The sequence below is a fragment of the Ligilactobacillus sp. WC1T17 genome (genome assembly GCA_900110005.1).
GTDB classification, from domain to species: domain Bacteria; phylum Bacillota; class Bacilli; order Lactobacillales; family Lactobacillaceae; genus Ligilactobacillus; species Ligilactobacillus ruminis_A.
Window position 1 is genome coordinate 57672 of record FOCC01000006.1, and the last position, 57671, is coordinate 115342.

Annotated in this window: 61 protein-coding genes, 1 riboswitch and 1 other annotated feature (2 of these 63 cut by a window edge); of the genes, 4 read left to right on the forward strand and 57 right to left on the reverse strand. The window is 39.1% G+C overall.

Annotated elements, in window-relative coordinates; translation table 11 throughout:
* The 11 genes from pheS to BMX26_RS05030 all read right to left on the reverse strand — a co-directional run.
* A protein-coding gene (gene pheS / locus BMX26_RS04980; RefSeq protein ID WP_075530361.1) for a phenylalanine--tRNA ligase subunit alpha crosses the window boundary here: on the reverse strand, positions 1 to 14 show its beginning. 1033 nt of this gene lie to the left of the window's left edge; only the first 14 of its 1047 coding nucleotides appear in the window; its start codon is at positions 12 to 14; its stop codon lies beyond the left edge, outside the window.
* 60 nt (positions 15 to 74) lie between these two features.
* Positions 75 to 277 (reverse strand) — a binding site (T-box leader).
* A 46-nt stretch (positions 278 to 323) separates the two neighbouring features.
* Entirely contained in the window at positions 324 to 680 is a 357-nt protein-coding gene (locus tag BMX26_RS04985) for a winged helix-turn-helix transcriptional regulator (protein ID WP_075530362.1), read from the reverse strand.
* Between the two features lie 57 nt (positions 681 to 737).
* Positions 738 to 1241, reverse strand: a complete 504-nt coding sequence (locus BMX26_RS04990) for an HD domain-containing protein (protein WP_075530363.1) — start codon at positions 1239 to 1241, stop codon at positions 738 to 740.
* Between the two features lie 108 nt (positions 1242 to 1349).
* Positions 1350 to 1781, reverse strand: coding sequence for a hypothetical protein (locus BMX26_RS04995; protein ID WP_075530364.1), 432 nt, complete (start codon positions 1779 to 1781; stop codon positions 1350 to 1352).
* A 128-nt stretch (positions 1782 to 1909) separates the two neighbouring features.
* Positions 1910 to 2185: an HU family DNA-binding protein gene (locus BMX26_RS05000; RefSeq protein ID WP_075530365.1), complete on the reverse strand. Its 276-nt coding sequence runs from the start codon at positions 2183 to 2185 to the stop codon at positions 1910 to 1912.
* A 157-nt stretch (positions 2186 to 2342) separates the two neighbouring features.
* Entirely contained in the window at positions 2343 to 3653 is a 1311-nt protein-coding gene (der, locus tag BMX26_RS05005; protein WP_075530366.1) for a ribosome biogenesis GTPase Der, read from the reverse strand.
* A 102-nt stretch (positions 3654 to 3755) separates the two neighbouring features.
* Positions 3756 to 4949 carry a 30S ribosomal protein S1 gene (rpsA, locus tag BMX26_RS05010; protein ID WP_075530367.1) on the reverse strand — a complete coding sequence of 398 codons (1194 nt, stop codon included), beginning with the start codon at positions 4947 to 4949 and terminating at the stop codon, positions 3756 to 3758.
* Positions 4950 to 5025: 76 nt separating this feature from the next.
* Complete coding sequence (gene cmk, locus BMX26_RS05015) at positions 5026 to 5694, reverse strand: (d)CMP kinase (protein ID WP_075530368.1); 669 nt, start codon at positions 5692 to 5694, stop codon at positions 5026 to 5028.
* 14 nt (positions 5695 to 5708) lie between these two features.
* Positions 5709 to 6281 carry an SAG1386/EF1546 family surface-associated protein gene (locus BMX26_RS05020; protein WP_075530369.1) on the reverse strand — a complete coding sequence of 191 codons (573 nt, stop codon included), beginning with the start codon at positions 6279 to 6281 and terminating at the stop codon, positions 5709 to 5711.
* A gap of 75 nt (positions 6282 to 6356) precedes the next feature.
* Positions 6357 to 7796, reverse strand: a complete 1440-nt coding sequence (locus tag BMX26_RS05025) for a RecQ family ATP-dependent DNA helicase (RefSeq protein ID WP_075530370.1) — start codon at positions 7794 to 7796, stop codon at positions 6357 to 6359.
* Entirely contained in the window at positions 7780 to 8823 is a 1044-nt protein-coding gene (locus BMX26_RS05030; protein ID WP_075530371.1) for a helix-turn-helix domain-containing protein, read from the reverse strand. The genes BMX26_RS05025 and BMX26_RS05030 overlap by 17 nt, the downstream gene beginning before the upstream one ends.
* Positions 8824 to 9003: 180 nt before the next feature.
* Here BMX26_RS05030 and BMX26_RS05035 point away from each other — a divergent pair, with 180 nt between their 5' ends.
* The gene (locus BMX26_RS05035; protein WP_412771402.1) at positions 9004 to 10563 is read left to right on the forward strand and encodes an Nramp family divalent metal transporter; all 1560 of its coding nucleotides are present in this window, start codon (positions 9004 to 9006) and stop codon (positions 10561 to 10563) included.
* A gap of 63 nt (positions 10564 to 10626) precedes the next feature.
* Here the strand turns inward: BMX26_RS05035 and BMX26_RS05040 are convergent, their stop codons facing one another.
* The 34 genes from BMX26_RS05040 to gmk all read right to left on the reverse strand — a co-directional run bounded on the left by BMX26_RS05040 (position 10627) and on the right by gmk (position 43794).
* Complete coding sequence (locus BMX26_RS05040) at positions 10627 to 11202, reverse strand: ECF transporter S component (RefSeq protein WP_075530373.1); 576 nt, start codon at positions 11200 to 11202, stop codon at positions 10627 to 10629.
* Positions 11203 to 11304: 102 nt separating this feature from the next.
* A riboswitch (FMN riboswitch) is annotated at positions 11305 to 11423 on the reverse strand.
* Between the two features lie 49 nt (positions 11424 to 11472).
* Positions 11473 to 12216 (reverse strand): pseudouridine synthase, encoded by a 744-nt coding sequence (locus tag BMX26_RS09495; protein WP_075530374.1) that lies wholly within the window; start codon positions 12214 to 12216, stop codon positions 11473 to 11475.
* Positions 12217 to 12225: 9 nt separating this feature from the next.
* Positions 12226 to 12813, reverse strand: coding sequence for an SMC-Scp complex subunit ScpB (scpB, locus tag BMX26_RS09500; protein ID WP_075530375.1), 588 nt, complete (start codon positions 12811 to 12813; stop codon positions 12226 to 12228).
* Positions 12803 to 13570 carry a segregation and condensation protein A gene (locus BMX26_RS05055; RefSeq protein WP_075530376.1) on the reverse strand — a complete coding sequence of 256 codons (768 nt, stop codon included), beginning with the start codon at positions 13568 to 13570 and terminating at the stop codon, positions 12803 to 12805. The genes scpB and BMX26_RS05055 overlap by 11 nt, the downstream gene beginning before the upstream one ends.
* Complete coding sequence (locus tag BMX26_RS05060) at positions 13563 to 13928, reverse strand: GNAT family N-acetyltransferase (RefSeq protein WP_075530377.1); 366 nt, start codon at positions 13926 to 13928, stop codon at positions 13563 to 13565. The genes BMX26_RS05055 and BMX26_RS05060 overlap by 8 nt, the downstream gene beginning before the upstream one ends.
* 66 nt (positions 13929 to 13994) lie before the next feature.
* Entirely contained in the window at positions 13995 to 14888 is an 894-nt protein-coding gene (gene xerD / locus BMX26_RS05065; protein WP_075530378.1) for a site-specific tyrosine recombinase XerD, read from the reverse strand.
* A gap of 10 nt (positions 14889 to 14898) precedes the next feature.
* Positions 14899 to 15351 carry a Fur family transcriptional regulator gene (locus BMX26_RS05070; RefSeq protein WP_075530379.1) on the reverse strand — a complete coding sequence of 151 codons (453 nt, stop codon included), beginning with the start codon at positions 15349 to 15351 and terminating at the stop codon, positions 14899 to 14901.
* Between the two features lie 15 nt (positions 15352 to 15366).
* Positions 15367 to 16230 (reverse strand): S1 RNA-binding domain-containing protein, encoded by an 864-nt coding sequence (locus BMX26_RS05075; RefSeq protein WP_075530380.1) that lies wholly within the window; start codon positions 16228 to 16230, stop codon positions 15367 to 15369.
* A 228-nt stretch (positions 16231 to 16458) separates the two neighbouring features.
* Complete coding sequence (trmD, locus tag BMX26_RS05080; protein ID WP_075530381.1) at positions 16459 to 17196, reverse strand: tRNA (guanosine(37)-N1)-methyltransferase TrmD; 738 nt, start codon at positions 17194 to 17196, stop codon at positions 16459 to 16461.
* Positions 17196 to 17705: a ribosome maturation factor RimM gene (rimM, locus tag BMX26_RS05085; RefSeq protein WP_075530382.1), complete on the reverse strand. Its 510-nt coding sequence runs from the start codon at positions 17703 to 17705 to the stop codon at positions 17196 to 17198. The genes trmD and rimM overlap by 1 nt, the downstream gene beginning before the upstream one ends.
* A gap of 67 nt (positions 17706 to 17772) precedes the next feature.
* On the reverse strand, positions 17773 to 18021 hold the full coding sequence (locus BMX26_RS05090) for a KH domain-containing protein (protein WP_075530383.1): 249 nt from the start codon (positions 18019 to 18021) through the stop codon (positions 17773 to 17775).
* 11 nt (positions 18022 to 18032) lie between these two features.
* Positions 18033 to 18308: a 30S ribosomal protein S16 gene (gene rpsP / locus BMX26_RS05095; RefSeq protein WP_075530384.1), complete on the reverse strand. Its 276-nt coding sequence runs from the start codon at positions 18306 to 18308 to the stop codon at positions 18033 to 18035.
* A 141-nt stretch (positions 18309 to 18449) separates the two neighbouring features.
* Positions 18450 to 19883, reverse strand: coding sequence for a signal recognition particle protein (gene ffh, locus BMX26_RS05100; protein WP_075530385.1), 1434 nt, complete (start codon positions 19881 to 19883; stop codon positions 18450 to 18452).
* Between the two features lie 16 nt (positions 19884 to 19899).
* On the reverse strand, positions 19900 to 20238 hold the full coding sequence (locus BMX26_RS05105) for a putative DNA-binding protein (RefSeq protein WP_075530386.1): 339 nt from the start codon (positions 20236 to 20238) through the stop codon (positions 19900 to 19902).
* A gap of 9 nt (positions 20239 to 20247) precedes the next feature.
* On the reverse strand, positions 20248 to 21486 hold the full coding sequence (gene ftsY, locus BMX26_RS05110; protein ID WP_075530387.1) for a signal recognition particle-docking protein FtsY: 1239 nt from the start codon (positions 21484 to 21486) through the stop codon (positions 20248 to 20250).
* A gap of 1 nt (position 21487) precedes the next feature.
* Positions 21488 to 25036, reverse strand: coding sequence for a chromosome segregation protein SMC (smc, locus tag BMX26_RS05115; protein WP_075530388.1), 3549 nt, complete (start codon positions 25034 to 25036; stop codon positions 21488 to 21490).
* Positions 25037 to 25047: 11 nt separating this feature from the next.
* Positions 25048 to 25743 (reverse strand): ribonuclease III, encoded by a 696-nt coding sequence (rnc, locus tag BMX26_RS05120; RefSeq protein ID WP_075530389.1) that lies wholly within the window; start codon positions 25741 to 25743, stop codon positions 25048 to 25050.
* Between the two features lie 88 nt (positions 25744 to 25831).
* Positions 25832 to 26074 carry an acyl carrier protein gene (gene acpP, locus BMX26_RS05125; protein WP_075530390.1) on the reverse strand — a complete coding sequence of 81 codons (243 nt, stop codon included), beginning with the start codon at positions 26072 to 26074 and terminating at the stop codon, positions 25832 to 25834.
* Between the two features lie 62 nt (positions 26075 to 26136).
* Positions 26137 to 27162, reverse strand: coding sequence for a phosphate acyltransferase PlsX (gene plsX / locus BMX26_RS05130; protein ID WP_075530391.1), 1026 nt, complete (start codon positions 27160 to 27162; stop codon positions 26137 to 26139).
* Positions 27163 to 27178: 16 nt separating this feature from the next.
* A complete protein-coding gene (gene recG, locus BMX26_RS05135) occupies positions 27179 to 29218 on the reverse strand; it encodes an ATP-dependent DNA helicase RecG (RefSeq protein ID WP_075530392.1) in 2040 nt (679 codons plus the stop codon).
* 75 nt (positions 29219 to 29293) lie between these two features.
* The gene (locus tag BMX26_RS05140) at positions 29294 to 30979 is read right to left on the reverse strand and encodes a DAK2 domain-containing protein (RefSeq protein WP_075530393.1); all 1686 of its coding nucleotides are present in this window, start codon (positions 30977 to 30979) and stop codon (positions 29294 to 29296) included.
* Between the two features lie 28 nt (positions 30980 to 31007).
* A complete protein-coding gene (locus BMX26_RS05145) occupies positions 31008 to 31370 on the reverse strand; it encodes an Asp23/Gls24 family envelope stress response protein (protein WP_075530394.1) in 363 nt (120 codons plus the stop codon).
* A gap of 190 nt (positions 31371 to 31560) precedes the next feature.
* The gene (gene rpmB / locus BMX26_RS05150; protein ID WP_004047397.1) at positions 31561 to 31746 is read right to left on the reverse strand and encodes a 50S ribosomal protein L28; all 186 of its coding nucleotides are present in this window, start codon (positions 31744 to 31746) and stop codon (positions 31561 to 31563) included.
* Between the two features lie 172 nt (positions 31747 to 31918).
* The gene (locus BMX26_RS05155; RefSeq protein ID WP_075530395.1) at positions 31919 to 32557 is read right to left on the reverse strand and encodes a thiamine diphosphokinase; all 639 of its coding nucleotides are present in this window, start codon (positions 32555 to 32557) and stop codon (positions 31919 to 31921) included.
* Positions 32557 to 33210 carry a ribulose-phosphate 3-epimerase gene (gene rpe, locus BMX26_RS05160; RefSeq protein WP_075530396.1) on the reverse strand — a complete coding sequence of 218 codons (654 nt, stop codon included), beginning with the start codon at positions 33208 to 33210 and terminating at the stop codon, positions 32557 to 32559. Before rpe ends, BMX26_RS05155 begins: the two co-directional genes overlap by 1 nt.
* Before the next feature lie 12 nt (positions 33211 to 33222).
* A complete protein-coding gene (gene rsgA, locus BMX26_RS05165) occupies positions 33223 to 34119 on the reverse strand; it encodes a ribosome small subunit-dependent GTPase A (RefSeq protein WP_075530397.1) in 897 nt (298 codons plus the stop codon).
* Positions 34120 to 34135: 16 nt separating this feature from the next.
* On the reverse strand, positions 34136 to 36169 hold the full coding sequence (pknB, locus tag BMX26_RS05170; RefSeq protein ID WP_075530398.1) for a Stk1 family PASTA domain-containing Ser/Thr kinase: 2034 nt from the start codon (positions 36167 to 36169) through the stop codon (positions 34136 to 34138).
* Positions 36166 to 36924 carry a Stp1/IreP family PP2C-type Ser/Thr phosphatase gene (locus BMX26_RS05175; protein ID WP_075530399.1) on the reverse strand — a complete coding sequence of 253 codons (759 nt, stop codon included), beginning with the start codon at positions 36922 to 36924 and terminating at the stop codon, positions 36166 to 36168. The genes pknB and BMX26_RS05175 overlap by 4 nt, the downstream gene beginning before the upstream one ends.
* Positions 36925 to 36934: 10 nt before the next feature.
* Entirely contained in the window at positions 36935 to 38278 is a 1344-nt protein-coding gene (rsmB, locus tag BMX26_RS05180; protein ID WP_075530400.1) for a 16S rRNA (cytosine(967)-C(5))-methyltransferase RsmB, read from the reverse strand.
* Positions 38278 to 39225 (reverse strand): methionyl-tRNA formyltransferase, encoded by a 948-nt coding sequence (gene fmt, locus BMX26_RS05185; protein ID WP_075530401.1) that lies wholly within the window; start codon positions 39223 to 39225, stop codon positions 38278 to 38280. The genes rsmB and fmt overlap by 1 nt, the downstream gene beginning before the upstream one ends.
* A 16-nt stretch (positions 39226 to 39241) precedes the next feature.
* Positions 39242 to 41656, reverse strand: coding sequence for a primosomal protein N' (gene priA, locus BMX26_RS05190; RefSeq protein WP_075530402.1), 2415 nt, complete (start codon positions 41654 to 41656; stop codon positions 39242 to 39244).
* A gap of 1 nt (position 41657) precedes the next feature.
* The gene (gene coaBC / locus BMX26_RS05195) at positions 41658 to 42854 is read right to left on the reverse strand and encodes a bifunctional phosphopantothenoylcysteine decarboxylase/phosphopantothenate--cysteine ligase CoaBC (RefSeq protein ID WP_143454864.1); all 1197 of its coding nucleotides are present in this window, start codon (positions 42852 to 42854) and stop codon (positions 41658 to 41660) included.
* A 107-nt stretch (positions 42855 to 42961) separates the two neighbouring features.
* Complete coding sequence (rpoZ, locus tag BMX26_RS05200) at positions 42962 to 43171, reverse strand: DNA-directed RNA polymerase subunit omega (protein ID WP_075530404.1); 210 nt, start codon at positions 43169 to 43171, stop codon at positions 42962 to 42964.
* A gap of 2 nt (positions 43172 to 43173) precedes the next feature.
* Positions 43174 to 43794, reverse strand: coding sequence for a guanylate kinase (gmk, locus tag BMX26_RS05205; protein WP_075530405.1), 621 nt, complete (start codon positions 43792 to 43794; stop codon positions 43174 to 43176).
* A 244-nt stretch (positions 43795 to 44038) separates the two neighbouring features.
* On the opposite strand from gmk, the gene BMX26_RS05210 reads away from it, so the two are divergent.
* On the forward strand, positions 44039 to 44380 hold the full coding sequence (locus BMX26_RS05210; protein WP_075530406.1) for a hypothetical protein: 342 nt from the start codon (positions 44039 to 44041) through the stop codon (positions 44378 to 44380).
* Positions 44381 to 44421: 41 nt separating this feature from the next.
* Here the strand turns inward: BMX26_RS05210 and glnA are convergent, their stop codons facing one another.
* The 4 genes from glnA to miaA all read right to left on the reverse strand — a co-directional run bounded on the left by glnA (position 44422) and on the right by miaA (position 48467).
* The gene (gene glnA, locus BMX26_RS05215; protein WP_075530407.1) at positions 44422 to 45768 is read right to left on the reverse strand and encodes a type I glutamate--ammonia ligase; all 1347 of its coding nucleotides are present in this window, start codon (positions 45766 to 45768) and stop codon (positions 44422 to 44424) included.
* Between the two features lie 24 nt (positions 45769 to 45792).
* A complete protein-coding gene (locus BMX26_RS05220; RefSeq protein WP_075530408.1) occupies positions 45793 to 46182 on the reverse strand; it encodes a MerR family transcriptional regulator in 390 nt (129 codons plus the stop codon).
* 84 nt (positions 46183 to 46266) lie between these two features.
* Positions 46267 to 47532 (reverse strand): aminotransferase class I/II-fold pyridoxal phosphate-dependent enzyme, encoded by a 1266-nt coding sequence (locus BMX26_RS05225; protein WP_075530409.1) that lies wholly within the window; start codon positions 47530 to 47532, stop codon positions 46267 to 46269.
* 14 nt (positions 47533 to 47546) lie between these two features.
* Positions 47547 to 48467, reverse strand: coding sequence for a tRNA (adenosine(37)-N6)-dimethylallyltransferase MiaA (miaA, locus tag BMX26_RS05230; RefSeq protein ID WP_075530410.1), 921 nt, complete (start codon positions 48465 to 48467; stop codon positions 47547 to 47549).
* Between the two features lie 148 nt (positions 48468 to 48615).
* Between miaA and BMX26_RS05235 the strand changes: the two genes are divergently transcribed.
* Entirely contained in the window at positions 48616 to 48792 is a 177-nt protein-coding gene (locus tag BMX26_RS05235) for a DUF3042 family protein (RefSeq protein WP_075530411.1), read from the forward strand.
* Between the two features lie 51 nt (positions 48793 to 48843).
* On the opposite strand, the gene BMX26_RS05240 is transcribed toward BMX26_RS05235, so the two are convergent.
* The 7 genes from BMX26_RS05240 to BMX26_RS05270 all read right to left on the reverse strand — a co-directional run bounded on the left by BMX26_RS05240 (position 48844) and on the right by BMX26_RS05270 (position 54147).
* Positions 48844 to 49263, reverse strand: coding sequence for a rhodanese-like domain-containing protein (locus BMX26_RS05240; protein WP_075530412.1), 420 nt, complete (start codon positions 49261 to 49263; stop codon positions 48844 to 48846).
* A gap of 25 nt (positions 49264 to 49288) precedes the next feature.
* The gene (locus BMX26_RS05245; protein WP_075530413.1) at positions 49289 to 50248 is read right to left on the reverse strand and encodes an ROK family glucokinase; all 960 of its coding nucleotides are present in this window, start codon (positions 50246 to 50248) and stop codon (positions 49289 to 49291) included.
* Positions 50241 to 50480, reverse strand: coding sequence for a YqgQ family protein (locus tag BMX26_RS05250; protein WP_075530414.1), 240 nt, complete (start codon positions 50478 to 50480; stop codon positions 50241 to 50243). The genes BMX26_RS05245 and BMX26_RS05250 overlap by 8 nt, the downstream gene beginning before the upstream one ends.
* Before the next feature lie 35 nt (positions 50481 to 50515).
* On the reverse strand, positions 50516 to 51175 hold the full coding sequence (locus BMX26_RS05255) for a rhomboid family intramembrane serine protease (protein ID WP_075530415.1): 660 nt from the start codon (positions 51173 to 51175) through the stop codon (positions 50516 to 50518).
* A 14-nt stretch (positions 51176 to 51189) separates the two neighbouring features.
* Positions 51190 to 51735, reverse strand: coding sequence for a 5-formyltetrahydrofolate cyclo-ligase (locus tag BMX26_RS05260; protein WP_075530416.1), 546 nt, complete (start codon positions 51733 to 51735; stop codon positions 51190 to 51192).
* A 63-nt stretch (positions 51736 to 51798) separates the two neighbouring features.
* Entirely contained in the window at positions 51799 to 51948 is a 150-nt protein-coding gene (gene rpmG, locus BMX26_RS05265) for a 50S ribosomal protein L33 (protein ID WP_004047352.1), read from the reverse strand.
* Positions 51949 to 52083: 135 nt separating this feature from the next.
* On the reverse strand, positions 52084 to 54147 hold the full coding sequence (locus BMX26_RS05270) for a peptidoglycan D,D-transpeptidase FtsI family protein (protein WP_075530417.1): 2064 nt from the start codon (positions 54145 to 54147) through the stop codon (positions 52084 to 52086).
* A 228-nt stretch (positions 54148 to 54375) separates the two neighbouring features.
* Here BMX26_RS05270 and BMX26_RS05275 point away from each other — a divergent pair, with 228 nt between their 5' ends.
* Positions 54376 to 56991: a YfhO family protein gene (locus tag BMX26_RS05275; RefSeq protein WP_075530438.1), complete on the forward strand. Its 2616-nt coding sequence runs from the start codon at positions 54376 to 54378 to the stop codon at positions 56989 to 56991.
* 62 nt (positions 56992 to 57053) lie between these two features.
* Here BMX26_RS05275 and BMX26_RS05280 read toward each other — a convergent pair whose 3' ends face one another.
* A protein-coding gene (locus BMX26_RS05280) for a HAMP domain-containing sensor histidine kinase (RefSeq protein WP_412771399.1) crosses the window boundary here: on the reverse strand, positions 57054 to 57671 show its 3' end. 855 nt of this gene lie beyond the right edge of the window; only the last 618 of its 1473 coding nucleotides appear in the window; its start codon lies off the right edge, out of view — the gene reads right to left on this strand; it ends in the stop codon at positions 57054 to 57056.

Below are 57671 nucleotides of genomic sequence, written 5' to 3' on the forward strand. Positions count from 1 at the left end.
TCTCTCAGATTCATTGTTCCATTCCTTTCAAAATAACCTTAGTCAAATATTGACAAAAAAAAGCCTCATCCCCCAAAAGGGACGAGGCTTCGCGGTACCACCCTTGTTTTGTATTTGCATACAACACTCAATCATGCTCATAACGGTGCATGATACCGGAACGCTTTTCAGCGCCAACTCGGGAAGTGAAATTCAGTCAAAAATCCAGTGAACTTTCCCAGCTACCGTTCTTCTCTGGCAGAATCTTTAACTTACTAGTTTCCGTCAATATCTTTAAATCTTATCTTTTTCAGTATAAAATTGAATAACTATTAAGTCAAGCCTTATACGCAATCTTCTAAAGAAAACCAGCGTTCAGCCCAAGCATGTACATCGTTAAAAATTGGAGCCAAATCTTTTCCTTGTTCAGTTAACTCATATACTACTTTATGCTTAGAGCCATCTATACTTTGCCGTACGACGAGCCCTTCTTTAACCAATTCTTTTAACCGTTCTACTAAAACCCGATCGCTGCATTCAGGAATCTTTTGGGACAAGTCACTGAACCGCTGCACACCCGCAAACAGCAAGACGTCTATGATTAATCCATTCCATTTTTTACCTAAAATGCCAAATGTTTTTTCGAATTTCGGACAAAGGGAAAAATCATCACCACTTTGAGCTTTTGTTTCAACTGTCATAAATACACCTCTAACTGAAAGTAAGCTGGGTCACCCCAGCTTACCAAGCTTAATTATTTATGCCTTTTCTTGCGCAAAACGTTTCTTAATTAAAGACATAATCTGTTGTCCAAGATGGCGCCCATATTCATCCGTAGCCGCATATTTATCAACCAAAGTTACAATATACCCTTCAGGATACTTGGGCGGACAAATAGTTGCACCCCACATATGTTTAATGATAATATCTTTTTCACGCGGCGTCAATGGGGTTAACTTTTCTGCATTGCGCAAGGCAATTCGCGGATGAACCCAGGCATGCGTACCGCGATCAAATTTCGTTACCCGCCAATCATAATAAAACAAATCATGTAATAAGCCTGCCCGAGCTGTTGCCCTTGCATTCAGATGCAATTTTTTGGCCAGCTTGTAGCTATTATAAGACACGGAAATAGAATGTTCCAACCGTGTCGAATAATGGTGCTGCGTGAAATTGGCCAATTTTTGGACTTCATCTTTTTCGAGCAAATCACCGACATAGCACATATACTCTGCATCATTACGCCATTTTTCTTTTTTCATCCAGCCAATTACCTCTTTTTCAAGTGACCTATTAGATACATCTATCTAAGTTTAAGATAGTCCAACATCATGAATTATCAACGAAGAAAAAATTAATTTTTCCAAAAACTATTTTATCAAACGTAATTCGTAATCAAGATTTTGATTGATTAACCCTTCCATAGCAAAGTCCTCTTCTAATTCATCCATGCTGATTTGGCGGCATTCAGGCAAGGCAACCTTCAGCTTATAATTACTTTGATTTGCCTTAACCACCAGCGAATCATATTTATAAATTTCAATCAAGTCATAGTGGACTAATAAATTAACCACATATGGCCGCATCATCCGTTCTGTTTTATATACTAAATTAAACCGCGTAAACTTACCTTCATGATACTTAACGTCTAAAAGCAGCTTATCTAGTTTTACTTGCGGTTTAAAATGATTCGCTTCATCCTTTAAAACAAAATAAGGGGTAGCAATTTTAACAGCATAAGCTGTTTTATTTTCATTTTTGTAATACAATATATTATTTAAAATTAATTCATATAAACTCATTTTTCCTCTCCTATGCATGTCCAACGAACATCATAGCGAAAAGTAAAAATTAATGCAAATCAAATCTAAAGAATACTAAAAAAAGAGCCGAGCAAAACTCGACTCTTTTACCAATTCAGCAAATACAATTATTTAACTGCATCCTTAAGTGCTTTACCAGGCTTGAATGCTGGTACCTTGCTTGCTGGAATTTGGATTTCAGCACCTGTTTGTGGGTTGCGGCCCTTGCGTGCAGCGCGTTCGCGTACTTCAAAGTTACCAAAACCGATCAATTGCACTTTTTCGCCTTTTTCAAGGAAAGATTGAATAGAGCCGAAAACAGCGTCAACTGCAACAGTTGCGTCCTTCTTTGTCAAACCTGTTTGTTCTGCAACAGTTTCGATCAATTGTGCTTTATTTGCCATGAATACTTCACCTCCATAATGAAGTTAACTTTGATATTAACTATCAAATGAAGCAATAACATATCAATTCATTGCTCAAATATTAATTTAGCATAGAAAACCTAATATAGCAACGTTTTTGACTGATTTTCAGATAATTTTTACCTTTTATTCGCATTTATTTACGCCGGCGCTCAATTAAATGAAGCGGTGTCCCTTCAAAATCAAATGCAGCTCTAATTTGATTTTCGAGGAATCTTTCATAAGAAAAATGCATCAAATCAGGATCATTAACAAAAACGACAAATGTCGGCGGTTTAACCGCTACTTGAGTAGCATAGTAAATCTTCAACCGCTTACCGTTATCGGTTGGTGTTGGATTATGCGCAATGGCATCCATAACCACATCATTCAAGACTGCGGATGAAATCCGCCGTTCATGGTTAGCATTAACCCGCTTAATGAGCTTTGGCAGTTCACTTAAACGCTGATGAGTCTTAGCTGACACAAAAACGATTGGGGCATAGCTTAAATATTGGAATTCCGACCGAATCAAATTTTCAAATTCCGCCATTGTATGCGTATCTTTTTTCAAAGTATCCCATTTATTAACCACAATAATAATTGCCCGACCGGCATCATGTGCATATCCAGCCACATGCTTATCTTGTTCGCGAATACCCTCCTCGGCATTCAAAACAACACAAACAACATCAGAACGGTCAATGGCCTGCATAGCACGTAAAACCGAATACTTTTCGGTGTTTTCATAAACTTTGCCCTTTTTGCGAATACCGGCCGTATCAATCATAGTATAAACGGTTTGATCATCAGTCGTAAATTTGGTATCAATAGCATCCCGCGTCGTCCCCTCAATATTAGAAACAATCACGCGATTTTCACCTAAAATGGCATTGACCAAAGAAGATTTACCAACATTAGGTCGGCCAATGAAACTGAATTTAATGGAATCATCTTCTTCATCAGCAGGTTTATCAGGAAAATTCTTGACGATTAAATCTAATAAATCACCGGTGCCAATCCCATGCGTACCTGAAATAGGAAGCGGATCACCAAAGCCTAAGGAATAAAAATCATAAATTTCACTGCGGGTTTCAGGATTATCAACCTTATTAACCGCTAAAATAACGGGCTTATCGGTTTTATATAAAATACGTGCTACCTTTTCATCGGCATCCGTCACACCTTCTTTAGCACTGGTGACAAAGACAATTACATCAGCCTCATCAATCGCAATTTCAGCCTGTTCCGTTATTTGAGTAACAAAAGGTTCATCGCCAATATCAATCCCACCAGTATCAATCAAATTGAACTTTTGTCCCAGCCATTCGCTTTTGGCATAAATACGGTCTCTCGTAACCCCTGGGGTATCTTCTACAATGGAAATTCTTTGGCCGGCAATACGGTTAAAAATCGTTGATTTACCAACATTTGGCCGGCCCACAATTGCAACAATCGGATTAGCCATCTTAACGCCTCGCTTTCTTAACTTATTTTAGCTTAACTAATACGAAAAAAACTGACCCGCAGAAATCAACGAGCCAGTTTAAATGAATCTTCACAAAATCAATTAGTCTTGATTCTTGAGTTCATCCCCAATGATATCAGCCATTGTAAAGCCAGTATCTTCTTCAGGAATTTCTACTTTTTCTTCTTTAGGTGCTACTTCTTCTTTCTTTTCAGTAGCAGGCTTTTCTTGCAAAGCTTTGATAGAAAGAGCCAAACGATGTTCTGCAGCGTTGACACTCAAAACTTTAACTTGAACCTTTTCACCAGAAGTCAAAACTTCGTTAGGTGTAGCAATGTGCTTGTGTGAAATTTGGGAAATGTGTACCAAACCTTCAACACCAGGGAATACTTCAACAAAAGCACCAAAGCTGGTCAAACGCTTAACAGTACCTTCCAAAACGTCGCCTTCAGCAACTTTTTCGTTGATGTTATCCCAAGGTTGTGGCAATGTTTGCTTGATTGAAAGAGAAATACGATCTTTTTCAGGATCAACAGCCAAGACTTTAACCTTAACATCTTGACCAACTTTCAAAACATCGCTAGGCTTGCCAACACGTTCGTAAGAAATTTCAGAAACGTGTACCAAACCATCAACACCACCAAGGTCGATGAAGGCACCAAAGTTTGTCAAACGAGCAACTTTGCCTTCAACAACATCGCCAACAGCAAGCTTAGCAAGAACTTCTTGCTTCTTAGCTTCACGTTCAGCCTTAACGATTTCTTTGTGTGAAAGAATCAAGCGGTTATCACTTGGTTCGATTTCAACAATTTTAAGTTCAAGTTCTTGACCCTTGTATTGGTTAAGGTCTTCAACAAAACGATCAGAGACCATGGAAGCAGGAATGAATCCACGAACGCCGGCATCAACAACTAAGCCACCTTTTACAACTTGTGTTACAGGAGCCTTGATTGTTTCACCTGCTTCAAATTTCTTTTCGATGTCGTCCCAAACTTTACGAGCAGCTAAGCGGCGTTGTGACAGCAAGAAGCTGCCGCCTTCCTTATCTGAACCAATTTTTGAAATAACAACGAGGTCAAGTGTGTCCCCAACCTTAATTGCATCTTTAACATCATCAGCTTTAACAGTTAATTCACGTGCAGGTACAACACCTTCAACACCAGTGCCTTCAATACCTACAATAACTTGCTTTTGATCATCAAATGCTAATACCTCACCTTTAACAACATCGCCGACATTAACAGTCTTAACGCTGTTTAAGGCTTCTAATAAATCCTTATTTTCTGATTCACTCATGGACCATGTCCTCCTTAACGACTAACTCTATTTATCATTTTAACTGATTTACTTAAAAAATTCCAGCATTTACGTATTATTTCTGAACTTTTTCAACAATTTCCATAATTTTGTTAACAACTTCGTCAATACTTAGCGAAGTTGTATCAACAAGCACTGCATCTTTGGCTTGGGTTAACGGTGAAATCTTACGGTGCGAATCTTTATAATCACGTGCTTCGATTTCTTGTTCTAAAACATCTAAAGGTGTATCAATCCCTTTGAGTTGATTTTCCTTAAAACGTCTTACTGCTCTTTCATGCACACTCGCCACCAAAAAAATTTTGACTTGAGCATGTGGCAAAACGGTCGTGCCAATATCGCGTCCATCCATAACAATTCCGCCAGCTTCAGCAATTTCACGCTGCCGCTTGGTTAAAATTTCACGTACACTAGGTTGTGCTGAAACAGCAGAAACGTTATTGGTAATTTCCGGTGTTCTGATAGTCTTGGTAACATCCACTTCATTTGCAAAAACTTTTTGCTCTGGTTCAGCCGGCACGAAGCGAATTTCAGCTTCTGACAGCAGCTTTTTTAAAGCAGCGTCATCATCATAGGCAATTTGGTTTTTTCGTGCTAAAAAAGTAGCCGCCCGATACATAGCACCAGTATCGCAATAAATATAACCAAGTTTTTTGGCAACCAGCTTAGCAACCGTACTTTTACCAGCAGATGCCGGCCCATCAATAGCAATTTGTAATTTCATTTTCCTACCCCTAATTATTTAACTCTAATCTGTTGTCCTGGTGTCAGCGTAGAATTAGCTGATAAACCCGGATTAAGCTCTAGCAATTGGTCAACTGTCAAACCATTATTAACTGCCACCCGATATAACCCCTGCCCACTAGCAACGGTTACATATTGTCCACTAGATGAACTTGAACTTGAGCTTGAACTAGATGAAACTGAACTGCTAGAATCACTTTGACTCGTTTGGGTACTGCTTGAACTTGTCGAACTAGAACTTGTCGAACTAGAACTTGCTGTTTTAGCTGATGTTTTCTTCTTAGACGATTTCACCGAATAATTCTTTTTTTCTGAGCTAGATGAAACAACTTCTATTTGATCATCATTATTAGTAGGCTGATTAGATCGTGCTACTGACACAAAATAACCGATAATCGTACCAACAATAATAACGAAAAAGACAATTAATAAAATAGCTGAACTTCTTTTATCATGCTGGCTTCTTTGCTTCGCTGCCCGTCGTGAATATACACCATTTTCATCGGTTTCATCTTCAAATTTATTTTCCCAAGGCTTTTTTTCGTGTCCACCATCTTGGCTTTTCATAATTAAACCTCCTCGACCAGTATCAATAAATATGATAGCATAATTATTTCAATCATGAATAGGAAAAATTCATAATTATTGATTGAATAATTTTTTTAAAACGGATTGATAATCTTCAAAAGTTGCCCGCTTGGCCAAAGCAACTTTTTTTTGCCCCAATTGTGATAAAGATACGGTCTCATTTTGCGGACTGCAGCAATTTGCTTGTTCTGGCAACTGGTCGCCAAAATATTGGGCAATTTTTTTTCTTAAGCAATTCGACCCAAGGTAACTTTTTATCTCATCTAAAGCTTGTTTGCGCTCTACCAGACGTTCTTTTATCAACCTTTCAACCTGTGCTTGAGTAAAACCCAGCTGTTGGTATCTTGCCAACAGGTCAAACGGCGGATTTTCCTGCAAAATTTGCCGCAACACCTTATTTTGTTTAAAAAAATAAGTAATTTCTTGTAACTTGGGAAAAGTTTTTTCCAGCAAATATTTTTGCAAATCCAAATCACTATCCTGATATAAAATAATAGCCGCTCCTTTTTGACCATCACGACTACAGCGTCCATATTCTTGCACATAATCTTCCAAACTGCTTGGCAGGTGGTAATGAATAATATAACGAATATTTTGCTTATTGATTCCCATTCCAAAAGCACTGGTTGCACAGATGATATCTAATTCATCGCGTAAAAATTGCTCTAAAACAGCAAAACGATCCTCATTGGCCATTCCTGCATGATAAACGGCCGACTTAAGATCACTTTTTTGTAAAATAAGCTGATTTATTTCTTCAGCTTTTTTTTTGCTCGAAAAATAAATCAGTCCTGGACCCTGTAAATTAGTTGTCAATTCCAAGAGGCGCGCGTTTTTTTGCGCTTCATCACTTACTTCTTCAACATCTAAAAAAATATTAGCCCGGTTGACAGCAAAGCGCACCACTTTGGTTTGGGCGTCAAAAAATAGGATCTGCTTGATTTGCATTTCGACTTTTAAAGTGGCCGTAGCGGTTAAAGCCAGCGTGAGCGGATTAGCTAATCTTTGTCTGATTTTGCCTAAATCTAAATAATCTGGTCTAAAATCAGGTCCCCACGTCGAAATGCAATGGGCTTCATCAACCACAAATAAACCTAAGTCAAGTTTTTGCAAAGCTGCTAAAACAGCCGGATTTTTGAGCAATTCAGGCGAAACATAAATAAAGCGGAAAAATTTAAGCTTTGCCAAAATTTCCCGGCGCTGTGCAAAAGTTAAATTTGAATTTAAGGCAATCGCCTTTTTTTCGCCCCTTAAATAGAGATTGGCCACCTGATCTTGCATTAATGAAATTAAAGGCGACACGATCACTACCGTTTTTTTAACAAGGTAGCCATATAACTGGTAACATAAGGACTTGCCAACACCGGTGGGCAAAATACCCAAAACATTTTTTTGTGCTAATAAAGCTTCTAAAATTTCTTTTTGCCCAGGTTTAAAGTGTTGATACCCAAAATATTTCATTAAAGCAGCATTTAAATCAATAGTCTGTACCATAAATTTTAATCCTCATAATCTGTACTAAGCGATATTTATAAAAAGGAAGCTTAAAATCTGCTAAAGCGTGAAAATTCCACGTTAACGTCTTTTGACCTTGAAAAACTTTTTCAATTAATTTGATTTCATCTTCTAAAAGAAAGGCTTGATAAGGAAAATCATCTAAAATCATCGCACAATTTAAAATATGTTCAATAACCGTTGACAATTTAAGCCGTCTTACTTGTGCAACTTTGGGTAAATCATAGCCATTTTGAAAGAGTTGGTAGCTTTTAAGGGCACTTTTAGTCAATAATCCTTCGCCTAATTGGCTTTTAAATAAAGTGCCAAAAGTTGGATCATGTTTAATGCTAAAAAAAATAAAACGTGCGGTTAAGTCGCGTAAAATCAAGGCCACATCACTGATATCCAACTGATGCATTTGCGCTAATTGGCTAGTCGTAAAGCCTGATTCATGGTATCCGGCAAAATTTTGCGCAAAAATCACCGCTTCAGTTGTGTCTTCTTGGGATAAAAACTGTTCCAAATCCTCAGCCAAATGATCCAAGCCTTGACCATTGGTTTGCTGATACCACCGTTTAAAAAGCTGTAAAATATCATAATTCAGCGTAAGGGGCTGATATTTGGCCTGCTGATAACTTTTTTCAGAAGCAACCTGAATACATAAATGTAGTAAAGTCGTCAAGCGCCGGTAATTAAAAAATGAAAATAGCTCTGGGTTTTGCAAAGTTTTATGTTCAGCTAAATACCTTGCTTTCATATCAGCACCTTTTGGGGTTAAAACATAGGTATTTTTGGCAACCTGCTTTAACCAGCCCTTTTTGTGTGCTAAAGATGCCACTAATTCAACTTTTTGGCCCAATTCAGGATCCGTATTGGTTTCGGTCAGTAATCCATAGCACATTCCCCAAAACATTGACGACATGGTCAAATGATTACCTAAAATCTGCCGAATCACAGCCGTACGATGCGCTTGTTTTTCATCAAAATACAGCAAAATCCGCGCAATTACCAAATTTTCAGCCATTAATTTCACCCCCGTATTCTTCATATTATAGCATCAAAAAGCCCTTGATTACATTTGGTAAACGTTTTTTTGTGAAAGTGTAAAATAAAATTCTAAGGTATGCCTAAAAATACTTTCCATTTCAGTTAACATAGTGTAAAATATGGGTGTACTTACAAAATATTATGAAAGGTGGTTTTCATTTTGAGTAATGAAACGAAACACAAAGGCAAGTTAATCCAATATGCCAATGGACCTTCCTTAGAAGAAATTAACGGTACGGTCAAAGTTCCCAAAGGCAAAGGCTTTTGGCGCACACTCTTAGCCTATTCAGGTCCAGGTGCTTTAGTGGCGGTAGGCTACATGGATCCTGGTAACTGGTCAACTTCAATCACAGGTGGTCAAAACTTCCAATATACCTTAATGTCAGTTATATTGATGTCAAGTTTGATTGCGATGTTGCTCCAATACATGGCAGCTAAACTTGGTATTGTTACCCGCCTTGATTTGGCACAAGCGATTCGTGCCCGTACAAGTCGTGCTTTAGGCATTGTCCTGTGGATTTTAACAGAACTTGCAATTATGGCCACTGATATTGCTGAAGTCATCGGGGCTGCGATTGCCCTTTACTTATTATTCGGCATTCCTTTAATCTATGCCGTCTTTATTACCGTTTTGGATGTCTTTTTACTACTGCTGTTAACCAAAGTTGGCTTTAGAAAGATTGAAGCTATCGTCGTTGCACTTATCTTAGTTATCTTGTTTGTCTTCATTTACGAAGTGGCTTTATCCAGACCTGACTGGGCAGCTGTTTTCCAAGGCTTTATTCCAAGCTCTAAGACATTTGCTTCCAGTCCTGAAGTTGACGGTATGACTCCAATTCAAGGGGCTTTAGGTATTATCGGTGCTACCGTTATGCCACACAACCTTTACCTGCACTCGGCGATTTCACAAACACGTGCTATCAATCATGACGATGAAGACGAAGTTGCTAATGCTGTTCGCTTTACAGCTTGGGACTCAACCATTCAATTAACAGCTGCTTTCCTTGTTAACTGCTTGCTGTTGATTATGGGGGTTGCCGTTTTTAAAACCGGTGCCGTCAAAGATCCTTCCTTCTTTGGTTTATACCAAGCATTATCTGACACTTCCACTTTAAGCAATGGTTTGTTAATTTCAGTTGCTAAATCAGGTGTTTTATCGGTCTTATTTGCCGTTGCCTTACTAGCTTCAGGTCAAAATTCAACCATTACCGCTACTTTAACCGGTCAAGTTATCATGGAAGGCTTTGTTCATATGAAAATGCCGCTTTGGGCCCGTCGTTTAATCACCCGCTTAATTTCTGTGGTTCCTGTTTTAGTTTGCGTGTCATTTACAGCTAACCAAAGTGAAATTGAACAGCACGAAGCCTTAAATACCTTGATGAATAATTCGCAAGTATTCTTAGCTTTGGCTTTGCCATTTTCAATGTTGCCTTTACTCATTATGACCAATAGTAAAAATGCCATGGGTGATCGTTTCGCTAACAAATTGTGGGCTAAAACTTTAGGTTGGATTTCCGTTATCGCCTTGACTTTCTTGAACCTGAAAGGCTTGCCCGCTTCAATCGCTGATTTTTACGGCAATCACCCAACCGCTAGTCAATTAGCTACTGCTCACGGAATTGCTTACGCTGCAATTGTTGTAATCCTCGCCCTCTTAATTTGGACGATTGTTGATCTGTACCGTGGTGATAAAAAATTAGCTCAAAAACAAGCTTAATTCATGATAAAAAAACTTCCAAACATGGGTTTGGAAGTTTTTTTATATCTTAATTTTACTTGATTAATTAAATTTTACTGTCTGTACACTAATCCAGTTTCTTAAGTGTACATAAACGAGGGCAAATATCCCACCGACAATTGCTCCTTCAATCAGGTTAAAGGGAACAACTCCGTATAAAACCATCTTAGCTAAAGGCATCCCTAATTTCATCCCTAAAAGGTTCATATATAAAGGAATTGTCACGAAATAATTCGTCAAAGAAAGCACTAGAGTTAAAGTTACAGTTCCGCAAACAACAGCTAATAAAACATTTTTCAACTGAAAAGCCTTGTCCTTCATCACAAAATACAACGGATAACACAAGGACATCGAAGCCAAAAAGCTGAGTGAAACACCGATTAAATTCGGCAAATTAGCCCCTGAAACTACAAAATAAATGATAGATCTAATTAAAGCAATTTCTAAGCCACCAAAAGGTCCCAAAACAAATAATCCCAATAAAATAGGCAAATCAGAAAAATCTAATTTCATAAAGGGAACAATGGGAATAATTACAAATGAAAAGAACATTAACAGGTAAGAGATAGCTGCTAAACAAGCAATAACAGCTCCGCGCCGAACAGATTTGTTGTACATATAAAATTCCTCCTCTGTTAACCTCAAAACATAATAAAGCCAAAAAAGACTCTGCAACCTCAAGGCCACAGAGTCTTATGTTTATTTACATACATAAAAAAGCTCTATCTTCTTTCATCCAGACTATACTGTCGGTACCGGAATTACACCGATTCGGTCTCTAATGAGAGTCGCGGACTTTAACCGCCGGTCGGGATTTACACCCTGCCCTGAAGATTAACATAATATTTTATTTATAGATAATTTAACACTAAAAAGAAGTCCTGTCAACTATTTACGCTTAGCATTCTGCCGTGCATGTTCATAAAGCATTTTAACTTCATCGCGGCTCAATTCTCTAAATTGGCCTGAAACTAACCCGTCTAAGGTCAAAAAATCATAACTTTCCCTTTTTAACTTCTTAACCGGATGTCCAATGGCCTCAAACATATTCTTAACTTGATGGTTGCGGCCTTCATGAATTGTCAGTGAAACAATTGAGCTGTTTTTAGCACGATCACTCGAAATAATTTGGGCCTTGGCTCTAGCACTGAAGTGACCGTCCTTCATTTTCACACCCTTGCGCAAATGCTTTAAGTCATCATTTTGCACTAAGCCTTCTACCTTCGCTACATATGTTTTATTCACCTTATAGCGCGGATGCATTAAAAGGTTGGCTAATTGGCCATCATTCGTTACCAAAATAATTCCTGAGGTATCATAATCAAGCCGCCCAATCGGATATACCCGGCGCGCAATATCTTTAAAGTAGTCGGTTACCACTTTACGCCCCTTATCATCTTTTGCCGCACTGATAACGCCACGTGGTTTATAAAATAAGAAATAAACCTTGCTTTCCCGTTCTAAAAGACTGCCGTCAACTTCGATAGCATCATCATTGCTAACCTTAGTCCCGAGTTCCTTAACGACGCGGCCGTTGACCTTCACATGTCCTTCTAAAATTAATTTTTCACTAGCACGACGTGATGCAACACCTGCATCTGCCATTGCTTTTTGTAATCTGACTTCAGCCATTTTCTTCCTCTATTCTTCTGTTGTCTGTCCGAGCGTTTGACTAAATAATTCCATGAAATTGTCGCTTTGATCTGTCGCTTCTGCGTCATCTTGCGGCAAAGGCGGCAACTCTTTTAAAGAATTTAGTCCAAAATAATCTAGAAAAGTGTCAGTTGTTTGATATAAAATAGGTCGTCCCGGTGCATCTAATCTGCCAGCCTCACTAATCAATTCCAACAAAAGCAGCTTTTGAATGACTCCACCTGACTGGACCCCACGAATTTCTTCAATTTGCAATCTCGTAACAGGCTGCTTATACGCAACGATAGCTAACGTTTCCAAACTGGCCCCTGAAATTTCAGTCGTGGCCGGTGCTGCAAAATACTCTTTCAGCAGCGGCGCAAAACTCTTTTTGGTGACCAGCCTAAAACGTTCATTAGCTTCAATAATTTCAACACTGCAGGCATGATCTGCCTGATATTTTTCGTTTAATTTATTAATTTGGGCATATACCGCTGGTTTCAATAAGCCAGTCAATTGGGCTAACTGGGTTGCGGAAATGCCGTCTGCTCCGCTGACAAAGAGCAAACTTTCAATTTTCGCCTGATTAGACAGCATTTTTTTCACCACCTGTAATCAAAATCGCACCAAAATTCTGCGCCTGCATAACCCGCAATTCATTTTGCTTCATTAACTCAAGCATAGCCATAAAAGTTGTCACAATTAATTCGACGTCAGCCTTTTGAGCAAACAAATCTTCAAATAAAATGGGCTCTTTAGCCGCTGCTATCCTCGTTTTTAATTGTGGCAATATTTCATTTAAACGATATTTTTCAGGACTAACTCGCCTTTGCGGCGTCGTTTTTGCTTTTCGCTTCAAAAGCAGACGGGCAAAAGCCTTCTCTAACAATTTAACATCCTGACCTTGCTCATCTAAGTGAAGTTTTAAGGCTTCTTTAGACGGTTCTTGCGGTTCGCGCATATATTTGAGTGAACGCTCATCAGCTAAAGTCCGCAAATTCTCAGCTGCTTTTTGATAGGTTTGGTGCAAAATCAGTTGCATCACCAACTCTTCGCGTGGATCTTCTAATTCGGTATTTTCATTAAAATCATCTTCTTGATGGGTTGGCAGCAGCATTTTACTTTTAATATTAATCAGCATCGCCGCTATAAGCAAATACTCCCCAGCAATATCTAATTCTAACTCCTGCATTTGGTGCAGGTAAGCGATATACTGGGAAGTAATTTCTGACATTTTAATATCATAAATATCCATTTCATTCTTACGAATCAAATGTAACAATAAATCAAGCGGTCCTTCAAAAGTCGGCAGTTTGAAAGTTAAATGGCGCATATCCAGTGATTCATCAGCCATTTTCTCTTTCCTCCCACCGTGCCAAAAGAAAAGCCGTATCCATGCTACCCATAAATTCATCATCAGGATATAATTGGCGCAAGGCATCCAGCATTAAAAAGGTAACACCATGTCCACGTTCGGCAGGTGTTACCGCAATATGCCTTACCATCAATAGATGACTATCAGTATCTCTTTCAATCCCCACGATACCGATAAAATCACCTGTATCATTTTTCCATAAGTACAAGTAGCGGTCATCATCTGTTTGATATCCCGCTAAACATGCTTTAAGATGTGAAATTTCCTTTAAATCAGGAATAAATGAGAGCAGACCCATGGCTATTTTTTCATAGTCGTTTTTGTACTTATAAAGCATTTTATCCTCCCGTAAAAACGATTAATCTTATAGATTACTTTATCACAATTAAACGACTAAAACAAACTACGCATGTGGATGAGCCTGATTATAAATCTTGGACAAACGCTTTTTGGAAATATGGGTGTATAGCTGGGTTGTAGAAATATCTGCATGGCCTAAAAGTTCCTGTACAATCCGCAAATCAGCCCCATTTTCCAAAATATGCGTCGCAAAAGAATGCCGCAAAGTGTGCGGAGTTACATTCTTTTTAATTCCGGCTTTTTTGACTTCATTTTTTAAATTCTTCCAAATTCCTTGCCGTGTGAGTCTTTCACCATGGAAATTAACAAATAAATAAGGACTACGTTTATTTTTGCATAAAATCGGCCGTGAATTATCTAAATAAGCGCTAATCCACTTAATCGCCTGATCACCAATTGGAATAATCCGTTCCTTTTTGCCCTTGCCCATAGCTCTGATAATCCCAACATCTAAGTGTAAATCTTCTAATTTTAAATTTATTACTTCAGAAACTCTTAGACCTGTAGCATACATCAGTTCCAAAATAGCCCGATTTCTCAACCCCAAGGTTTGGCTGGTATCAGGGGTAACCAACAAGCGCTCGACTTCTTCAACCGATAAAACCTCTGGCAAATGTTTTTCGCTTTTAGGTGTTTCAATAAGCGTCATCGGATCATTTTCAATCAGCTGTTCCTGCCGTAAAAATTGGAAAAATTTCCGCAAACTGGTGACACAGCGGATAATTGACGCATTAGCTTTGCCTTCCTTGGTTAACTGGCCCAAATAATCTAAAATAACCTGTTTATTAATTTTAGCAAGTGACTCGAGCTGATTTTGCTGCAAATATAAAATAAAATGCTGTAAATCTAACCCGTAACTAGCTATCGTATTATCAGACAAGCCGCGTTCAGCTTTTAAATAATGAAGATAGTCATCCAATAATTGTGAAAGATCCATTATTTCACCCTCAATTCTTATCAATCCTTTTTTGCCGACATCGATCACAAATACCTAAAAAGGTTAACCTATGATCAGCCACTTCAAAGCGATATTTTTGCTTGATTTCTTTTTCAATATCTACCAATAAATCTTCATGTATTTCCTGAACACGCCCACAAATATTGCAAATTAAATGGTGGTGAAAATGGCCATGATCTTGCGTTTTTAAATCAAAACGCACCATGCCGTCTTCAAAAATAATCTTATTGACTACTTGAACATCCGTTAACATATCTAAAGTCCGATAAACCGTAGCTAGACCTACGTTAGGATGATTTTGTTTAAGTAGTGCATAAATCTCTTCTGCGGTTAAATGCTGAGTTTGATACTTTAAGAGCAATTCAACTGTTGCACGTCTTTGTGGTGTTAATTTAAAACCTGCTTTGCGCAAACTTGCTTCAATACTTTCCAACTCACTCATCGCAATACCCCTAATTTACTTCTTTAATAAAATTAAAAAACCAGCTTCTTGTTTAACTAAACCAGCCTTCAATAAATGCCCAACGGCCCGTTTAAATGCTGCCTTACTGATACCAAAATAAGCTTTAATCTCATCAGGCGTACTCTTATCTGTTAAAGGCAAGCGCCCGTCAGCATGCTCAAGCGCAATTTTTAGCATTTGAGCATCGTCGTCAATGACTTCATATCCGCGCGGATTAAGCGACAAATTAAGCCAGCCGTCATCACGCACGCCAATGACACGTGCCTTAACCACTTGCCCCAAGCGTGGTTCCACATCTCTTTCAGAAGGATGAATGAAGCCTAAGTGATAATCAGACGTTAAGACATAGGTTCCAGCTAATTTTAACCGAAAAACCGTCGCAGTAACATCTTTATTTTGCATCCGCTGATGGCCGGCTACACTGACAGCTTTAAGCATTTCCGTTGTCGCTAAAGTACCCCAAAGCCGTCCCTTTTGGTCAACTTTCAAAGCTATCATCAGCCGATCATTAGGTTTAGGCCATAATTCCATTATTTCCGGCAGCTCGTCTAAAGAAACCACAATATCTTTGTTTTTTAAGCCCACATCAACAAATACACCCAAGTCACGCTGTACTTTTTTAACTGTACCAAAAGCATATCGGTCAAAACCCACTTTGGGCTCCGTTTTAGTTAATTGCAACTCATGATGCTCATTTTCATAAGCAAAAGCGGTAATCATCGCTCCCATCTTAGGCATTTTAAGCAATTCACTTTTTAACAGTCTAAAAGTTAAGCCATCTTTTTGTGCAAAAATATATTTATCATTTTCATCGGTCACCATGGCCGTAATATTTCTGCCGATTATATCTTTAAGCAACAGTTAATCCTCCTATGAATGTACCCAAACTAACATCCACCGACTTTTATATCGGTCCAAAATCATCTTTTTTTCAGTCAAAGTAGTCTGAAATACATTATTTCTTTATTATTTTTAACAAACTATTCATATGTGCTTTTAACATGCTTTTTATGCTATAAAAAAATATGTTAAATAAAAAAGTGCTTCAAAGACAAAAAACATTTTTATCATTGCAGCACTCTGTCATTATTCTGCTGTTTTGGTTTTAAATTCCCTCAGCCATTTTGCTTCCTGCTTTGTCAAAGGATAGTTTTCTAACATATCCGGCCGCCGTAAATAAGTCCGCCGTAATGATTCTTTATGGCGCCACTCAGCAATTTTTTGGTGGTTACCGCTGGTTAATACTTCCGGCACCTTTAATCCTCTAAAATCAGCTGGACGGGTATACTGCGGGTATTCTAATAATCCTGTTGAAAAAGAATCGCCCACAGCTGACTGCGAATTGCCCAATACATCCGGCAACAAGCGTACAGTAGCATCAATAACCACCATCGCACCCAATTCGCCACCAGTTAAAACAAAATCACCCAACGAAATCTCATCAGTCACCCGTGTACGGATCCGCTCGTCATAGCCTTCATAGTGTCCACAAATAAAGGTCAAATGATCTTCTTGAGCCAAACGTTCAGCAACCTTTTGATTAAATTTTTCACCGGCCGGATCCAGCAAAATCACCTTACCTAACCCATTATTTTCAGTCTCAACAGCATCTAAAGCATCAAAAATCGGCTGGGCCTGCAGCAGCATCCCAGCCCCACCACCATAAGGTGTATCATCGACATGGTGCTGCTTATTAGTGGTATAATCACGAAAATCGGTAACTTTAATATCTAAAATGCCCTTTTCTTGCGCTTTGCCGACAATCGACTGCGTTAAAGGGCCCGTAAACATTTCCGGAAATAAACTTAAAATATCAATTTTCATTAGTCAGCCAATCCTTCCAATAAATCAATGATTACTTCGCCCTTAGCTAAATCAACTTTTTTAATCACATCATCAATTACTGGCAAAAGAATTTCTTTTTGGCCTTGTTTAACAACCCAAACATCATTGGCGCCAGGAGCTAAAATTTCTGAAATAGTTCCAACTTCTGCTCCTTCTAAAGTGACTACTTTAAGACCAATAATTTGATGATAATAATATGATCCTTCTTCAAGTTCTGCTTGTTGTGCTTGCGAAATCTTGAGATCATAACCTTTAAATTTTTCAACCGCATTAATATCTTCTAAACCTTCAAATGTTAACAGGTCAAACTGTTTATGCTTGCGGTGAATTTTCACGACAACTTCTTGCTTTAAAGTGCCTTTATCAAATAAATAAAGGGTATTTCCCGCTTTAAAGCGTTCATCGGTAAAATCACTTGAAGATAAAACCCGGACTTCGCCCTTGATTCCATGCGTATTAACAATTTTTCCAACTTGATAATAATCCATAATCTCTTCCTCAATAGGTTTGCTTATAAAAAAACCTCTGATGAAAACAAATTCACCAAAGGTTCTATTAATCGTCTACGATATTTAAACGAACTCGAAGAGAGTCGTCAACACGAACGCTATACACAATGGTTCTGATTGCCTGAGCAACCCGACCATGTTTTCCAATTACACGCCCAACATCTTCCGGCGCAACTGCTAAATTAAAATTCAGAAAATGTGCATCCTGATTTGTCTCAATTTTGATTGCCTCAGGCTTAGCAACTAGTGGTTCTACAATGGTAACAATTAATTGCTTCACATCTGCTTCTGTCATCTTAATCTACCTTACTTCTTTGAAAACTTAGCTTCGTGGAACTTCTTCATAACACCTTGCTTAGAAAGAATGTTACGAACTGTATCTGAAGGTTGAGCACCATTACCCAACCAGTTCATGATTGCTTCTTCTTTAAGTGTTACTTGTTCTGGTTCTGTCAATGGGTTGTATGTGCCAACTGTTTCGATGAAACGGCCATCACGTGGTGAACGTGAATCAGCAACAACGATACGGTAAAATGGACGCTTCTTAGAACCCATACGCTTTAAACGAATTTTAACTGACATGCATTTACACCTCCTAGTTATCTTCTCAACGTTTACTAATATACCAGTATTTTCGCTCCGTGTAAAGTAAAATTTCTTGACAGGGGCTTTTTTTTTGCAAATTAGCTTTAAAAGGCTGATATATCAACGTTTTAAATCTGATTATTTACGCCGTCTTTGTTTTTTAATTTTGGCGCGCTTCTTCTTTTTGTTCTTTTTGACCATGCGATTCATCGACATTTTGGCCAATTTGCCGGAAATACCGCCGCCAAACATCTGCTCCATGCCGCCTAAATTACCATTAGTTAATTTTTGCATCATGTCGCGCATTTGCTTAAATTGCTTAATCATGCGGTTGACTTCTTGGATAGGACGACCGGAACCGGCTGCAATCCGCCGCCTACGACTAGGATTTAACAGGTCAGGATCTTCACGTTCCTGCGGTGTCATTGAATAAACAATAGCTTTAGTATGTTCGATATCTTTAGGGTCAACTTTAATATTCTTCAAAGCCGGATTAGAAGCCATCCCTGGAATCATCTTCATAATGTCTTCTAACGGACCCATATTTTGAACTTGCACTAATTGGTCAACAAAATCGTTAAAGTCAAAGGTATTTTCCCGCATCTTATCGGCCAATTCTTCAGCCTTCTTTTGATCAAAGTCTTGCTGAGCTTTTTCAATCAAAGTCAGCATATCACCCATACCTAAAATACGCGAAGCCATCCGGTCTGGATAAAAGACATCCAAGGCGGTCATCTTTTCGCCTTGCCCAATAAATTTAATTGGCTTACCTGTTACCGCCCTGATTGACAAAGCAGCCCCACCACGGGTATCGCCATCTAATTTAGTCAAAACAACCCCAGTAACATCAAGCTTGCTGTTAAAGCCTTCAGCTACTTCCACCGCATTTTGACCTGTCATCGAATCGACTGTCAGTAAAATTTCATCCGGTGAAACTAACGCCTTGATTTGCGCTAATTCATCCATTAATTTTTCATCAATTTGTAAACGGCCGGCAGTATCGATGATGACATAATCATTTTTTTGTTCACGCGCAACTTCCATCCCTTGCCGCACAATTTCAACCGGATTCATGTCTACGCCCCGTTCAAAGACGGGTACATCGATTGATTTACCCACGGTTACCAACTGATCAACGGCAGCTGGCCGGTAAACATCGGCTGCAATCAATAAAGGTCGAGCATTTGCTTCTTTTTTGAGCTTATAAGCCAGTTTGCCGGCTGTGGTTGTTTTACCAGCCCCCTGCAATCCAACCATCATAATAATTGTAGGAATTTTGGCTGATTTATTCAAAGGCACGGCGCTTTCGCCCATCACTTTGATTAATTCTTCATTGACAATTTTAACAATTTGCTGAGCCGGAGTTAAACTTTCAAGTACTTCAGCTCCAACAGCCCTTGTTCTGACTTCTTTGACAAAATCTTTTACAACTTTAAAATTAACATCGGCTTCAAGCAAAGCTAAACGGATTTCACGCATAACTTCCTTGACGTCGGATTCACTAATCTTGCCCTTGCGCCTTAATTTACTAATTGCGCCTTGCAAGCGTTCGGTTAAACCTTCAAATGCCATTAATAGCCACCAACTTTCATTCTTCCATATTTTCGAGATTCTGAATTAAATTGAGCAAATCATTGTCATTAGGATACTTTTTTTTGACATATTGCAAAATTTCATCGGTTTTTGCGCTCTGCTGCTCAAATTGCTGATATAACCCCAATTTAGCTTCATATTCCTCAAGAATTTTTTCAGTCCGCTTAATATTATCATATACCGCTTGTCTAGAAACAGCATAATTTTCAGCAATTTCACCTAAAGAATAATCATCCCGGTAATATAAAGCAATATATGTCATCTGTTTTTCAGTCAGCAGGGGTTCATAAAAGTCAAAAAGAGCATTAATACGATTCGTTTTTTCAATTGCCACCAGATCACCCTAATTTACTAAGCCCTTAAATAAGCCTACCACATATTCTTGCGGATCAAAGTCGCGCAAATCATCCATCTGTTCGCCTAAACCAACCAATTTAACCGGCAGGTGCAGTTCACTTCTGATTGCTAACACAATCCCGCCACGAGCTGTCCCGTCAAGTTTTGTTAAAATAATCCCCGTTACATCAGTAACTTCTTTAAATTGCTTAGCCTGCGTCAAGGCATTTTGCCCTGTGCTGGCATCAAGCGCTAAGAGAACTTCTTGAGGAGCTTCAGGAAGTTCACGGGTAATCACCCGCTTAATTTTATCTAGTTCCTTCATCAAGTTGACTTTATTTTGCAACCGTCCGGCTGTATCAACCAATAAAATATCGTAATTTTCTTTTTTAGCCTTAACTACCGCATCATAAACTACGGCTGCTGGATCACTCTTTTCCGGTTTAGTAACAATATCAACGTCTACACGACGCGCCCATTCAGCCAATTGTTCAATGGCTCCAGCCCGAAAAGTATCCCCGGCTGCCAATAAGACCTTTTTGCCTTCTTCGTGGTAGCGGTGGGCTAACTTGCCGATGGTAGTAGTTTTACCAACTCCGTTAACACCAACAAATAAAAAGACTGTCAGGCCTTCAGCTGCAAAATGCAGCGAATTATCTTCGGTCTTGCCTTCTTCTTCATACAAGTCAACCAAGCGTTCAATGATGGCATTGGAAACATCAGCTTTTTTCTTAGCATTGCGCAATTTAACTTCATCCCGCAATTCATCACTAATTTTCATCGCGGTTTCATAGCCGACATCTGATTCAATTAAAGTTTCTTCCAAATCATCAAAGAAATCTTCGTCAACACTTCTAAAATTAGCTAATAAAGCATTTATTTTAGCACCAAATCCTTTGCGTGATTTAGCCAAGCCCCTATCATAGCGGGCTGCTTCGCTCTCTTTTTTAGCTGGAGCCGGCTTGGCTTCGGCTTTACTTTCAACTTTTGCGGATGCTTTTTCAGCTTTCTCGCTTATCTCAACAGTGTCCCCATCTGCTTTGTCAGCTGTTGCAAGTGCTTGCTTAGCAACTGCTTGACTGTCATTTGTCTCAGCTACTTGCTTGTCAGCTGTTTCAACTGTATCAGCTGTAGATTCTTGAGCAGGTTCTGTTTGCTCTTGAGCTGATAATGTTTCTTCATCAATAGCTTTTTCTTCGTTGCTTTCACCTGTAAAAGCTTTTTTTAAACGATCAAAAAAACCCATCTTAATTCATCCCTTTCGCTTTTGCTTCATCAAGTGCCACCGACACGATTTTTGAAACGCCTGATTCTTGCATGGTAACACCATATAAGACGTCAGCTTGCATCATAGTTCCTTTGCGGTGAGTAATGACAATAAATTGCGTTTTACCGTCAAATTTTTGCAAATATTGCGAATATCGGACCACGTTAGCATCATCTAAGGCTGCTTCAGCTTCATCCAAAATCGCAAATGGTACTGGTTTAACTTTTAAAATCGCAAATAACAAAACAATCGCCGTTAGCGACCGTTCCCCACCGGAAAGCAGGCTCAGCTGTCTGAATTTTTTCCCAGGCGGTGCGGCCATAATTTCAATCCCAGTATTGAGCAAATCTTTAGGCTCTGTCAAAGATAGTTCGGCATGTCCGCCGCCAAAGACAGCTGGAAAAATTTCGTTGAAAGCTTTAGCTACCTGTTCAAAGGTTTGCTTAAAGCGTTTTTTAACTTCAAGATCCATTTCATCCATACTGGTTAACAGCTGTGCTTTAGCTTCTAACAAGTCATCTTGCTGCTGGCTCAAAAAATCATAGCGCTTTTTAACTTCATCATATTGGGTGATGGCTTGAACATTGACATCTCCTAATTCTTTAATACCTAATTTCAATAATTTAACCTGTTGTTTAACATAATTCAAATCCGTCTGCGTATTTTTAGCAGCTGCCATTTCAAAACTTAAAGCGTATTGTTCGGCCAAGGCATCTAAATTATGGTTCAATAAAGCTTTAAATTGCCCATTTTGCGTCGCTAAACCACTTTTTTCATCTAAAGCAGCCTTAAGCAATTCATTAGCTCTGGTTAAATCTTGTTCAGCCTGTTTAACATCAGTATGCAACTGTGTCCGCTTTTGCTTCAGATCATTAACTTCAACTTCCAATTGATCATATTGAGCTTTAACCTGCTGCGTCTTTTTTTGCAATTCATCTTGGTTTAACAGCGTATTTTGACTTTCATTTTGCATTTGCTCAATTCTTAAAGTCAATTTTTCTAATCTATCCTTAGCTTGCTGCAATTGCAAAAGAAATTCTTTTTTGCGAATCAAAAGACTATCGATTCTTTCGGCAATGACAGCAGCTTCACTTCTTTTGGCACTCAAATCTGCATCAATTTTGTTTTTTAATTTAGCTTGATCTTTTTGATAAAGCCTCTTTTCAGCCAAGGCTTGCGTTTGTACTTTAAGTTCTTGCTCTAAGTCTTTAAGTTCATTCTTTAAGCTATCCTGGTCACTGGCTAATATAATTTCTTTTTGCGCTTCATATTCATTCGTCTTTTGCGTCAATTGTTGGGTTAATTGGGCATATTCTAAACGTAATTCATCGTAACTGTTTTTAGCATTGGCTTCTTTCTCTAACAGTTTTTGCTCTCTTGCCTGTTGATTTTCCAGTTCGTTATTTGAAGCATCCAGCGCTTCTTTTAACTTTTGACCTTCGATTTCGACGGTTTTAAGCTTTTGTTTCATGAGCTCAATTTGCTCTTTTAACGTCGCCATATTTTGCTTTTGTTCCAACAAACCATCGGTATGGTTTCGATCAGCCCCACCTGACATTGACCCGCCGGCATTGATGATATCACCGGCTAAAGTGACAATTTTAACACTATAATCACTTTCTTTAGCTAATAAAGTCGCGTGATCTAAATCATCAGCTAACACAATTGCACCTAAAAGGTGGCGGACAATAGGTTCATTTTCCTTAGTCACAGAAACGAGGTCAGACAAAACGCCCAGATATCCTGGAAGCTTTTTTATGACAGCTAGTTTATTAGTATTGATAAAGCGGGCTTTAACACTGGTTTGCGGCAAAAAAGTCGCTCTCCCCAACCGTTTAGCTGTTAAATATCTAATCGCATCTTTGGCAGAAGCTACGTCAGCGGTCACGATATTTTGTAAACTAGCGCCTAAAGCTTTTTCCACGGCTAAAGCATATTCATGTGGCACATTCAATACTTCAGCTACTGGCCCGATAATCCCCTTTAGGTTAGCCTGCATCACTGCCTTAACCCCGCGGTAATAACCGGCATAGCTTGAAGCCAATTGCTGCTGATTATCATAGCGGACTTGTGCTTTTTGCAAAATGCCGCTAGCATCAAGCCAACGTCTTTGAGCATCTTGATAACGTCTTGAAAGTTTAATTTGCTGCTCATTTTGCGCTTTTCGCGTAGCTCTAAAATCCGCTAAAGCCTTAGTTTGAGTGGCTAAAAATTCTTTAGCTGCCTGCAAAAGCGGTTCTTTTGTAGCCATTTGCTCTTTAAGCTGGTTTAAAGATGCCGCCAATTTAGCTTGGTTTTCGTTTAAGCGTTTATATTCTTTTTGCCCCAGTAACAATTGATTTTCCAAGCGATCTTTTTGACGATTAGTCTGGGTTAATTTAGCCTGTTCTTGTTCCAATTGCTGGCTGAATTCTTCAGGGCTAAAATTTAATTCTTGCTCTAAAGCAGCAAGCTGTTCATTAAGCTTAGCTTTTTTAGCCTGCTCCTTGAGCAATTTTTGCTCTAACTGATTTAAATTAGCCTCCGCATCAGTCACCAGCGTTTGTGTTTCTTTCATCTCAGCCTGATTTTCTAAAATTCGCTGGTTGAAAAATTCCTTGTCATGCAAAGATAAATCCTGTTTACTAAGCAACTTTTCTTTTTGCCTTGTTAAAATCACCAGATCTTTTTGCGCCTGGTCAAGTTTGGCTTCTAGTTTTTGCTGCTGATCATGCAATTTAGCATTTTTGCGCTCTAACAGTTGTGAACTGTGTTCATGTTTGGCAACAACAGCATCAACTTCAGCTAATTTAGCTTCTAAAGCCTTTTTGTCAGCTTTTGTGGCTTTAATTTCCAAAACGAGCCGGGCTAATTCAAATTGTTTATATTGCTTTTCTTGTTCAAGATAGTCTTTAGCCACACTGGCTTGCTGTTCGAGCGGTTCTTTTTGGCGGGCTAATTCGTTTAAAATATCCGCTACACGGTCTAAGTGGTCAGTAGTTTCAGCAAGTTCTTGTTTAGCTTTATTTTTTTCTTTTTTATATTTAACTACCCCGGCAGCTTCTTCGATTAAAATCCGCCGATCTTGAGGCTTACTATTAAAAATTGCTTCAACACTGCCTTGGGAAATAACTGAAAAACTTTCCCGCCCAATACCGGTATCAGTGAATAAATCAACAATATCCCGCAGCCTGACTTTTTTTTGATTAATCAGATACTCACTATCACCATTGCGGTAAATTTTGCGCGTAATCGTCAAGATATCAGGCTGGCCTTTCAAATATTGGTCGGTATTATCGAAAACAACACTGACTTCACAGCGATTTAACGGTGCTCTTGTTTGCGAACCGGCAAAAATCACATCCGGCATTTTGCCACCGCGTAAATTTTTAGCTGATTGCTCACCTAAAACCCAGCGCAAGCTTTCAATGATATTACTTTTGCCACTACCATTGGGACCGACAATTCCTGTTAGGCCATCTTGAAATTCGATCGTCGTCTTATCGGCAAATGATTTAAAGCCGTTAAGAGTTAACGATTTAATTTTCATCCAATTTCCCCCTAATTGCCTCTAACTGCTTTTAAAGCAGCATAAGCTGCCTGTTGTTCAGCATTTTTCTTTGAAGTGCCGGTACCTTGACCAATTTTTTTGCCGTCTGCATATACTGCCATGGTATATTTTTTAGCATTATCAGGTCCTTCTTCGGCTACACTCTTATATTCAATCTTGCAATCGCCGTCTTGTTGCAAAAATTCCTGCAATTCCGTTTTATGGTCTAGCAAATGATCAAACCATCCCATATCGAGTTTAGGAAAGACAACCTTAGTAATAAAGCTAACTACAACATCTTTGCCTAAATCTAAATATAAAGCCCCCATGAAGGCTTCAAAAATATCGCATAATAAGGAAGGACGATTTCTGGCATCAGCCTTTTCTTCACCCTTACCTAAACGAATATATTCATCAAAATGACATTCCTTAGCAAACTTACTAAAACTATCTTCACATACCATAGCTGCTCTTAAACGCGATAATTTACCTTCAGGCAGGTTAGGATACCGCTTAAAAAGGTATTCTGAAACGCATAACTGCATCACAGCATCGCCTAAAAATTCGATTCGTTCATAATACTTTAAATGTTCCTTGGGATGTTCATTGGCATATGAAGCATGTGTAAAAGCTTCATCATATAAATCATAATTTTTGATTTCAATCCCATAGTTATCTTTCAACATTTTTGATAATCCAATTATCATTTTCTACCATCCTTGTTTAATTCAGTGCAACACTTTGTATTATATCAAAAAACAAACAAAAAGGAGCTGTTTTTCCAGCCCCTCTTCACTATTTTTGATGTTGTGCAATATAAGAAACCGCATCGCCAACTGTGTGAAGCTGTTCGGCATCTTCATCAGAAATTTCAGAGTCAAACGCATCTTCGAGTTCTAACACAAATTCAACTAAATCGATGGAGTCAGCATCCAAATCAGTCGTAAAATTTGTTTCACGTGTAATTTTGTCAGCGTCAATGCTGAAGTGATCAGCAATCAAATTTTGTACTTTAGTAAAAACTTCATTTTCAGTCATAAATTATCCCTCATTTATAAAAATTAACCGTTTACTATTTTACCTACTTTTAGGCATCTTGTCTAGTTGTCTGTTTTAGGCTCGGTTTCATCCTGCAAACTGGTCCAATAGGCAGTAAAGTTTTCAACCATCTTTTCATCAATCATTGTCCGGATTTGACGTAAAGTATAATAAACTGTTTTAGCATCACTGGAGCCATGAGCTTTAACCACTGGTGCTTTAGCACCCATAAGTACTGCTCCGCCATATTGTGATTGATCCATACGGTTCTTCATCTGCTTGAGGGCCGGTTTCATCATTAAGGCGCCTAGCTTGCTTTTCAAGCCACCAGCCATAATGGAATCTTTCAGCAGATGTGTAACAGCTAACGCCGTCCCTTCAACAGCTTTTAACACAGCATTGCCGGTAAATCCATCAGCTACTAAAACATCGCAAACACCGTTCATAATATCGCGGGCTTCAACGTTGCCGACAAAATTCAGTGAATGATCACTAGCAATCAGACGGTGGGCTTCCAAAGTTAACTTGCTGCCTTTGTGCGGTTCAGTCCCATTATTTAACAAACCAATCCGCGGATTCTTAATATGTCTAACGTTTTCAGCATAGTATTTGCCCAGTAAAGCATATTGATACAAATGTTCCGGCTTACTTTCAGCATTAGCGCCTGAATCAAGCAGGTTAAATGAACCGCTCGTACCGGAAACAACCGGAAGTGTTGATAATAAACCCGGACGTGGCACCCCTTTAATACGTCCCACAATTAAAATACCAGCCGTTAACAAAGCCCCAGTATTGCCACAGGAGAATAAAGCATCAGCTTGTCCTTCTTTAACAGCTTGGGCTGCCATAACCATTGAAGAATTTTTCTTACGGCGAATAGCTTTAACCGGCTCATCATTCATATCGATAACCTCGCTTGCGTGAATCACCGTAATTCTTTCCTTATTTTTGAGCAGGGCGTTTACTTTTTGTTCATCGCCAAAAAGCAAAAATTCAACATCTTTGAATTCATCACGGGCTAATTCAACCCCTTCAACGACTGTTTTGGGAGCGTAATCGCCACCCATAGCATCAACTGCAATTTTCATCATTATTCCTCCATATCTAATCAAGTTCATCTTTTTCAACCACTTCTGCCCGTAAAAACTTAATTAAGCCGGCATTTTGCGGCTGTTCAAAAAAGTTAGGCGCTAAAATGATTGCTCTTGCCTCTAAACAAGCTGCCTGCAAAATATTAAAATTTTCAACTGGATCGCCCACCTTAAAAGCAGGCATTCCTGATTGTTTATCCCCTAAAACTTCCCCTGGGCCCCTTAATTCTAAATCTTTTTGTGCAATCACAAAACCGTCATTGGTTTCAACCATTGTCTGCATGCGTTCTTTGCCGTAATCAGCTTTAGGATCAGCAGATAAAATACAATATGACTGCTTTTCTCCCCGGCCTACACGTCCACGCAACTGATGCAATTGCGCCAAGCCAAACCTGTCAGCATCTAAAATCAGCATCACTGAAGCATTAGGGACATCAACGCCAACTTCAATCACTGTCGTTGATACTAAAATATCATACTTTTGCGCTTTAAAATCCTGCATAACCGCATCTTTTTCATCATTTTTCATCCTGCCATGCAGTAAACCAACCCGCACTGCGGTTGGATAATACTGCTGTAATTTTTCATACACAGCCACGGCATTTTGCAAATCAACCGCCTCTGATTCTTCAATCAAAGGTGAAATGACATACGCTTGCGACCCTTGCTTGAGCTGATATCCGATAAACTCCAATGCCTGCGTTACTTCATGCGGTTTAACCCACAGTGTTTTAACTTGCTTGCGGCCTAAAGGCAGTTCGTTGATGATGGAAACATCCATTTCACCATAAGTGGTGATTGCCAAAGTGCGCGGAATTGGCGTTGCTGTCATCGCTAATATATCCGGATTAGCGCCTTTTGCACGCAACGCCTTTCTTTGACCAACACCAAAGCGGTGCTGTTCATCAATCACCGCTAGTCCTAGGTTGGAAAATGCTACTCCGTCTTGAATTAGCGCATGCGTTCCTACTACTAAGTCTATTTTCCCTTGTGCCAAATCAGCTAAGCTTTTTTGCTTATCTTTAGCGGTTTGCGAACCGGTTAGTAATCCGACTTTAACCTGCATCGGCGCTAAAAGAGCCTTTAATTTTTGATAATGCTGCGCTGCCAAAATTTCTGTAGGCGCCATCAAAGCGGCTTGATAGCCGGCAGTAATGGCAGCATACATCACAATAGCTGCCACCACTGTTTTCCCGCTGCCGACATCGCCTTGCAATAGGCGGTTCATATGCACCGGCTGGTGCAAATCGTGACAGATTTCATTAACAACTCTTTTTTGCGCCGCCGTCAGTTCAAAGGGCAAAGTTTTGATAAAGTCCTTAACCTTCTCATTATTATATTTAAGCACTAGTCCCTGGTCATGTTTATTCACTTTTTTTAACAGGGTCAGTTTGGCTTCATAGCAAAAAAATTCATCAAAAATTGCTGAGCGTTTAGCCGTTTGATATTCAGCCAAATTTTGCGGGAAATGCATCATTTGAATCATCGCTTGGCGCGGTAACAGCTTGAACTTAGCGCGCGTTTCTTCAGGGACGATATCTTCAATCAAGTCACCATATTCCCTTAAAGCTTCTTTAACAAGTTTTTGGATGGTATTAGCTTTAATTTCTTTTGACGCCCGATAAATACCTGCCATGCCCTGTTCTTGCAGTTTTGTTCCCGAAAATAATTTCATACCTGTTAAACTCTGCCTAACAGCATCAAATTTGCCATAAACAGCTATTTGAGCGCCTTTATTAATTTTATTTTGCAGATAGGCCTGCCCAAAAAAAGTTACGCCTAAAACATCATGTTCTACCAGCAATTTAAAATTCAAACGATTCTTACTGCGGCCAAATCTAACTAAAACCGGGTCAGTCGCTACAATTCCTTTAATAACGGCTTTTTGACCGTCAGCTATTTGAGCTAAGGGCTTGCTAGCTAAATCATCAAAGCGAAAAGGATAGTAAGTTAATAAATCAGCCACTGTAAATAACCCTAAATGATTCAGCGCGCTTTGGGTTTTAGCACCGATACCTTTTAAAAGGCTCAGCGAATCTTGCAATGATTTCAAAGGCTCACCTTCCAGCTAATTCAAATAAAAATAATAAGGAGCAGTATCTTCCGCTCCTTACTTAAAAATCAACTATTATTCTACCGAAATCAAATAAGGATAAACAGGTTGATCGCCTTGGTGAATTTCAACTTCAAGTTCATCATCAAAGTCTTCAACAGCCGTCTTGATTTCTTCAGCTTCTGCTTTTGTTCCGCCCTCACCATAAATAATTGTGACAACTTCACTGTCTTCATCAAGCATCCTTTGAACCATTTCAATGGCAGCTTGCTTACGATCAGGATTTGTGACAACGATATCGCCATCAACAATTCCCATATAATCATCTTTGTTAATTTCGCGGCCATCAATGGTAGTATCGCGTACCGCAATAGTCACTTGACCTGAGATGACTGTTTCTAATTCATCAGTCATTGCTGCTTTATTTTCTTCTAGCGAAGCATCTTTATTAAAGCCCAATAAAGCTGTCATTCCTTGGGCAATAGTTTTTGAAGGAACCACGACTGCATCAGCATCGCATACTTCAGCAGCCTGTTCAGCTGCTAAAAAGATGTTCTTATTGTTAGGCAAGATAATGACTTTTTCTTTTTTAGTCTTATCAATAGCATCAACAATATCTTGCGTTGATGGATTCATCGTCTGCCCACCGCTTAAGATATAAGTAGCTCCTAAATTCTGGAACATTGACGTCAAGCCTTGACCAGACGCAATCGCGATAATGCCGTAATCACCTGCCAATTCATTGTCATGCACATCGTCGACATTTTCTTCCTCATCTTTTTCCAAGATGGTTTCGTGTTGCAACCGCATATTGTCAACCTTAACTTTAATCAAAGAACCGAATTCTTGACCATACGCTAAAACTTTGCCGGGATGTTCGGTGTGAACGTGAACCTTGACTACTTCATCATCAGCAATAACTAATAAAGAATCACCGATTTGTGCCAAGTGATTTCTAAACGTGGCATAGTCAAATTTTTGATCTACTAACCGTCCGGCACCTAAACGTACCATGATTTCAGTACAGTATCCATACTTAATATCTTCAGTATTAAGTTTGCCTTGTGCACTCTTGTGGTGCTCAGCATGCACCATTTCATCCATTTCAGCCGGCGTTGGCTTATGAACTTCATCTTCACGCACATTGCCCGACAAAGAATCATAAAATCCTTGATAAACAAAAGTCAATCCTTGTCCACCAGAATCGACCACACCAACTTCTTTGAGCACTGGCAATAAATCAGGTGTTGTCTTTAAGGCTGCTTCAGCGGCTTCATAAGTCGCCTTCATAACCTCAACAATATCCAACCCTTGATCTTTAGCCTTTTTAGCGGCTTCAGCAGCCTTTCTAGCAACGGTTAAAATCGTACCTTCCTGTGGCTTCATAACTGCTTTATAAGCAGTTTCAACACCAGCTTGCAAAGCCAAAACTAAATCAGCTGTGGTTAAAACTTCTTTTTTGGCAGCACTCTTAGCAAACCCTCGGAAAACCTGCGATAAAATAACCCCAGAATTGCCACGAGCACCCATTAGTAAGCCTTTAGCCAAGGCTTGGGTCAAATCACCAACATTTTGTGAAGTCGATTCAGCCACATACTTAGCCCCGCTAGCAAATGACAAACTCATATTGGTCCCTGTATCACCATCAGGAACGGGAAAAACATTTAATGAATTAATAAATTCAGCATTCTTATTCAACCGATCAGAACTGGTAACAACCATTTTTCTAAATTCTGTTTCGGTGATTTGTTCAACTTTCACTTCGAAATTTCCTCCTTGGTTATCCAAGCTAATCACCGATGACACGTACGCCTTGAACAATGACGTTTACTGATTTAGCAGTGATTCCGAGCATAGATTCCAAATTATACTTTACCTTGTCTTGCACATTGTGACACACTTCTGAAATCTTAGTGCCATAGCCCACAATGATGTAGACATCAACAGCAATGCTGTCATCTTCTTGACGAACAACAACACCCTTAGCATAATTATCTCTTTTTAAAATTTCATTTAAGTTATCACGAATTTGGTTCTTGCTTGCCATTCCGACAATTCCAAAAATTTCGGTAGCAGCCCCGCCAACAACTGTAGCAATTACATCGTTAGCTATATCAATGCTTCCAAATTGATTTTGAATTTTTACAGCCATATAAGCCTAGCCTCCTTAGCTTAAAAGTCAATTATCTTTAATTTTACCACAAATATCCATTCACCACTATACAAAAAGATAATCAGTTTTGCAACAGAAAGACATTTGCGTAAAAAAAAAGCTCGGGTCTTCCCAAGCTTCAAATAAAGAGAAATAGTCTGATCCATTTCCCACAGACTAAGCCCGCTAATTAAACGCGAGTAACTTTTCCAGATTTCAATGCACGTGCAGAAACCCAAACTTTCTTAGGCTTGCCATCAACTAAGATGCGCACCTTTTGCAAATTTGGTTTCCAGCTACGGTTTGTTTGGTTCAAAGCGTGTGAACGCTTCTTGCCGAAAGTTGTCTTACGGCCTGTTACAAAATCTTTTGCCATTGTTATTTCCTCCTTCAATTCAAATTAGGAGCACTTTTAATAAGCTCATTCACTAAATAAAATTATCATAGAAATGACATGATTGCAAGAGTTTTCTGTCAAGGAAAATCACTTGATAGCTAAAAAAACGATTATATCAACGTTTTCACCTAAAAAACAAAATAAATATTTTTTAGTCTTTACTCCAAATCACACACATATTTCCGCTTTTAAAATCAAAATGTGCTTCATCTAAAATAAATTCATTGCTGGCTAAAGACACCACTTGTTCAAAAGCTGCATCTTTGAGCTGGTATTTTTCATCCGGCAGATTAAAACCAGCTACCTTACCCATCGGAACAAAGGCTAAATATTTCATTCCAGGAATCTTTTTGATAGTATAATGTCCTGGTTTAAAAAAGCGCACCACATTATTTTTATCAACTAATTTTACCTTAGGCATAATTTTGGCAAAATCAGGCCTCAAAAGGCAAAAAAAGTTGGCTAACAAATGATCTAATCTTCCGCCGGTAGCTCCATAAATGGTAATTTGGCTTGGGTTGAAAGCCTGCTCAATCAAACGTAAGCAAAGCTCTGTATCGGTCTCATCTTTTTCCGGTTTGGCTGTAATAACTTTTTGACTTAAAACACTGACTAAAAACTGCTCTCTGATTGTTGACGAATCAAAATCACCAATCGCCAGCAGCGGTCTAATATCATGTTCGCATAAAGTTACTGCCCCATAATCAGCCCCGACCCAATTTTTCTTCGTTTGAAAAATATCAGCCGGATAATTTTCCTGTGGTCCCCCCACGAGTAAATTAATGTCCATTAATTCTGGCAAGCCTCAAGCAATTTTTGAACTTGTTGCTTAGGTTCTCCCTTAGAAAATACATAAGACCCAGCTACCGCAATCGTCGCCCCAGCTTCATGCGCTAACTTGATTGTTTGATCATTAATGCCGCCATCAACTTCAATTTCATAATTTAAGTGATGGGCTTGTTTATACTGGCTAGCCAAAGTAATTTTTTTAAGCTGCGATTCTAAAAACTTTTGTCCCCCAAAGCCAGGATCAACAGTCATGATTAAAACCGAATCCACCATTGGCAAAACTTCTTGTACACTGCTCCAAGGTGTCCCAGGATTTAAAACAACCTCAGCTTTCATACCTAAAGCTTTAATCTTGCTTAACGTCCGGTGAAGATGTTGACAAGCTTCAATGTGAACCCCAATTGCATCAGCACCGGCTTTTTGAAAAGCTTCCAAATATTTTTCGGGTTCATCAACCATTAAATGGCAGTCAAAAAACAGCTGGCTGTGCGGGCGCAAAGCTTGCACGACATTCGGACCAAAGGTTAAATTATCAACAAAATGGCCATCCATGATATCGATATGCAGATACTTAGCGCCACTTTGCTCAACTAGCGCTACATCTTTTTGTAAATTAGCAAAATCCGCGCTTAAAATTGAAGGTGCAATAATCATCTTCTCAACTCCTTACTTTTTATTTTTATATTGAGGCTTTTGGCTGGCAATCATTGCTTGAAACAATTTGTAATTGTCATAGCGACTAGCCAAAATTTCACCTGCTTGCACCGCTTCTTTAACGGCACAATTAGGCTCATTAAGGTGCAGACACCCTCTAAAGCGGCACTGCGGCGCGTATTCCAAAAAATCATCAAAAAGCTGCGGTAATTCTTCTTTAGGGATATCTCGCAGGTCAAATGAAGAAAAGCCTGGGGTATCTGCCAGCAAATTGCCTTCAATCGGCATTAAGGTTACTTTGCGTGTGGTATGTTTTCCACGGCTCAAAGCCTTAGAAATTTGTCCCGTGGCTAATTTAAGGCTGCTATCAAACTGATTAAGCAAAGTTGATTTACCAGCCCCCGTTTGCCCCATAACGACAACAACTTCTTCTTTAGCGTCACCTAATAAAGCCTGCGCCAAATGATGCTGCGCACGTTCTTCATTTGATAGCAACACCCGATAATATTGGCGATAATATTCAGCAATAGCCGTCATTTGCTTTAAAGATGTTTCATCGAGTAAATCAGCCTTTGAAAAATACAAGACGGGGGTAATAGCAGCTTTAGCCAACATCACTAACTGGCGATCTAATAAATTGCTTGAAAAATCAGGCTCCACACAGGCTGTTACCACAATGGCAGTATCAATATTAGCTACAGGTGGTCTAATCAATTGATTTTTTCGAGCTAAAATTTTTAAAATGTACCCTTCATGTTCATTGTCAGCTTTAAATTCAACAAAATCTCCTACTAAGGGTGTTTGTTTCTTCTTGCGAAAATTACCGCGTGCTCTGGTACGATATAATTTCCCCTCAGAAAAAACATCGTAATATCCGCTTAATGACTGTCTAATTTGACCTACTGGCACCTTATTACCTACCTTTCTATGGTGTTACACTATTGTCTTCTACGACGACTTCTCCATCCACAACCACCTTATATTTTCCGGCTTGATTGCTGTCTAGGACAAATGATAATACCTCTTGGGTATCGCTTGTGATTTGAAGCGTCTTGTAGACACTGCTTAAACTATGGATTTTGTCTTCTAAATAAATTTTTGCTTCTACGGCCTGACCATCAGTTCCACTGTAAGGAATGGTGACTGTCCTTTGTGCCAGGGTTTGTGTACTAGTACTTGCACTGGAACTTGAGCTGAACGTTTTAGCGCTGCTGGCTTTAGAACTGCTGGAGCTCTTTTTGCTCTTGCTGCTAGAAGATGCGCTAGAACTTGAACTTTCAGGCCCATCTGACAACGTCACTGTCAAATTACCACCGCGGCCAATATAAGTTCCCGCATATGGATATTGGCTAATTATCGTATCTTTTTCTTCGTTTGAACTGGCATGCTTAATGACAAGATTTAAGTCATACTTATCCGCATAAGCCTGCACCTTGGACAAACTTTCACCTAACAAGTCTTTTAACAAAATGTTCTTGCTGCCCAAACTGACTGTAAAAGAAACCGTAACTTGCGACATGGCAACTTTTTGTTTAGAATCTATTGATTGGGAAATAATGGTCCCTTTAGCATACTTATCCGAATATTTCGTCTTTTTATAAACAATAGCGCCATGTTTTTCGAGCGTTTTTTTAACCTGCTTATATTTTTTACCGCGATAATTGCCAAATGCAACTTTCTTTAAGCCTGATGAGACAATAACATCAATCTTAGCTCCGTTCTTTACAACTGTCCCTTGCCTGGGATCACTGGCAATAATCTGATGATAGCTGTATTTTTCGCTAGCTTGATAAGTGGTACTGCCTATTTCCAGCTTCTCGTCTTTTAACATCCGTTCAGCTTCAGCCCGCGTCATCCCCCGCAAATCCGGCACCGTCGCCTCTCTTGGCAACGATAAAACAGCAGCTATAATCACAATGAGCGTAATGATTCCAAGCGCTAACAGCGGCCTTTTATGCCGTTTAAAAAAATTAGCTTTAGGAGCCGGCTTGGCTTGAGACGGCTTACTTTGTTTGGTGCCTAATTTTTTGGTCTGGGTTAAATCGTCATTTACATCCTTAAAATTAGTTAAATCAGGTAAAACCTTGGTTTGACCGTCCTCAATTTCACTTGGCGTCCACTTAACTTCATTTTGGCGACTAGGACTTAAAGCCGTCTTCAAATCAGCGGACATTTCGACAGCCGTTTGGTAGCGGTCAGTCAAACTTTTAGCAGTGGCATGCAAAATAACATTTTCTAAGCTTTGCGGAATATTTGCATCATATTCCCTGACAGAGGGCATTTGTCCTTGATAATGTTTCAAGGCAATCGCAACCGCCGTATTTCCTTCATACGGAAGGTGATTAGTTAATAATTCAAACAATACAATGCCTAACGAATAAAGATCCGATTGCTTCGTAATAATACTGCCCCGCGCTTGTTCAGGTGAAATATAATGGACTGAACCCATTAAAGTATTAGTTCTCGTCATCGTCTCTTCGGCTGCGGCTACAGCAATGCCAAAGTCCGTCACCTTAACATTTCCTTGGCGGTCAATCAAAATATTTTGCGGTTTCAAATCACGGTGGATAATGCCATGTGCATGAGCTTCGCTGACTGCCGCCAAAATCTGCTGCATAATTTCAATGACCCGCTCATATGATAAGGGATAGTTTAATTTAAGATATTGTTTCAAATCCATGCCGTCAACATATTCCATGACTAAATACTGCATTCCATGATCTTCACCAATATCATAAATACTGACAATATTTGGATTAATTAATTCAGTCAAAGAATTAGCTTCTCTTTTAAATCGTCTAATAGCTGCCTTATCATCTTGCAAATCTAAACGCATTAATTTGACGGTAACATTCCGCTTCAAAATCAGGTCATAAGCCAAATAAACATTGGCCATACCGCCTTCACCCAATGTCTTTTTAATCTGATAACGGCCATCTAAAGCATACCCTATTTTCATGTATTATCCACCTCCTTTTTCTCAACTTTTTTTTGAGCCAATAAGGCTGTAATGTTGTCTTTACCGCCATTTTGATTGGCCTGATTGATTAAAATTTGGCATTTATCTTTTAAAGACAATTCAGTTTTTCCAAGCACAGAAGCGATAAAATCATCCGCAACCATATTCGTTAAACCGTCTGAACAAAGCAGCAAAATATCATTATCCTTTAACTGGCAGGTATTAAAATCTAATTTAGCACTATCCGATATTCCCAGCGTTCTAGTGATAATATTTTTCTTCGGTGAGCTTTTAGCTTCTTCTTTGCTTAATTCACCGCGCTTAACTAATTCATTTACCCATGAATGATCTTCAGTCATCTGAGTCAAAATTTCTTGTCTAAATAAATAAGCACGGCTATCCCCAATATGGGCAATCAAACAGTTCGTTTGATAAATAAAAGCACACACCAAAGTTGTACCCATACCTTGCAAATCTTCATACTCATGGGCCCGCGTTAAAATAACCTGATTTTCTAGAGCAACTTTTTCTTTAAGCCATAATTTACAATCATACTCATGGATAAATTGCGTCTGTTCAAATAAATAGCCTAAATGAGAAACTGCCATTCCAGAAGCAATTTCTCCGCCTTGATAGCCGCCTAAGCCATCAGCAATAATCACTAAAGTAGCACCAGCCTTATTTTTAAAAGTACCGACACTATCTTCATTATTTACTCTCTTTTTACCAATGTCGCTTAAATAAGCTACTTCCATCTTCCCCGCCTCAACTCTTATCTTTAATCATCGTTGCAATAAAAAAGCCATCGGACATAAAATCATCCGGATACAAGGTTAATCCCAACTGGGAGCAATCTGCTTTAACATTTAATGTTGTCTGCGTCTTAACCTGCTTAAATTCAGGGTGCTGTGCCAAAAAGGCGTCTACGGTTGCTTGGTTTTCTTGTTCTAAAATAGTGCAGGTGCTATAAGTCAGCTTTCCGCCCGGCTTCACTAAAGCAGCTATTTTATCTAAAATAGCCGTTTGAATTTGATGCAGCTTTTGTGAATCAGCCGGTTTCTTTTCGTATTTTACTTCCGGTTTGCGCCGCATAAGCCCCAAACCAGAACAAGGTGCATCAACCAAGATTTGATCAAAAGATGCCGGCACAAATTTTTGACCTGCTAACCGAGCATCTAATTGTACCGCCAAAACTTTGTCCAAAACCCCGGCTCTTTTCGCATTAGCATTGATTAACTTAACTTTATGCTGATGAATGTCTAACGCATATACCTTGCCAGTTGTTAAAGCTGCCGCAATTTGGGTCGTTTTTCCCCCGGGCGCAGCGCAGGCATCAAGGACTGTTTCTTGCCCTTTTAGCTGCATACTATCTACAGCCAGCATCGCACTTTCATCTTGCATCATAACGCGTCCAGCTGCAAAAGCTTTACTATGCGGCACAAAGCCGCCTTCAACGCGCAGGCCTAAGGGAGCAATTTCGCTGTTTTGGACCGTAAATCCTTCAGCTAACAAGGCTGCTTTAGCTTGTTCAACCGTATTTTGCGCTAAATTAACCCGCACACTTTGATGTGGCGGCTGATTAATTGTTGCCAAAAGCTGGCGTGTTTTTTCATTCCCCAAGCTTTGAGTCAGTTCATTTACCAGCCACTGGGGTGTACTGGTTTCAATGCTTAATCGCTTTTGGGGGTCAAGTTCATCAAAACGAGGCAGTCCCTGCCGGTCCCAAGCGTGCATGACCCCGGTGACAAACTTGCGAATACCGGTGTGCCCTTTTTGCTTTGCAATTTCAATTGTTTCATTAAAAATGGCCCGCTTAGGTATTTTATCGAGGTAAAGCTGCTGATACAACGCTGTTTTTAACAATTCATAAACCCATGGAGCGACTTTGCGCTTATTTTTGATGAAATGGTCAACATAAAATTCCAACGTTAATTTATGTTGGATAACGCCATAAACAATGTTAGTCAGCAAGGCCGAATCCAGCGAATTCAGCTGCTTTTTTTCAATTGCCTGGTTTAAAGCTAAATTAGAGTAAGAACCGTTTCTTTCAATTTTCGTTAATAGTTCCACGGCTAAAACCCGCGGATTTTGGTTTTTATTTTCTGTCATTATTCAATAACCTTTTGTCCAGGCTTTAAACCTTGGCCTATCCCGTTTAAATAATCGGTCACATTCATTTTAGGCTTACCTGCCGGCTGCAGCTCTTCAACTTGGTATACTGTTCCTTTGGCAGCTGCTAATTTAAGCACGTGCTTTTTAGCTTCAACTACCGTCCCGCTTTCATAGCTGGTTGTTTCTTCCAGTGGCTTAATTTTCCATAATTTCATCCGTTTCTTTTTGAAAGAAGCAAAATAAGCGCCGGGGTTAGGCCGCAAAGCTCTAATCTTCCAATCTAATTCTTGAGCCGTGGCATAAAGCGACAACTCTTCTTCTTCAGGTTTAATCGTTGGCGAAAAGACTACTTGTTCTTCTGCCTGCTTAACAGGCGTAATCTCACCTGCTAATAGCTTAGGAATCGTGTCTAAAAGCGTATCCCGGCCTAAAATGCTCATTTTAGCAAAAATTGAAGCCGTATCATCATCTGCTTCAATTGGCATGGCTTTTTGAGCCAGCATATCGCCAGCATCCATCTTTTTAACCATATAAATAATCGTCACACCGGTTTGTGTATCGCCGTTCATAATGGCATATTGCACAGGTGCCCCGCCCCGATACTTAGGCAAAAGCGACCCATGAACATTAATAGCAGCTACTTTAGCTGCTTGTATCAATTTATCCGGCAGGAATTGCCCAAAAGCCGCCGTGACAATCAAATCAGGTGCTAATTGAATTATCCGCTGCATTTCAGGGCTGTTGCTGATTTTTTCGGGCTGCAAAACTTCGAGCCCATATTTTTGGGCCATTTGCTTCACAGGTGACGCTGTCAACACATGCTTACGACCGACATAACGGTCGGGTTGGGTAACGACAGCCTTAACGTCATAATCAGCCTTAATTAAACCTTCTAAAATTGGAGCCGCAAATTGCGGTGTTCCCATAAAAACAATTGATGTCATAATTTATTTCCTTTCTTTACATAAAACTAAGCGGGTCTCGGTTAATGACTAGTTTAAGTCCTGACCTTTCTTCAGCTTGGCTTTTTAATAATAAATCTTTCAGATATGCTTCAAGCTGTGCTTCTTTTTTATATTTAATCACTAACTGATAATAATAGCGTTTATTGACTTTAACCACAGTTTGTGGCGTGGGACCCAAGATAATCGCTTTTGGTGATAAAACTTTTTCCAACTCAGCTCTTAGAGAATACATTTTCTTTTTAGCCTGTGCCTCATTATCATAGCTTGCAGTCAGCTGAATTGTAAAGTAATAAGGCGGATAGCCCAACTGATGTCTCAGCTGCATTTCATAAGCATAAAAGCGCTCATAATCATGCCGACAAGCCAGTTGAATTGCATAATTATCGGGATTATAACTTTGAATGACCACTTCACCAGCTTTATTTGCCCGTCCTGCCCGTCCACTAACCTGCGTTAACAACTGAAATGTTTTTTCACTCGACCGAAAATCAGGCAAAGAGAGCGATGTATCGGCATTTAAAACCCCAACTAAAGTCACATCGGGAAAATCAAGGCCCTTAGCAATCATCTGTGTTCCCAACAAAATGTCAGCTTCTTTTTGGCCAAAAGCTTTTAAAATCCGCTCATGCGCCCCTTTTTTACGGGTAGTATCAACATCCATCCGCAAAACCCTAGCCTCAGGCAATAATTCAGCCAGCTGCGCCTGTACTTTTTGGGTTCCTGTGCCATAATACTTGATTTTTTTGCTATGGCATTGCGCACATACATAGGGAATGGCTTCTTCATGCCCGCAATAGTGGCATTTCATCCTGTGCGTATCCATATGCAGGGTCAAAGAAATGTCACAGTTGGGACATTTAAGTACATATCCGCATTCCCGACACATCATAAAAGATGAATAACCGCGCCTATTTAACATTAACACAACCTGTTCTTTTCGGGCCAAATGCCGTTTAATCTTATCTAACAATTCTAACGAAAAATCAGGCGTAGGTGACCTTTTAGCAGCTTCTCGCATATCAACCAATAAAACATCAGGCAACGTTTGTCCATTGATTCTCTTAGTTAAAAATAAACCTTGATAAACGCCTTTTTGAGCCCGAGCTCTTGATTCCAAAGACGGTGTCGCCGAGCCCAAGACCACTGGACAATGGTGGTATCGGCTGCGCCAAAGAGCAACATCGCGGGTGTGGTAACGCGGCATATCATCTTGCTTATAGCTAGCTTCATGTTCTTCATCCATAATGATGACGCCCAGCTTTTTTAAAGGCGCAAAAATCGCTGATCTTGCTCCCACAACCACGCTGGCTTGGCCCTGTTCAATCCGGCGCCATTCATCATACCGCTCGCCCGCAGATAAGCCACTATGAAGCAGAGCTACTTGATTGCCAAATCTGCTCTTAACCCTTTGAACAATCTGTGGCGTTAAAGCAATTTCCGGCACCAGCATTAAGGCTTGACGCCCCATTGCTAAAGCATGGGCGATGATTTGCAGATAAACTTCTGTTTTACCGCTGCCAGTGACTCCCTCTAGTAAAAAAGGCTGGCTTGAACCCTGCTTAAGAGCTTGCGTCACCTGACTCACACATTGAGCCTGCTCAGCGGTTAATTTTTTCGGCAAACTAGGCTTAATATGACTTTGAGCCAACGGATCTCGATAGGCTTCCTGTTCACTAAAATCAAGCCAGCCAGCCGTATATGCCTGTTTTAAATCAGCCGCTGTAAAACCATTTTGTTTTTCAAAGGCCGTTTTTAAAACCGGATGCGTCACCTTTAGCAAACTTTCCAGTAAGGCTTGTTTTTTGCTGGCATTTTTGCGAAGTTTGGCTGCATACATATCCTTATTTTCCGGCGTAATCTTTGATTTTATATACGTAACTTTTTTAGCCTTAGCTCGATTTTTGACTTGATAAATAAGCGTTGCCTGTCCCTTTTTTTGAAGCTGGGCGATTTCTTTTTGCAACTGGCGGTTTTGCGTTAAAACTTCAAAATCTAACAGCTGATTTTGGTCAAACAATTGCTTGAGGTGTGGTGCAACGTTTAAATCAAGCAATTTAACCTTTTTTTCATAGCCAGCCCGCATTAAATTCGGCAACATGGTTTGCAAACAAGCAATCTTAAAAGAAAAGGTATATTCTGCCATCCAATCAGCTAACTTTAACCCTTCCTCATTTAAAACCGGCGTTAAATCCATCAAAGATTCCAGTTCTTTTAGCTGAAATTCTGTGGACGGCATTTGCTCTGTCAAAGCCACAATAAATCCCTGCACTTTTCTAGTTCCGCGTCCAAATGGGACCACACAACGCATTCCCGGATGAACTAAAGAAACTAACTCTTCCGGAACTGCATAAGTATATGGACGATTAGTCTGCATGGTGGGCACATCAACGATAACTTGTGCATACAACATCTTACTCACCTTTCAATAATAAGGCTAATTGGTCGACAATTTCCTGGGCAATCTTTTGTTTACTATCTTTTTTTAAAGGCAGCATTTTTCCATCTTTAAAATAAAGATAAACTTCATTTTCATCGGAACCAAATCCAATATCTTTTTTTGAAACATCATTAGCCGCTAATAAATCTAAATTTTTCCTCTGTAATTTTTTTTTGGCGTTCTCAAACAGATTTTGTGTCTCAGCTGCAAAGCCAACGAGCTTTTGATGTGTCTTTAATTGTCCTAATTCCTGCAAAATATCCGGATTTCTGACTAAGGTTAATTGCCACGGGCCGGAAACTTTCTTTATTTTTTGATCTGCTTTAATTTCAGGACGGTAATCAGCCACTGCCGCTGCCATAATAACCGCATCCGCCGTTTCAAAGCGCGCTTTAACTGCTGCAAACATCTCGCGGGCGCTAGTAACTGAAACCATCTCTACTCCCGGTAAATCGTGCAAATTGGTTGGTCCATGAACCAGGGTCACACTAGCTCCGCAAGCACTAGCATATGCTGCTAAAGCATACCCCATCTTGCCCGTGGAATGGTTGCCTAAAAATCTGACTGGATCGATTTCTTCCACGGTTCCCCCAGCCGTCACAATAATTTTCTTATCTTTTAAGCTTGGCTTGGGCGAACTTTTGGCAGTTATCCACGCATAGATTGCTTTTGGTTCCGGCATCCGTCCTTTAGCTTGATAGCCTTCAGCTAAAAAGCCAACTTCTGGTTCTAAAACCTGCACCCCATCTTGTTTTAACAAATCAAGGTTACGTTTAGTTGCTGGATTATCCCACATTTTATCATTCATTGCCGGCACAACATATTTTGGTTTGGCCGTCGCCAGTAAACTTGTTGATACAGCATCATCGGCAATACCTAAAGCCATTTTAGCAATAATATCAGCTGTTGCCGGCACAACTAAGGCGATATCCGTCCAATCAGCCAATTCAATATGTGCTACCGAATTTTGATTATTGCGGTCAAATAAATCCGTTAAAACCGGGTTTTGGCTTAATGTTTCAAAGGTTAACTTTGAAACAAACTTCAGCGCATTTTCCGTCATAACACACCTAACTTCATAACCGTGCTTCACAAATTCACGAACACAGCTGGCTGCCTTATACAAGGCGATTCCACCGGTTAAGTAGATTGCAATATGCTTTTTTGCCAAAAATAAAACCCCCTCTTTTGTCATGCATTAATTTTATCACAACACACTAAATATCGTCAGCAAACAAAAAAGGAGGTGAGATTTTGATCTCGCCTCCAGTTTAAGTCTTAGCCTTCTTGACCTTCAGATTTAATCTTAAGTTTGCCTGCCACAACTTCTTCTAAAGCACGACCAACATTTTTAACAGATTCATATTCTGTCAACATTGGTGTTGCCCCGGCATCAAGTTCATGAGCTCTCTTTGAAGCCAACATAATTAACGAATAACGTGAATCAACACGTTCCAGTAAAGCATCAACTGATGGGTATAAAATCATCTTTATTCCTCCAATCCTAACTGTTTGCGATAATCTGGCAAGAAACGCTTAACCCGCCAACGTTCAGCACGGATAATTGTCTTAATCTTTTCAGCAGCCTTCACAACTTCATCATTAACCACGGCATAATCATAATTTTGCATCATTTCGATTTCATCAACCGCTTTATTCATCCGCTTGTCAATTGTTTCCATATCATCAGTACCACGGTTGATAATCCGTTGGCGTAATTCCATTAAATCAGGCGGTGTTAAAAAGATAAATAAACCATCAGGAACTTTTTTGCGAACCTGCATGGCACCATTTACTTCAATTTCCAAAAAGACATCCTTGCCAGCATCTAACATCTCATTAACGTATTTTAATGGTGTTCCGTAGTAGTTGTCAACATATTTGGCGTATTCAAGCATGCCACCATTTTCAATTTCTTTTTCAAATTCTTCCTTGCTAACAAAGTAGTAATCTTTGCCATTAACTTCGCCTGGACGCATCTTGCGTGTTGTCATTGAAATTGAATAGTGAAATTTATTATTGTTGTCATGTGAAAAGATTTCTTTTCGAACAGTCCCTTTGCCGACGCCTGATGGGCCTGACAAAACAATGAGCATACCTCTTTTAGCCATTACTGTTAATTCCTCCAAAAATAGTCTTACATATTATATTGCGCCTTTTGGAAACTTTTTTCAAGCTATTAATGGTTATTTAACTTTTTTTGGGAAATTTTCATGAAAGTTATGCATATTTTTTTCAAAAAGCTTAGGTTTTAAGAGAACGTATTTTCGTTTTTTACTTGCTATTTCAAACGTGTGTTTGTATAATATGTTATAGCATCGTTTGAACACACGTTCTATATTGGAGGAGTTACTTATGCATTTAAAAAAAGAAATCATGAATTTTTGGACAAGCTTGCAAAATATTTTTATACCGGCAAACACTCGTGTTTGCCCCATTATGCCTCAAAAACAATTGACTTATTTTCTAAAGCAGGCTATCAGCCAACAATATCCTGTTACCCTTACTTTAAAATGGGCCAAAGAAAGTAAAGAAGTCTCCGGTTATTTGCGCCCCAGTCAAAAATACGGTGTCGTTTTATTACATCAGTCCGATAACCCTAACTTGGTATTTCCTATCCAAATCAGCCGCATTCTTTACCTTAAAATAGCACCTGCTTTCCAACATAAGCATCTTGTTCAAAGTCAGATTTGCTAAAAAAGCGCGTGACGTTTGTCACACGCTTTTTTGTTTTCTTTTTAATAAAGTTCAAGATATTGTTGACGTTCCCATTCAGAAACTTCTTGACGATAAGCATCCCATTCAAGACGCTTAGCTTCAGAAAAGTTATTGTACAAGTGAGGACCCATGGCATCCTTGATAACTTCATCAGAAGCCAAAGCCTTCAAAGCGTTGTGCAAAGTAGATGGCAAATCAACGATGCCGTTAGCCTTGCGTTCTTCATCATCCATTGCATAAATATTGCGGTCAACTGACTTAGGAGCTTCAATCTTATTCTTCAAACCATCAAGACCAGCAGCCAAAATAGCAGCAACAGCCAAGTATGGGTTAGCCGATGGATCAACGCTTCTAAGTTCCAAACGTGTAGACATGCCGCGAGCAATTGGCACACGAACCAATGGAGAACGGTTACGGCCTGACCAAGCTACGTAAACAGGTGCTTCATAACCTGGTACCAAACGCTTATAAGAATTAACCGTTGGGTTGGCAATAGCTGTAAAGTTACGAGCATGTTTGAGCAAGCCGCCTAAGAAGTATTTAGCTTCTTGTGATAATTGATCTTCAGTCTTTTCATCAAAGAAGGCATTGCCATCTTTATTGAAAAGCGACATATTCATGTGCATGCCAGAACCATTGATTCGATCAAGTGGTTTTGGCATAAAGGTTGCATGCAAACCATACTTACGAGCAACAGTCTTAACAACTAACTTGAAAGTTTGAATATTATCACAAGCTTGTAAGGCATCAGCATACTTAAAGTCAACTTCATGCTGGCCTGGAGCAACTTCGTGGTGTGAAGCTTCAACATCAAAACCAAGCTTTTCAAGTTCAAGGACAATATCACGCCGGCAATTTTCACCCAAATCAACTGGAGCTAAATCAAAGTAGCTGCCTTGGTCATTTAGATGAGTAGTTGGCTTGCCTGTTTCAGGATCAAGCTTGAACAAGAAGAATTCTGGTTCAGGTCCAATATTAAAATCGGTATAACCCATCTTCTTCATTTCATCAAGTACACGGATTAAATTGTTCCGCGGATCACCCAAGAATGGTGTCCGATCTGAATTATAAACTTCACAGATTACACGGGCAATCTTACCATTTTGGCCATCGTCCCATGGGAAGACCATCCAAGTAGAAAGGTCAGGGTAAAGCCACATATCACTTTCTTCAATACGAACAAAGCCATCAATTGATGAGCCATCAAACATTAACTTGTTATCAAGCAATTTATCCAATTGACTTACAGGAACTTCTACGTTTTTGATAGTGCCGTACAAATCGGTAAACATCAAACGCAGGAACTGAACATTTTCTTCTTTAACAATGCGACGAATGTCATCTTTTGTGTAGCTAGGTTTTGCCATGCTGATTTGCTCCTTGTAATTGAACTAGAGATTACGGTTATTTCGAAAAGAGAATTGGTTGTCCTTTTTTAAGCCGCCAACTTGTAAAAATTCATCACGTAAAATACGTCTAACATCTTCATCCGTTAACGGTTTTTCTAATTGAGCCTTACGTTTTTGCGCTTCTTTAGCTTTTTCATCATAGATATGCTTAATGCCAGCCATATTAATGCCTTCAGCTAAGTAATCTTTGATTTCAAGCAGTTGATCAATATTATTCAGGGAATACATCCGGCGATTTCCCTCATTTCTCTTAGGAATCACCAAGCCTTGTTCTTCATAATATCGAATTTGACGTGCAGAAAGGTTTGTCAATTTCATCACTGTACCAATAGGCAATACAGCCAGAGAACGACGCAGTTCTTTTTCCTTCATACCGACCCTCCTTAAATTTACAATTACATAATAACAACTTGCTGAGGCCTTGTCAACTATTTATGTCACTTTTTATAACATGACTTATTTTTTATAAAAAGTTTCATAGGCAGCTTCAGTAATTGCTACTTTAACATGCTCATAAGACATTCCGCCTTGAATATACAATGAGTAAGGTTCACGCAAAGGGCCATCTGATGAAAGTTCAATCGTTGAGCCTTCAATAAAGCTGCCCGAAGCCATGATAATTTCATCTTCATAGCCTTCCATATAACTTGGAACAGGATCAACAAAAGCATTTAAAGGCGAGTTATGCTGAATAGCAGCACAGAATTTAATCATTGGTTCACGTGCGCCAAATTCAATTGTTTGTACTAAGTCAGTCCGTTTAGCATCCCATTTTGGCGAAACCTTCATACCTAATTTTTCTAATAACGCAGCTGCATAAATTGAGCCCTTAATAGCTTGGCCCGTAGTATGAGCAGCCATAAAAAATCCTTGATAAAAATCACGCATATAAGCATAGGTTGGACCTTCTTCTTTACCACAGCTTGGAGCATATAAATGAGCTGCACAACGCGCAATCAAGTCTTTACGACCAACAATGAAGGCACCGCCTTTAGCAATCCCAGCGCCAGCATTTTTAAACATCGAACCTACCATTAAATCGGCCCCGTAAAAAGTAGGTTCTTCTGTTTCAGAAAATTCGCCATAGCAATTATCAACAAAAATAACCGCATCTTTAGCATATTGCCGAATAAAATCAATCATTTCTTTGATTTCAGCAACTGTAAAGCTATCACGTGTTTCATACCCGCGCGACCTTTGTAAGGCAATCATTTTAATATTAGGATGGGCAGTTAAATAAGCCTTGGCTTTTTCATAGTCAACTTTGCCATTAGCCAGTAAAGGCGTGTAGTCAAAACCGATATTATATTCTTTAAAAGTTCCGACATTATCGCCGGCAACGCCGATGACTTCTTGAATCGTATCGTATGGCATCCCCGTCATATAATAAAGGGTATCTCCGGGGCGCAAAACACCAAACATTGCAATCTTAATGGAATGTGTACCAGAAACAATTTGCGGCCGAACTAAAGCATCTTCGGTCTTAAAATAGTCAGCATAAATCTTTTCTAACTTTTCGCGACCCACGTCATCATAGCCATAACCGGTTGACCCAACCAAATCTTCTTCAGCAACATGATATTTACGATATAATTCCAATACCCTTCTTTGATTATATAGTTCTTGTTCGGTAATCTCATCTAATTTAGGTTGAATCATTTCATCAACCTCATTAATCATAGCAACCAATTCTTGCGGATACTTGTCTTTCCAAGAAACCATCTTTTTTCCTCCTATTATCTTGTAAGCCATTGGCTGACCAAGGCTTCAATTTGGGTAATTTGTTCAGGATGCAGGATTAAATCAAACCAATTAACATCCATTTTATTACGAAACCACGTTAATTGACGTTTAGCGTAATGACGCGAATTTTTTTTGACAGTTGCAATAGCTTCATCTAAGGTGATTTCACCAGCAAAATAAGGATAAAATTCCTTATAACCAATGCCTTTTCCGGCAGGCAGCGACATCCCGCCTGCTGCATACAACATCTTGGCTTCATTAAGCAAACCCTGTTCAACCATGACATCGACCCGGTGATTAATCCGATCATATAGCAGTTGTCTGTTTGTCGTCAAACCAATAACTAAAGCATCAAATTTTTCATCATGATCAGCCTGATTTGAAAAAAGCTGGCCGGTTTTTTCATACACTTCTAAAGCACGAACAACTCGCAACTCATTAGCTAATGGTATTTTTTTGGCTGCAACCGGATCAATTTCATTGAGTTTGTCCCATAAAGCCTTTTGACCGTGTTCTTTAGCATAATCATGCCATTTATGCCGCACCTTTTCTGAAGCTTGCTGATCACGACCAAGTTGAAAACCATCCAACAAGGCTTGCACATAAAAGCCGGTCCCACCACATAAAATCGGCAAAAAGCCGTGCGTATTGATTTTATCAGCTGCCTGCGTAGCTTGCGTAATAAATGAAGCACAAGAAAATCTTTGTTTAACATCTAAAATATCTAAAAGATAGTGTTTAACCCCCTGCATTTCTGAGGGCGTTATTTTAGCAGTTCCAATATCTAGTTTTTGATAAACTTGCATGGAATCGCCTGAAATAACCTGTCCTTGATATTTTTGCGCTAGTTGAATGGACAGGGCTGTCTTGCCTACAGCGGTCGGTCCTACAATTACCAGTAGCTTTTGTTTCATTTAAATCCCCCATCTTGAGCATTTCACAATCATTATTTTACAACATTTAGCAGTTAATTTCTCTTACTTTAATAAAAAGGAAGTATTTAACTGGAAATTTTTGGTCTCTTCATTCATAATGATAGTAAGAACAAAGGAGGTCCTTTAGATGAAAACATTTGGTAAAGGTTTTGTTTTAGGCGCTGTAGCTGCTTTCAGTACAGTAGCTGGATGCGTTTATGCCTTCAGAAAAACCGTCGTTGAGCCTATTGAAGAACGCGAAGCTATTTTAGATGAACACCGTCGCCGTGCTATGCACAAGCGTCGTTCAGCACATTTAGGCTAAAAATTTCCTACCAAAAAGCGCAAGCCTTTAAAGGCTTGCGCTTTTTATTATTTATTTGCTGACTTTCTTTTTGCCATCCCAAGCGCTATATCCGCCCTTTAAAACATAAACTTCAGTAAAGCCTTGTTTCTTCAGCTGGTTAGCCGCTCTTAAAGCCGTTTGCATACTATCATCATACAAATAGACCGGCATATCCTTGCGTAAAGAATCTTGATACATTTTAAGCTGCATTAATGGCATATTACGTGCCCCTAAAATATGTTCCTTGGTAAATTTAGCTTCGTCGCGCAAATCAACAATTTGACCGCGGTGCAAACCTTTAGCAAAGTCATCATTTTCAACAATGCGCTTGTCAGTTTTGGTTTTAGCCCACCAATATACTTGGGTCCCAACCATTAATAAAATAATGGCAATCAAAACAATATCAACATAAAATAAAACGGAATGTGCCACACCTAAAACAAAATACAAAATAATCCCTCTCTTTTACCAAAAATTACTTAAATTGCAAAGCAAGTGATGCTGCACCAATTACCCCAGCATCATTACCCAACTGAGCTAATTTAAGCTTAGTTGTATTGCGGATTGTAGCAAAAGCATACTTCTTAAAGTAGCTTTCAACTTGGTTTAGCAAGAAGGCGCCGGCCGCTGAAACACCACCGCCGATAACGATGTATTCAGGGTGCAAAATAGCACTGATATTAGCACAGGCCAAACCTAAATAATGGCAAACACGATCAACAACTTTAACCGCCAAAACATCACCGTCTTTAGCCAAATCAAAAACTAATTTTGAGGAAACATCTTCACCATTATCAACTGCTTCCTTCAAAGCCGATTTGCCGGCAAATTCTTCAGCCATATCCCGTGCTACCCGGACAACACCAGTAGCTGAAGCATAAGTTTCTAAGCAGCCATGGTTGCCACAAGTACATAAGTAGCCTCCTGGTTCAACATTGATATGGCCTACTTCACCGGCAGCTCCCATACCATGGAGCAGCTTGCCATCAGCAATAATGCCACCGCCAACGCCAGTTCCTAAGGTAATAAAAGCTACGTCTTGGGCGTTTTCACCAGCACCTTTCCACCGTTCACCCAAAGCAGCTACGTTAGCATCGTTATCTAAAGCAAACTTAATGCCTGTGCCTTGTTCAATTTGTTCCTTAACATTTTGCGTTGTCTTCCAGTTAAGATTAAAAGCACCTACAACAGTCCCTTTAGCAATGTCAACTGTTCCTGGTGTCCCCATACCAATACCGACAAAGTCTTCAGGCTTCATGTTGTAAAGGTCAAGGTGGTGGTTAATTGAAGCAATAATGTCAGGTACGATATGTGAACCTTCATCTAAAATATTTGTGGTTACGCTCCATTTTTGCTGAACTTCACCTTTAAGTGTTAAAATAGCAAATTTAATGGTTGTCCCGCCAAGGTCAACGCCGATAAGTTTTTTATCCATGTTTATTATTCCCTCCGTCAAATTGGTGTTTTTCTTCATACTTTTCTTCAAGGCGGTGCTCTTTTTCCAACACTAACTTAGCATTTACAAAAGTTTTTTGATCAATAACCTGTGCCTTGTACAAGTTATCAATTTCAAGCGCCATGAGCTCGATATCCCACAGTCTTTTGCCAACATAGACAAAAACCCCAAAACGCTTTAACAGCTGTTGAACATCATACAAAGTCTTCATGAAAAAACCTCCATCAACAATTATACTTTAAAACATTAATTAATGAAACCGATTTTAAAGATTATTGTATAAATAATAATAAATGCTGCTGCGCTGATAATCCGCTTGTGTCTTGCAACATTTCCTAATTTTGGCACTCCTAAAACATAAGCACTTAAAAAGCCGGCCAACAAACCGCCAATGTGCCCCCAAATGTCAATACTGGAATCAAATAAATCAAGTCCCAAGTTAATGACCACCAAAATTAAAAATTGCCGCGCCATCATTTTAATATAAGGATTTTGCCGAAATGATTCGCCAAACATCAAGTAGACGCCAAATAAGCCGAATAAGGCTGTACTAGCACCAACTGACAGGCCTTTATTTAAGGCAAAGCTGAAAATTCCTCCGCCAAGCCCGCTCAATAAATAGGCAGCTAAAAAACGGCCTGAGCCAAGTAAGGGCTCAATATAGGTGCCCAGCAAAAAAAGCGTCATCATATTAAACACTAAATGTTCCAACCCGGCGTGTAAAAACATCGCTGTTACTAAACGCCAAATCTGTCCTGATATTACTAACGGCGCATAATTAGCACCAAATGTAATGAGTACGGCGCTATTTTGGCTGCCGCCAAAGAGCATCAGCATTATATAGACCACAATATTTAAAAAAAGCAAAATATAGGTCACTGGCAGCGTTTTAAACCGATAATCCATCGCGTCATCCTCTCTTAGATATGGATAACTTTTTGAACATTGATATCAAAAGGGTCTTTTGTCCAAGAAGCTTCTTGATAAAAGCGGGATTGATCTGCTAAAGCAAGCGTTTTAGCTGGGCTCGAAACCAAATAGCGGTCATAATAACCTCCGCCATATCCAACTCTAACCCCCTGGCTATTAAAGGCCAATCCTGGCACAATTATCAAATCTATTGTATCATTTGCAACCATGGTGTTAACATCTAAAGGTTCAATTAAACCGTATTTTGTTTTAATAAGCTTACTGTCAGTATCCAAAGGGCAAAAAGCCATCTGACGCTTCGGTAGTGTTTTGGGAATCACAACAGTTTTGTGTGCTTTTTTGGCCTGCACAATTAGTGGTAACGTATCAATTTCACCGGCTGAACTTAAAGTTAAGGCGACAACACGAGCTTGTTTCCACCATTCATTTAAAAACAATTGCTGATATAAATTTAAAGTATCTAATAAAAATTGCGGTGTTTTAGCATAAGCGGATGTTTTTTCCAGCTGCTGCTGGCGAAAAGTTTTTTTGTCCATAATTGCCTCTTGCAAACGGTTGTATAAAAGCGACAAAAAAACAACAGGGTTTTAAACCTGTTGTTATTTTGTTTCACGATGTAAAGTAACCTTGTGATCGCGTGGGCAATACTTCTTAAGTTCAAGGCGATCAGGGTTGTTACGCTTGTTCTTGTTTGTCAAGTATGTTTGTTCATGACATTCTGTGCATTCCAAAGTGATATTTACGCGCATTCTTCAAACCTCCAAACTAGGTATCAATTAATGAGTTATCAAGTAGATATCTCCAACGTTTAATATCATATCATCTTTTCAGTTTGATTGCTAGTATTTTTTAGAATTTTTGTTAAGTAATTTTACTTGACAGTTTTATTCTAAACCATCACTGGTTTGGACTGTCTTCCAGAAAGCATTATAAATTTTTACTGCAGTTTGCGAATTAATTACATCATTATCGGTAATATTTGGAAAAGCTAAAGCCACAACGACTTGAGGATTTTTATAAGGAGCAAAACTAATCAGACTAAGTGTTTGAGTGGAATTAGTCTTGTAGAACGTTTCGGCCGTACCTGTTTTAGCAGCTACCTTTGGCGAAATGCTGGCTAAAGTACTACCGGTCCGATATTGGCTGCTCCCATGGACTACATCCCACATCCCTTGTTTGACAATATTCCAATAACTAGAACTTGCACTATAAACATTTAACACATTAGGTGAAAATTCATATTTAACAGCACCTAATGAACCATCCTTTTTCGTCGAACGGATAGATTTTAAAATATGCGGCTGCAAACGGTAGCCACCGTTAGCTACAGCCGACACATATTGGGCCAATTGCAGGGTTGTATAAGCATCATAGTTACCAAAAGAAAGGTCCAGCGCATTACCAATATGTTCTTGGTCAGCAGTCCCTTCAAACCCTTTAGCTTCACCCGGAATATCAATTCCTGTTTTAACCCCTAAGCCAAACTGTTTGAAGTTAGACCTTAACTTAGTAAAAATCGATGTCGGCAGTGATAAGGCTGCCCCAGAATAATAGTTAAAGCCCCCTTCTAGCATCGCTAATTTCATCATATAGACGTTAGAAGAAACTTCAATAGCTTCAGATGCTGTCAGAGATAGATTAGCACTACCTGTTTTATTAAACCATGAAGATTTTGTAGCCGTTCCTTTTAACTTAATCGGTTCATCCGTCAAAGTATTGCTGGAAGGTGTAATAACTCCTGATTTTAAAGCACCCATAACCATAGCCGGCTTAACTACCGACCCCATAACAAAGGTTTGATTAATGGCACCTAAAGCATTTTCGGTGATTTTACCAGTTGAAACATCTCGGCTAACTCCAGCTAAAGCGTAAATGCCACCGGTATTAGGATTCATAACCACAGCATAAGCTCCAGGCGAGTATGGGTTGGACCCGGCAATAGATTCCACGCTTTCCTTGATAATATTTTGGACTTGTTGCTGGAAAGTGGCATTAATGGTCAGTTCCAGGTTATCTCCGCTTTTACCGCCGTATTCTTTAACTTCTTTGATAATCTTGTTGTTTTGGGTTTCAACATTAATAATTTCTTTGGTTCCCTTCAAGACATCTTCATATTGTGATTCAACATAACTTGAACCGACACTGTCATTACGAGAATAGCCTTTAGCAAGTAAAGTATTGATGGAATCACTAGGCAAGCCCTGCTTTTCGGTCGTAACCGTTCCAATCACACTTTTAACGGAAGTCCCGTTTGGATAAGACCGCGTCCAGCTGGTACCGATTTTAACGCCAGGCAACTCAGAGATATTTTCACCAACTATAGCCATTTCTTCATCTGTAACATCTTTAGTCTTCAAATAAACAGTGGATAAAGCGTAAGCTCCATTCATCTTGCTATACAAAGTAGCTGCCTTCTTTTGATCCTCCGTTAAATTGTAGCCCAACTTGTGTTTTTTTACATAAGCCTGTTCTAATTTGTATAATTTTGAAGAATCCTTAATCGAGCGCGCATTTTTAATTTTGCTTTTAACATATTTTTCGTGCTTGCTATCAGCCAAATAATAGTCGCCTTTATTTGAATCGGATAAATTATCAGCTTCAATATCGACATATTTAATCAGATGATTAGCAATGCTGTACATCTTATCCGATGAAACAATCAAAGGTTTCGTATAAGTAATTGCTCTTGATGTATTATTGGCAACCAATATTTTGCCCGTTGAATCATAAATCATCCCCCGCTGCACATTTTTAGTTTCCGTGCGCGTATCACTACTTTGTGATTCAGATTCAAATCGCGGCCCAAAGATAATTTGCAGATATGCCAGCTGCACAATCAAGGCCGCAAATAAAATAAAAACAATCAAAAAAAGAAAATTCAACCGAAATGGAATATGTGACTTATTCTTTTTAGTTTGGTTATTGCTGGCTTTTTTAAGAAAGTTCACCATTAAAACCCCTATTCTAAATTCATTACGCTAAGCCAAGCGGCTTTTACTGCGTACTCTTATTATTATAAAATAAAATATCTCATAAGAGTTATAAATTTTAAGTAAAAATTGTTTCATACAAGCTATTTTTTAAAAAAATACCATAAATGTTCCAAAAAAGCGCGCGCTTCACAATTATGTGTTATGCTGAATTTAACTTTTAGTGTCGAAGGGATTGTCTCTTTTATGAAAGCAAAATTTATTTACAAAAATTATCCTTTTCTATTGGCATTTTTACTGCCGGTTAGCCTCATGTTAGGCTACTTCATCTATCGTGGAATGTATCCGTTTGGTAAAAGCAGCCTTTTAACCGTTGATTTAGGACAGCAGTATGTCGATTTTTTTGTGGCCTACCGTGATACCCTCTTGCATCATCCTGCCAAACTTTTTTACTCTTTTTCTAAAGCTATCGGCGGCGAAATGATGGGCGAATATGCTTATTACCTACTCAGCCCTTTCAATCTTTTTTTGCTGCCCTTTAAAGAAAATACCATCACTGCCGGGATTATGCTGATTACCCTTTTAAAATATGGCTGTTCCGGGTTAAGTATGGTGTGGCTTTTAGAAAAGCGTTTTAAAGAAAGCCACTTGATGAATATCACTTTTGCCATTGCCTATGCTTTAATGGGATGGTTTGTTGCCAACCAGTTAAATCTACTTTGGCTCGATGCAGCTGTCTTTTTACCGCTCATTATTGCCGGCTTTTTCAAAATGTTAGATGAAAGAAAGCCGCTCTTATACATCCTTATGCTAGGCTGGATGATGATCATTAACTACTATATGGCCTATATGATCTGTCTATTCTTAATTTTATTCCTCTGCTATTATCTAGCCTCCACTTGGACATCGATTAAAGATGCCCTGCATAAACTATTGACCTTTGGACTTAGTTCACTGTTAGCGGGCGGCCTGAGTTGTGTCACCCTTTTACCGACAATTTTTACCCTATCTACCAGTAAGGGACAATATACCCAGCAAAAAGTTTCCTTCCATTTGGAATATAATCCGCTTAAAATTTTGTCAAAATTAACCTTGGGATCTTTTAATTTTACCCAAATGCCATCCGGACAGCCGAATATCTTCATGTCAACTTTGGCTTTATTTTTATTTATTATCTTCTTTTTAAATCAAAAATTCAGCCTTAGACAAAAATTAACTGCTTTTTTGATTACGGTCTTCTTTATCCTTTCAATGTGCTTTGAGCCCTTAGATTTGCTATGGCATGGCATGCAGTTTCCCGTATGGTACCCTAGTCGTTTTTCATTTCTCTTTTGTTTTTGGGTTATCTACATTGCCCGGCAATCTTTTGGCTCATTTCAAGCAAAAGACCGCACTAAACTTTTTGTACCTTTCTTTTTATATGCGCTCATGTTATTTTATCTGCTAATCAATATGAAGAAATTTAACTTCATGAGCAATAAAACACTTTTTGTCTCAGCTGTCTTTGCCTTACTAAGTCTAGCGTTGCTGGCTTGTTCTACTGCTACGATTAGCACACTTACACGTGATATTTTACTTTTTGTGGTTGTCTGCTTTGAAATGAGTTTAAATGCTTACCTGTCGTTAAATAACATCAGCTACTTGACACAAAAAGAATATACAATCCCTTCTACGGCTTTAAGGGCTGATAAAAAAGCTTTGACCGCCCTTGATAAATCACTTTACCGTGTAGCTATGCTTTATGTACGCACTAAAAATGACGGCTTAGCTAATAATTTAAATACCGGCTCTTACTTTAGCTCTGCTTTGGAAAAAACCATCCCAGATTTTTATGGGCAAATCGGCAATCCTGATGGTGATAGTTATGCTGCTTACACCAATGGTACCTTAATTACCGATACCCTGCTAAATATGAAATATATCGTTCAGCCTAAGAACAGTGCGGAAGTACCTTTAAACAGCAAAATTCAAACCATTAGTGAAAGACCTGATACTAATGAGTATCAAAAAGTTGCCCAAACTAAGCAAACAACGATTTACCAAAACCCTTATGCTACCGGTATCGTTTATGCTGCTAATAAATCTTTGCTGAGTGCTTTAGAATTGTATAATGATCCAATTACCTACCAAACCAATTGGCTCAATTATGCTTCTGGGACCTGGCCTTCAACTAAATATTTCTTCCCAACTAATTTTAGTGAAGTCGTTTTCCAAAATATTCCGAAATCTTTAAATTTAACGGGTATGACCTTCAAAAAAATTAAGACTGATAAAGAAGCGCAAATTATCTTTAAATTTACCCCTACGACCAACGACTCCTATTATCTGACTTTAGGATCTAGTTTAGACAACGATTACGTCACTTGGTATCTTGGCAATCGACAACTGAATTACTATGATACCTTCCGTCATACCGTCGTCTTAAATATCGCTAACCATCAAAAAGGCGATGAAATTGTTTTAACGGCTAAACTGAAGAAAAATAGCCTATGGCTCAGTAATTTTGTTTTATATCGCATGGATACCCAAAGTGTTTTGGCAAAATTAAAAGAAGTCCATCAAAATCGAATTCAAAACGTACATTATAGCCAAACAAAGATTGCTGGTACGCTTAAAACCACCAGCAATCAAATCTTAGCCACCACTATTCCTTATAGCAAAGGCTGGTCGCTTAAAGTCGATGGTAAAAAAGTTCCAATTATCAAAATACAAGAAGCCTTTGTCGGAGCAAGTGTTGATAAAGGCAAGCATCATATTGAACTGACATATCAACCGCCTTACCTTGTCTTGGGCCTGATTATTTCAGTAATTTCTTTAATGTTAGTTGCCACTGGCCAAATTATTGTGATAAAAAGAAGTTAAAAAAATAACCGCCTATTTTGGCGGTTATTTTTTTAACTTTCTAATGTATTTTCATCTGTCGTTTATACTGGCATAAGCGGCAAAGAAATTCTGAATAAAGAGCCCTGGCCCAGGGCACTTTCAACCGTCATTTTACCGTGATAGCCTTCCACCAAACGACGAGCAATAGATAAACCTAACCCGTTGCCTCCTTTATCCCGACTACGAGCTTTATCAACGCGGTAGAAACGATCAAAAATTTTATCGATATTTTCTTGTGAAATACCTTCACCAAAATCTTGCACAACAATCTGTGCTTCCAATTTCGTTTTTGCTAAGGAAAGGTGGACTTCTTTACGATCAGTAGAATACTTAACAGCATTGTCCATCAAAATAACCATAATTTGTTCAAGATGGTTACGGTAAATTTTAGTCCATGTAGGCTCAGTTAACTCATTGTCCATGACAAAAGTAAAATCAGGGTGAATCATCTTAAAATTGTTGAAAACCAGCATACCAACTTCGCGAACATCCGCTTTTTCATTGGCAAATTGAATTTCAACTTGTTCAGCCCTAGATAAGTCAAGCATTTCTTGTACTAAACTCTTCATGCGGTCAACTTCTTGCAAAGAAGCATTGATGGAATTATCTAAAACCTTGCGATCATCTTTACCCCAACGGTTTAATAAATCAAGGTGCCC

What these genes read in the sequence shown, in the direction of transcription:
- BMX26_RS04985 (WP_075530362.1), bottom strand. Translation starts at nt 680, where the DNA reads ATGACAGTTGAAACAAAAGCTCAAAGTGGTGATGATTTTTCCCTTTGT.
- BMX26_RS04990 (WP_075530363.1), bottom strand. Translation starts at nt 1,241, where the DNA reads ATGAAAAAAGAAAAATGGCGTAATGATGCAGAGTATATGTGCTATGTC.
- BMX26_RS04995 (WP_075530364.1), bottom strand. Translation starts at nt 1,781, where the DNA reads ATGAGTTTATATGAATTAATTTTAAATAATATATTGTATTACAAAAAT.
- BMX26_RS05000 (WP_075530365.1), bottom strand. Translation starts at nt 2,185, where the DNA reads ATGGCAAATAAAGCACAATTGATCGAAACTGTTGCAGAACAAACAGGT.
- der (WP_075530366.1), bottom strand. Translation starts at nt 3,653, where the DNA reads ATGGCTAATCCGATTGTTGCAATTGTGGGCCGGCCAAATGTTGGTAAA.
- rpsA (WP_075530367.1), bottom strand. Translation starts at nt 4,949, where the DNA reads ATGAGTGAATCAGAAAATAAGGATTTATTAGAAGCCTTAAACAGCGTT.
- cmk (WP_075530368.1), bottom strand. Translation starts at nt 5,694, where the DNA reads ATGAAATTACAAATTGCTATTGATGGGCCGGCATCTGCTGGTAAAAGT.
- BMX26_RS05020 (WP_075530369.1), bottom strand. Translation starts at nt 6,281, where the DNA reads ATGAAAAGCCAAGATGGTGGACACGAAAAAAAGCCTTGGGAAAATAAA.
- BMX26_RS05025 (WP_075530370.1), bottom strand. Translation starts at nt 7,796, where the DNA reads ATGGTACAGACTATTGATTTAAATGCTGCTTTAATGAAATATTTTGGG.
- BMX26_RS05030 (WP_075530371.1), bottom strand. Translation starts at nt 8,823, where the DNA reads ATGGCTGAAAATTTGGTAATTGCGCGGATTTTGCTGTATTTTGATGAA.
- BMX26_RS05040 (WP_075530373.1), bottom strand. Translation starts at nt 11,202, where the DNA reads ATGTACAACAAATCTGTTCGGCGCGGAGCTGTTATTGCTTGTTTAGCA.
- BMX26_RS09495 (WP_075530374.1), bottom strand. Translation starts at nt 12,216, where the DNA reads ATGGCTGAAGTCAGATTACAAAAAGCAATGGCAGATGCAGGTGTTGCA.
- scpB (WP_075530375.1), bottom strand. Translation starts at nt 12,813, where the DNA reads ATGCTGTCTAATCAGGCGAAAATTGAAAGTTTGCTCTTTGTCAGCGGA.
- BMX26_RS05055 (WP_075530376.1), bottom strand. Translation starts at nt 13,570, where the DNA reads ATGGCTGATGAATCACTGGATATGCGCCATTTAACTTTCAAACTGCCG.
- BMX26_RS05060 (WP_075530377.1), bottom strand. Translation starts at nt 13,928, where the DNA reads ATGCTTTATAAGTACAAAAACGACTATGAAAAAATAGCCATGGGTCTG.
- xerD (WP_075530378.1), bottom strand. Translation starts at nt 14,888, where the DNA reads ATGGATCTTTCACAATTATTGGATGACTATCTTCATTATTTAAAAGCT.
- BMX26_RS05070 (WP_075530379.1), bottom strand. Translation starts at nt 15,351, where the DNA reads ATGAGTGAGTTGGAAAGTATTGAAGCAAGTTTGCGCAAAGCAGGTTTT.
- trmD (WP_075530381.1), bottom strand. Translation starts at nt 17,196, where the DNA reads ATGAAAATTGATATTTTAAGTTTATTTCCGGAAATGTTTACGGGCCCT.
- rimM (WP_075530382.1), bottom strand. Translation starts at nt 17,705, where the DNA reads ATGGATTATTATCAAGTTGGAAAAATTGTTAATACGCATGGAATCAAG.
- BMX26_RS05090 (WP_075530383.1), bottom strand. Translation starts at nt 18,021, where the DNA reads ATGACAGAAGCAGATGTGAAGCAATTAATTGTTACCATTGTAGAACCA.
- rpsP (WP_075530384.1), bottom strand. Translation starts at nt 18,308, where the DNA reads ATGTCAGTTAAAATTCGTTTAAAGCGTATGGGTTCTAAGAAGCGTCCA.
- ffh (WP_075530385.1), bottom strand. Translation starts at nt 19,883, where the DNA reads ATGGCATTTGAAGGTTTAACCGAACGCTTGCAAGGCGCAATTAGTAAA.
- ftsY (WP_075530387.1), bottom strand. Translation starts at nt 21,486, where the DNA reads ATGGGTTTTTTTGATCGTTTAAAAAAAGCTTTTACAGGTGAAAGCAAC.
- smc (WP_075530388.1), bottom strand. Translation starts at nt 25,036, where the DNA reads ATGAAAATTAAATCGTTAACTCTTAACGGCTTTAAATCATTTGCCGAT.
- rnc (WP_075530389.1), bottom strand. Translation starts at nt 25,743, where the DNA reads ATGATAATTGGATTATCAAAAATGTTGAAAGATAACTATGGGATTGAA.
- acpP (WP_075530390.1), bottom strand. Translation starts at nt 26,074, where the DNA reads ATGACTGAAAATGAAGTTTTTACTAAAGTACAAAATTTGATTGCTGAT.
- plsX (WP_075530391.1), bottom strand. Translation starts at nt 27,162, where the DNA reads ATGAAAATTGCAGTTGATGCTATGGGTGGCGATTACGCTCCCAAAACA.
- BMX26_RS05145 (WP_075530394.1), bottom strand. Translation starts at nt 31,370, where the DNA reads ATGGCTGTAAAAATTCAAAATCAATTTGGAAGCATTGATATAGCTAAC.
- rpmB (WP_004047397.1), bottom strand. Translation starts at nt 31,746, where the DNA reads ATGGCAAAAGATTTTGTAACAGGCCGTAAGACAACTTTCGGCAAGAAG.
- BMX26_RS05155 (WP_075530395.1), bottom strand. Translation starts at nt 32,557, where the DNA reads ATGGACATTAATTTACTCGTGGGGGGACCACAGGAAAATTATCCGGCT.
- rpe (WP_075530396.1), bottom strand. Translation starts at nt 33,210, where the DNA reads ATGATTATTGCACCTTCAATTTTAAGCGCGGATTTTGCTAATTTACAA.
- pknB (WP_075530398.1), bottom strand. Translation starts at nt 36,169, where the DNA reads ATGAAAATAGGGTATGCTTTAGATGGCCGTTATCAGATTAAAAAGACA.
- BMX26_RS05175 (WP_075530399.1), bottom strand. Translation starts at nt 36,924, where the DNA reads ATGGAAGTAGCTTATTTAAGCGACATTGGTAAAAAGAGAGTAAATAAT.
- rsmB (WP_075530400.1), bottom strand. Translation starts at nt 38,278, where the DNA reads ATGACAGAAAATAAAAACCAAAATCCGCGGGTTTTAGCCGTGGAACTA.
- fmt (WP_075530401.1), bottom strand. Translation starts at nt 39,225, where the DNA reads ATGACATCAATTGTTTTTATGGGAACACCGCAATTTGCGGCTCCAATT.
- priA (WP_075530402.1), bottom strand. Translation starts at nt 41,656, where the DNA reads ATGTTGTATGCACAAGTTATCGTTGATGTGCCCACCATGCAGACTAAT.
- rpoZ (WP_075530404.1), bottom strand. Translation starts at nt 43,171, where the DNA reads ATGATTTTATACCCATCAGTTGATGCTTTACTGGAACGTGTTGATTCA.
- gmk (WP_075530405.1), bottom strand. Translation starts at nt 43,794, where the DNA reads ATGGCTAAAAGAGGTATGCTCATTGTTTTGTCAGGCCCATCAGGCGTC.
- BMX26_RS05210 (WP_075530406.1), top strand. Translation starts at nt 44,039, where the DNA reads ATGCATTTAAAAAAAGAAATCATGAATTTTTGGACAAGCTTGCAAAAT.
- glnA (WP_075530407.1), bottom strand. Translation starts at nt 45,768, where the DNA reads ATGGCAAAACCTAGCTACACAAAAGATGACATTCGTCGCATTGTTAAA.
- BMX26_RS05220 (WP_075530408.1), bottom strand. Translation starts at nt 46,182, where the DNA reads ATGAAGGAAAAAGAACTGCGTCGTTCTCTGGCTGTATTGCCTATTGGT.
- BMX26_RS05225 (WP_075530409.1), bottom strand. Translation starts at nt 47,532, where the DNA reads ATGGTTTCTTGGAAAGACAAGTATCCGCAAGAATTGGTTGCTATGATT.
- miaA (WP_075530410.1), bottom strand. Translation starts at nt 48,467, where the DNA reads ATGAAACAAAAGCTACTGGTAATTGTAGGACCGACCGCTGTAGGCAAG.
- BMX26_RS05235 (WP_075530411.1), top strand. Translation starts at nt 48,616, where the DNA reads ATGAAAACATTTGGTAAAGGTTTTGTTTTAGGCGCTGTAGCTGCTTTC.
- BMX26_RS05245 (WP_075530413.1), bottom strand. Translation starts at nt 50,248, where the DNA reads ATGGATAAAAAACTTATCGGCGTTGACCTTGGCGGGACAACCATTAAA.
- BMX26_RS05250 (WP_075530414.1), bottom strand. Translation starts at nt 50,480, where the DNA reads ATGAAGACTTTGTATGATGTTCAACAGCTGTTAAAGCGTTTTGGGGTT.
- BMX26_RS05255 (WP_075530415.1), bottom strand. Translation starts at nt 51,175, where the DNA reads ATGGATTATCGGTTTAAAACGCTGCCAGTGACCTATATTTTGCTTTTT.
- BMX26_RS05260 (WP_075530416.1), bottom strand. Translation starts at nt 51,735, where the DNA reads ATGGACAAAAAAACTTTTCGCCAGCAGCAGCTGGAAAAAACATCCGCT.
- rpmG (WP_004047352.1), bottom strand. Translation starts at nt 51,948, where the DNA reads ATGCGCGTAAATATCACTTTGGAATGCACAGAATGTCATGAACAAACA.
- BMX26_RS05275 (WP_075530438.1), top strand. Translation starts at nt 54,376, where the DNA reads ATGAAAGCAAAATTTATTTACAAAAATTATCCTTTTCTATTGGCATTT.